The sequence below is a fragment of the Streptomyces sp. NPDC017940 genome (genome assembly GCF_044328435.1).
GTDB lineage: Bacteria > Actinomycetota > Actinomycetes > Streptomycetales > Streptomycetaceae > Streptomyces.
Window position 1 is genome coordinate 512,077 of record NZ_JBIRHJ010000007.1, and the last position, 57,671, is coordinate 569,747.

Sequence of the window (57,671 nt, forward strand, 5' to 3'; positions counted from 1 at the left end):
GTGCCCGGCGTCGGTGGCGTGTGGCGCGACCTGACCGACTCGGTGAACTTCATGGCGGGCAACCTCACCGACCAGGTCCGCAACATCGCGCAGGTCACCACCGCGGTGGCGCAGGGCGACCTGTCGCAGAAGATCACGGTGGACGCCCGCGGTGAGATCCTGCGGTTGAAGGACACCATCAACACGATGGTGGACCAGTTGTCGGCGTTCGCCGACGAGGTCACGCGGGTGGCCCGCGAGGTGGGCACCGAGGGCCGCCTCGGCGGCCAGGCCGACGTCAAGGGCGTCTCCGGCACCTGGCGCGACCTGACGGACTCCGTGAACTTCATGGCGGGCAACCTGACCGGGCAGGTGCGCTCCATCGCCCAGGTGGCGACCGCGGTGGCCCGCGGCGACCTGTCGCAGAAGATCGCTGTGGACGCCCGCGGTGAGATCCTTCAGTTGAAGGACACCATCAACACGATGGTGGACCAGTTGTCGGCCTTCGCCGACGAGGTCACGCGGGTGGCCCGCGAGGTGGGCACCGAGGGCCGCCTCGGCGGCCAGGCCGACGTCAGAGGCGCCTCCGGTACGTGGAAGGACCTCACCGACAACGTCAACGTGATGGCGGGCAACCTCACCGGGCAGGTGCGCTCCATCGCCCAGGTGGCCACCGCGGTGGCCCGCGGCGACCTGTCGCAGAAGATCATGGTGGAGGCCAAGGGCGAGGTCGCCGCGCTGGCACAGGTGATCAACACCATGGTCGACACCCTGTCGGCGTTCGCCGACGAGGTCACGCGGGTGGCCCGCGAGGTGGGCACCGAGGGCCGCCTCGGCGGCCAGGCACAGGTGCCGAACGTGGCGGGCACCTGGAAGGACCTGACCGACAACGTCAACTCGATGGCGAACAACCTGACGGGCCAGGTGCGCAACATCGCGCTGGTGACGACCGCGGTCGCCAACGGCGACCTGTCGAAGAAGATCGACGTCGACGCGCGCGGTGAGATCCTGGAGCTGAAGACCACCATCAACACCATGGTCGACCAGCTGTCCGCGTTCGCCGCGGAGGTGACGCGGGTGGCGCGCGAGGTCGGCAGCGAGGGCCGGCTGGGAGGCCAGGCCGAGGTGGAGGGCGTCTCCGGCACCTGGAAGCGGCTGACCGAGAACGTCAACGAACTCGCCGGGAACCTCACGCGGCAGGTCCGCGCCATCGCCGAGGTCGCCAGCGCGGTCGCCGAGGGCGACCTCACCCGGTCGATCACCGTGGAGGCGTCCGGGGAGGTCGCCGAGCTCAAGGACAACATCAACGCCATGGTCGGGTCGCTGCGCGAGACGACGCGGGCCAACCAGGAACAGGACTGGCTGAAGTCCAGCCTCGCCCTCATCTCCGGACTCATGCAGGGCCACCGCGACCTCGCGGTGGTGGCCGAGCTGGTCATGGAGGAGCTGACCCCGCTGGTCTCCGCGCAGTACGGCGCGTTCTACCTGGCGGAGGAAGGCCCGGACGGCATGGAGCTGCACCTGGTGGGCTCCTACGGCCGGCCCGTGGGAGTCGACGGCCACGACCGCTTCAAGCTGGGTGAGTCACTGGTGGGGCAGGCCGCCCGGAGCCGCCGCGTCATCACCGCCGAAGGGGTGCCCGGCGACTACATCGGCATCTCCAGCGGCCTGGGCAAGGCCACGCCCGGCGGGCTGATCGTGCTGCCCCTGGTGGTGGAGGAACAGGTCCTCGGCGTGATCGAGGTGGCCTCCTTCACGCCGTTCACCCCCATCCACCGCGACCTCCTCGAACGGCTCATGGAAACACTGGGAGCCAACGTCAACACCATCCTCGCCAACGCCCGCACGGACGAACTCCTGGAGGAGTCCCAGCGCCTGGCCGGAGAACTCCAGGCCCGGTCCGGGGAGTTGCAGGTACAGCAGGAGGAACTCCAGCGCTCCAACGCCGAACTGGAGGAGAAGGCCCAGCTCCTCGCCGCACAGAACCGCGACATCGAGGGGAAGAACCTCCAGATCGAACAGGGGCGCCAGGAGCTGGAGGACCGGGCGCAGCAGCTGTCACTGGCGTCGAAGTACAAGTCGGAGTTCCTGGCCAACATGAGCCACGAGCTGCGTACGCCGCTCAACAGCCTGCTCATCCTGGCCCAGTTGCTCGCCCAGAACCACACGCGCAACCTCACCCCCAAGCAGGTCGAGTACGCGGGCATCATCCACTCGGCGGGCTCCGACCTGTTGCAGTTGATCAACGACATCCTGGACCTGTCGAAGGTCGAGGCCGGCAAGATGGACGTCAACCCGGAGCGGATCGCCCTGCGTCCGCTGCTCGACGACATCGAGTCGACCTTCCGGCCGATGACCACGCAGAAGAGCCTCGGCTTCACCATCACCACGGCACCGGGGGCACCCGGCGACCTGCTCACCGACGAGGCCAGGCTGCGGCAGGTGCTGCGGAACCTGATCTCCAACGCCATCAAGTTCACCGAGCGCGGCAGCGTCGAACTGCGCATCGAGGTGGCCGGGGACGGCGAGGTGCCGGCGCTCCTGCGGCACGGCGCGCCCGTGGTGGCCTTCCGGGTCGAGGACACCGGCATCGGCATCGCCGCCCAGCAGCTCGAGACCATCTTCGGCGCCTTCCAGCAGTCCGACGGCACCACCAGCCGCAAGTACGGCGGCACGGGGCTCGGGCTGTCCATCAGCCGTGAGATCGCCCAGTTGCTCGGCGGCGCCGTCACCGCGCAGAGCGCACCCGGCGAGGGCAGCACCTTCACGCTCTACCTGCCCATCGCCTTCGACGACGGGCAGGCGGAGGGCGCGAGGAGCCTCCCGCCGGGTGAGGCCGCCGCCGCGAGGGAACTCGTCGTGCTGCCGGAGGGCAAGGAGGCGCCGGGGGCGGCCGCGTACACCCCGGCGCCCGCGCCGAGGCGCCTGCTGGTGATAGAGCACCGGCAGCGCGGGCTGCTGTCACTGGTCGCGGAGAGCGCCGTCGGCAACCTCACCGGCCGCCCCGACGTCACCGGACAGCCCGGCCACGAAGTGATCACCGTCATCGGCGCCCACGAGGCGGCGTCGGCCCTCGCCACCCAGCCCTTCCACTGCGTAGTCCTCGACGTGGACATGGACAACGGCGAGGCCTGGACCTTCCTCGACGCCAGCGACGGCGACGAGGCCCTGCTCAACATCCCCGTGCTGGCCCACAACAGCCGCCGCCTGACCAGGGAGCACGAGGAGGCTCTCCAGGCCCGGGCGGAGGGCAGGCCGCTGGAGGTGATGTCGAGCCTGGACGAACTGCGGGAGCGCATCGCTCTGCACCTGTCCGCCGAGCAGCCCGGCGACGTCGTCCCGCTGGTACGCGCGGAGAGGACGCACCACCAGACGGCAGACACCGTCGACGACCGTCTCCAGGGCCGGACCCTGCTGGTCGTGGACGACGACGTCCGCAATCTGTACGCCATCAGCAGCATCCTGGAGCTGCACGGCATCCACGTGCTGCACGCCGAGGACGGCCGCAAGGGCATCGAGACGCTGCGCGCCCACCCGCAGATCGATCTGATCCTGATGGACGTGATGATGCCCGAGATGGACGGCTACGCCGCCACCGCCGAGATCCGCCGGACGCCCGGCTACGCGGACCTGCCGATCATCGCGGTCACCGCCAAGGCGATGCCGGGGGACCGGGACAAGAGTCTGGCCTCCGGCGCGAGCGACTACGTCACCAAGCCGGTGGACGCCATCGACCTCGTGGCGTGCGTCCGCCGCTGGCTCGGGGCGTGACACCGTGCTGATCCACGAGTTCGTGCGACCACCGTCACGCCCGCGCCCGGGCCACCGCGCCGAGGGCCACGGGCGGCACGCCTCGCGCACCGGGGGGACCCCGTCGCGATGAGTGCCTTCCCGATCCCCGACAACGGCGCGCCGTCCGAGGGCGAGGCCGACGCGCCGCCGGACGCCGCGGCGTCCCACCGCGAGCTCGAAGTCGCCGTACCGCAACCCGACGCGGCCCCGGCGACGGCCGAGCGGGCCGCGCAGGTGGGCCGCCTCGCCGCCACGGTGGAGCGGCTGCGCGAGGAGGTGCAGGCCGCGCGCGACGCGGCGGACGGCCGGGCACTGATCGAGCTGGCCAAGGGCATCCTGGTGGAGCGCCTCCACTGCGGTCCCGCCCAGGCCGCCCGCCAGCTCGGCGAACTCGCCGCTCAGTCGGGCGTGTCGGAGCTGGAGCTGGCCACCGACATCATCAACCAGGCCGCCCACGACCATGTGACCCGGGTCGCATCGGACTTCCTACAGGCCGCCGGTGGCGATCCCGGCGGCCCCGCCGTCCCGTCCGCCGCCGTGCGTCTGCGGACCACCGAGAGCGCCGCGCTCGCCGCCGAGGACACCCAGACGGTCGCCGAGTCCCTCCTGCAACACGCGCTGACCCCGCTGGGCGCCACGGCGGTGGCGGTCTGGACCGCGGGCCACGACGGCTCCCTGACCCTCAGCGGCCACGCGGGCTTCTCCAACGAGGAGGCGGAGCGCTGGCGCTACGTACCGCCGGGCGTCGCGACCACCGCCCGCCAGGCCCTGGCCGAACGCCGCACCGTGCGCCTGTCCACCACCGCCGACGGGCCGCCCACCATCGGGTACGGGCACGGCCCGCACGGCGGTCGCACGGCGATCTGCGCCGGCACCGGGGGCCGGATCCACGGTGTGCTCGAAATATGCTGGCCGCAGCCCCTCGCGGAGCACCCACCGGCGGTCGAGAGGCAACTCGAAGCCCTGGCCGAGCTGTGCGCCCACACCCTCGAAGCCCTGCCCGCCCCGCCGCCCGACCCCACCCCGCCGCTGCGGCCGAGCCCCTCCGACCTCGAACTCGTGGACCTGTCCGACGGGCTGCACGACGGCGCCCTCGTGCTGCGGCCCCACCTGGACGGCGAAGGACGGCTGACCGACTTCCGCATCGTCCACGCCAACACGCACTTCCAGGACCCGGCGGGCCGGCCGCGCAGCGCGTTGAACGGCTCCCTGCTGCTCGAGACCTACCCGATGGCCGTGGGCGGCAGCGCGCTCTACAGCGCGATCGAGCGCGTCTACGCCACCGGCGAGTTGTTCCGCGCGCAGCGCATGACCCTCACCACGCTGGTGGACCAGGTCCCCCTCGAAACCGTCGCCGACATCAGCATCACCCGGCACGGCCGCAGCCTGCTGATGGTCTGGCGCATCGAGGACGAGACCGCTCGCCTCGCCAGCCTGTTGCAGCACGCGCAGCGGCTGGGGCGCGTCGGCGGCTTCGAGGAGAATCTCGTGACGGGTGAGATCACCTGGAACAGCCAGCTCTTCAGCCTGTACGGGCGGGACCTCGCCGAAGGACCGGCCTCCCTGCGGGACTTGACCGAGCGCGCGCACGCCGACGACGCGACGGCCATCGGCCGCTTCCTGCGTACCGTGCTGCATCACCGGCGTCCCGCCACGCTCGCCTTCCGGCTCAGGCGTTCCGACGGGGTCACCCGGCACATCCGCATCGCCGCGGAACCCGTGCTGGACTCCGAGGGCCAACTCCTGCTCGTGCGCGGCGCCTACCAGGACATCTCCGCCCAGCACTGGACGGAGGTGGCCCTGGCCGCGACCCGCGACCAGCTCGCGCACACCGAGCAGGAATCCGCCGAGCGCAACCGCCTCGCCCTGCAACTACAGCACGCGATCATGCCCCCCACCCACGGCCCCCTGGAGACGACGGACCTGCGCATCGCCGTCCGCTACCGGCCCGCCGAGACCGAGTCCCTGGTGGGCGGCGACTGGTACGACACCGTCGTCCTGCCCTCCGGACAGGTCCTGCTGTGTGTGGGGGACATCGCCGGGCACGGGGTCAAGGCCGCCACCGGAATGGTGGTCCTGCGCAACGCGCTGCGCGGCCTCGCCATGACGGGCGCGGGGCCCGCCAAGCTGCTCGGCTGGCTCAACAACGTGGCCCACCACCTGACCGACCACGTCACCGCCACCGCCGTGTGCGCCCTGTACGACCCGGCCGCCCGCACGCTGCGGTGGGCCAGGGCCGGACACCTGCCCCCGGTCCTCGTCCGCGCCGATGACGCCACGACTCTGCCCCTGACCCAGGGGCTGCTGCTGGGCGCGCTCGCGGACGTCGGCTATGAGGAGGACACCTGTCGGCTCCATCCGGGAGACATCCTCCTGATGTACACCGACGGGCTGATCGAACGCAGGGACACCGCCGTACACGAATCCCTGACCCAACTCCTCGTCACCGCCCAGAAACCCGCCGACACCCTCGGCCAACGGCTGGACCACCTGCTGACGTACAGCAAGTCCGACACCGACGACGACACGTGCCTCATCGGCATCCAGATCGCCCCCGGGCCCTCGGCCGGGCCGGACCCCGACGGACGAGGCGGCGAAGCCGGTCCTGCCGGGCCCTGACCCGAGCCCAATGGGGCGGATGGGCGGGAGGGCGCGGCCGTGCGGAGATCGCCGAGGCAGGCCTCTACTACCCGGTCCGCAAGGGCAGCGGGACCGAGGTGGCACGCACCTACCTGGCCGGTCGCACCGGCCGACCGGATAGCGCGCGAACCGGCAAGGTCGCGTCCGACGATGACGGAGGGTGGTTGAGCCGATGCGCAGGCACACGGTGCGCCGCCTGCCTGTGGTGGAAGACGCCCGTGGGGTGCTGCCCCCTCTTTCTGCGGCCGGGCCGCCCCGGGCCGCCGACGACGCAGCCATGGTCGAAGACCCAGCCCGCTGGCAGGGATGACTCTCGTGTGGTGCGGTGGGACAGCCGGGGTACGAGAGCGGCTCGGGGGCCGTTGCCGGGCGAAGAGAGGACAGGGCCGTGGATGCGGACCGTGAGGCGGGCGGGCGGGCGATGCTCGCCAATCTGCTGGAGGCCAGCCACCTGACGCCTCTCGACGCGCTGCCGCAGACGGCCGCCGAGCATGCCGGCGCCGCCGGTTTCACCGACCTGCGCATCTATGTGGCTGACGTCAGGCGCCAGCACCTGCATCTGCTGCCCGGACCCTACGACGCGGCCCCGGATACGGAACGCCATATCCGTATCGAGGGCACGGCCGCCGGGTGGGCCTACCAGCACGGCCGCCTGACCTCTGCCGCTCCGCAGGAGGCGTCAGGTGCCGGATGGTGGGTGCCCCTGGTGGACGGTACCGAGCGCCTGGGCATGCTGCGGGTGCGCTCCGCCCATGACGACGCGCGGGCCAGGGAGGACGTGGACCGCTTGGCTGCGCTGCTGGCGCTGCTGATCGGCGGCAAGCGCACCTCCAGCGACACCCTGGCCCGGCTGACGCGGACCGAGCCGATGAACATCGGGGCCGAGATGGCCTGGAACCTGATGCCTCCGCGCACCTACGCCGACGGGCGGGTGGTGGTCTCCGCCTCCATGGAGATGGCCTACCGGATCAGCGGCGACGTGTACGAGTACGCCGTCGACGGCCCGCTGTTGCACCTGACGATCTTCGACGCGATGGGGCACGACACCGCCGCCGGGCTGTGCGGGGCCCTGGCGCTGGGGACCTGCCGCAGCGCCCGCCGACGGGGCGCCGGCCTGGCCGCCAAAGGCGAAGCCGTCGAAGAAGCTTTGATCGAGCAGTATCACCACCGGCGCTACGTCACCGGCATCCTCGCCACCCTCGACACCCGCACCGGCGTCCTGAGCTGGGTCAACCGCGGCCACCACCCACCCGTGATCATCCGCGGCAACCGGTGGAGCAGCCACCTGAAGTGCCGGCCGGCCCACCCCATGGGAACCGGCCTGGGACTGCCGAGCACCGTCTGCCGTGAACAGATGGAGCCCGGGGACCGCATCGTCCTCTACACCGACGGCATCACCGAAGCCCGCCGTCACGGCGACGAGGAGTTCGGCCTGACACGCTTCACCGACTTCCTCATCCGCCATCACGCCGACGGCCTGCCCGTCCCCGAAACCCTGCGCCGCCTGATCCAGGCCGTCCTCGACTACCACCACGGCGAGCTACAGGACGACGCCACCGTCATGATGTGCGAATGGCTCGGCCCCGCCCTGGAGGACACCGAGCCGGCGGCCACCCTGGCCGGGCTGCCCTCCAGCGATCGGTCCGCCGCACAGGAGGGAGACAGCCGGCCGTGAACTCCGCCCTGCACATCGACCTCGCCGACACCCGCGGACAGACAGCCGCCCTCACCGTGTCCGGCGAGCTCGACCTGACCACCTTCGGCGCACTCGACCGCGGCCTGGAAGACGCCCTCAGCGAGCACCCCACACTCATCCTGGACCTGACAGGCGTCACCTTCTGCGACTCCTCCGGCCTCAACACCCTCCTGCGCCTGCGCCGCCGCGCCCAGGACACCGGCGGGCAGCTCGTCCTGGCCGCACCACCCCCGCAGATGCTGCGCCTGCTCACCCTCACCGGCACCGACAGCATCTTCGCCCTCTACGGCAGCCTGGCCGAAGCCTGGTCAGCACATCCCGCGCCCGGCGCACCGCCCACCACCTGACCGGCCCCTTGGGCTGTCACGGACATCAGAGCTCATACCCGCGTCCGTAGCGGCTCGGGGCCGGGAGACCTTGGTGGGCGACGGTACCGGACGGTCTCCGAGCACACCGGCGCCACTCGTCTCCCCGCCGAACCCCGATGTCGCGCGGTCTGCTGACCGCCGGTGTCAGTGTTGATCCACGGGTTAGACGTACGGCAGTCATACAAATGTTTGGGAGTGTCGATGAGCTGCCCGCTTCGTCAGGGCCCGGTGACCGGGCAAACGCATGACTTGTCCAGGCCCGCACAGGCGACGGGCACAGCACAGTGACCCTGTCCGACGCGGTGTTCGCGTGGCTGGGAGCCGGGGCGTTGCTCGCGGCGGTGCTGCCCCGCGTGGTGGCGGGGCGACCCCTGTCGCTGCCGGTGGTGTTCCTGGTCAGCGGCATCGTCGTCTATCTGCTCCCGCTGCCCCTGCCGGAGGTCGACCCGGTCGAGCAGCGGCTCCTGACGGAGCATGTGACCGAGGTCTGCGTCATCATCGCCCTCATGGGCGCGGGGCTGGCGCTCAACCGTCCGGTGGGACGACGGTTGTGGGCCTCGACCTGGCGCCTCCTCGGCGTCACGATGCTGTCGACCGTTGTGGTGACCGCTCTGGTGGCGTGGTGGCTCCTCGACTGGCCGCCGGCTGCCGCGCTGCTGCTCGCGGCGGTCCTCGCGCCCACGGACCCGGTGCTCGCCTCCGAGGTGCGGGTGGGAGAGCCGACCGAGGACAAGCACGACGAGGACGAGGTGCGGTTCGCCCTCACCAGCGAGGCGGGTCTCAACGACGGCCTCGCCTTCCCCCTGACCTACGCGGCGATCGCGCTGGCCGCCGCGGCGGGCAGCGGTTGGTCGACGGGGTGGATCGGCGCGTGGGCGGTCGAGGACGTCGCCTTCAAGTGCCTGGTCGGCGTGGGGAGCGGGCTGCTGATCGGCAAGCTCCTGGGACGGATGTTCTTCAGGGCCCGCTCCTCGACGCTGCGGCTGGCGGAGTACCGGGAGGGATTCGTCGCGCTGGCGGCCACCTTCCTCGCGTACGGGGTGACAGAACTCCTCGGCGGTTACGGATTCCTCGCCGTGTTCACCACCGCCTGCGCCGTCAGGGCGGCGGAGCGCGCCCACGGCTTCCACAACGTGCTGCACGACTTCGTCGAACAGATCGAGCGCCTGCTGACCGCGGCACTGCTGTTCCTGCTGGGCGCGTTCATCGCCCTGGGCGGCCTGGCACCGCTGACGTGGCAGGGAGCCGTCACCGGCCTGCTGCTCCTGCTGGTGATCAGGCCGCTGGCCGGGTGGGCCGGGTTGTTCGGCGGCGTACTGGGAGGCTGGGAACGCTGGGTGGTCGCGGGTTACGGCATCCGCGGGATCGGTTCCCTGTACTACCTGGCCTACGCGTTGGGGCAGCAGGACTTCCTGGTCCCGCAGCGCGAGCTGTGGGCGGTGGTGACGTTCACGGTGCTGGTGTCGGTCGTGCTGCACGGTCTCACGGCGGGGCCGGTGGTGCTCCGCCTGGACCGGCGTGCGACCGCGAAGGAGCCGGCACCGGAGGAGAAGCAAGGGAGCGAAGCTCCGCACCCGCGGCCGACCGGCCATGACCGTACGGGTACGCCTCCCGAACCGCAGCCGGACCACCCGGCGCGAGCCCGCCGCACGGAGCGGTAGGCGCGGGGCGCCCCGGCCCGCCGCGCCCGGTCCGCAGCGCCGGGAGCGTCAGGCACCGCGCGCAAGGGGTACCGATGGGCTCCCTCGGCGTAGGGCATCGACCCGCACGTTCCGTGGAACACGAACCGTGCCGACGCGCGGGGACCGCGCGGGCTCCCGTCGAGGAGGTCACGTGACACACAGCCCTCAATCCGTGTACCCCCGTATCGAGCAGGAGGTCGCTGCCCGCGCCGACCGGCTCTGGGACGTGAGCTGCGCCCTGCACCGCGAACCGGAGACGGCCTACGAGGAACGGCGGGCGGCCGGGCTTCTGACGGATGAGCTCGAACGGGAGGGCTTCCTGGTGGAGCGCGGCGTCGCCGGACTGCCGACCGCGTTCACCGCTCGCACGGGGACAGCGGTCGAACCCGGCGACGGGCCCAGCGTCGCGCTGCTGATGGAGTACGACGCGCTGCCCCGGCTCGGGCACGCCTGCGGCCACAACCTGATCGCGGCGGCCGGGCTCGGAGCGGCACTCTCCGTGCGTGCCACGCTCGACCCGGTCGCCGGAACCCTGCTGGCCGTCGGGACGCCCGCGGAGGAGACCGGCGGCGGCAAGGTCGCCGAGGTGACGGCGGGTCTGTTCGACGGCGTGGACGCCGCGCTGATGTTCCACCCAGGGGTCCATGACTGGACCTGGGCACCGCTGACGGCGAGCGCCCAGGTCAGGGTGGGTTTCCATGGTCGGGCCGCACACCCCACGGGCAACCCGACGGAGGGCATCGACGCGCTGGGGGCGCTGATCCAGCTCTTCAACACGCTCGGTGTCCTGGACAGGCGGCTGCCCGCGGGATCGCACATCCAGGGCATCGTGACCGAGGGGGGCCACGCCACGAACATCGTCCCCGACTATGCGGAAGGACTGTTCGGACTGCGCGGCGGAACCACGTCCGCGCTGGCCGGACTCGTGGACGAGCTGCGTTCCTGTGCGCGGGGCGTGGCACTCGCCACCGGCACCACGGCGGAAGTCACCGACGTGGGCGGCCGTTACGAACACTTCCGTGACAACGACGTCCTGTCGGGGTTGTTCGCGCGGCATCTCCAGGCTGCGGGTATCACTCTCACGGAGCCGAAGCCGGGCATCTACCTGGGGTCGTCCGACATCGGCAACGTCAGCACCCGACTGCCCGCGATCCACCCGTTCGTCGCGATCATGGGGTCGGACGGCTCCGACCACACGCCGCAGTTCGCACGGGCCGCCGCTGGTCCGCGCGGGCGCCAGGTCATGCTGGCCGCGGCGCGCGCCCTGGCGTGCACGGCAGCCGATGTCCTGCTGAAGCCGGACGTCCCCGCACGCGCCTGGGCGGCCTTCGAGAAGAAGGCCGCCGCCGGCATGTGATCCGACCCGGGTGCGGATGGTGGCGTCTCCGTACGCGGTTGCCGGGCGCGCGGCGCCCTTGTCGGCGTCGGCCCCGGTTGCTCGTGCTGTCGGTCACTCCTCCAGTGACACGCGTACTGTCCTGATCTGGGTGTCGGCCGCGTCCGGTACGACCATGCCGGCTTCGACTCCGCTGCGCAGGTACCGCAGGACCTCGGAGTCGAGCCGTTCGCCGGGCAGGGCGGCGGGGATGCCGGGCGGGTAGGGCGTGAGCATCTCGGCGCTGATACGTCCCACCGCTCTGTCCAGGGGCACCTGCTCGGTCCGTCCGAAGAAGGCGTCCCGGGGAAGCATGACTTGTTCGAGGCGGAGCTCGGCGGGGTCGGGTACCTCGACCCGGGAGGCAGGGCGCAGCTTGTCCGCGTGGGCGGCGGCGTCGCGCAGCGCGGCGATCAGGGCGTCGGTGCTGCGGTGGTCGTCGGCGTGGGTGAGCTGGGCGCTGACGCGGCGGTGGTCCGACAGGTGCAGGTTGATGTGGTGGTGTTCACGGATCCAGTCGGCGATGCGGTAGCCGGTTGTGCCGAGGGCCGTGATGTCGGCGGTGATCTGGAGGGGATCGAGGTCGGCGGCCGGACCGGGGTCGCAGAAGTCCTCGCGGCCGTGTACGCGCATGCCCTCGATCTCACCGATCCGGGCGCGCACTCGTGCGGCCAGGGCCAGTGCGTTGTCGTAGAGGCCGCGGCCGTGCTCCACCATCTGCCGGCGCCAGCCGTCCAGTGCCGCGTAAATGAGGACGGAGGGGCTGGTGGTGCCGAGCAGATCCTCACGGTTCTTGAGCACCACGGGTTCGATCAGGTTGCCCTGGAGGTGGAAGACGGAGCTCTGTTCGAGGCCGGAGCCCATTTTGTGTACGGAGGTCACGCAGAGGTCCGCGCCCGCGTCCATGGCCCAGGTCGGCAGTTCGGGATGGAACGGCAGGTGGGCGCCCCACGCCTCGTCGACGATGAGAGGCACGCCGTGTGCGTGACAGATGTCGGCGATCGCGGACAGGTCGGAGCACGTTCCGTAGGGCGTGGGCGTGGTGACCAGGGCGCCTCGCGCGTCGGGGTGCTCGGTGAAAGCCGCGCGAAAGGCATCGGCGGACGGCGGGTGGGCGAGGTGGTGCTCCGCGTCCCACTGGGGGTCCACCCAGATGGGCACGATCCCGGCCAGGACCAGACCGGAGACCACGGATTTATGGGCATCGCGGCCCACGAGCAGCTTCTCGTGCGGCCCGGCCACGGACAGCATGGCGGCCTTCACGGAGAGGGAGCTGCCGCAGGTCGAGAAGAAGGTGTGTTCCGCTCCGACGGCGTCGGCCATCAGTTCCTGGGCCTCGGCGAGGACCCCCTTGGACTGCGTCCGGTCGTCCAGGCCGCTGGTGGCGAGCACGTCCGAGTGGAACACGGCGTCACCGAGGATCGCGCGCACACGAGGGTCGGCACCGCGTCCCTGCTTGTGGCCCGGTGGCGTGAAAGGGGTCTGCTTCTCGGCGTGATAGGCGGCGAGCGCGTCGAGCACGGGCGCCTGGGAGTGGTCCATGGCAGAGCGAATTCCCCGGAGAAACGGGGCAAAAACCGTACTGGTCGTCGTGACCCGGCGGACTGGCCACAAAGATCGACCTCGTCTGCGACGGCAGCCCCTTCGTCGCTGACCCCTCCGGCCATGTCTGCTTGACAGGTTCGGGAAGACGCAGAAAACTAACGGCGTTAGAAGTTCTAACACCGTTAGGGGTTCATGGTGGGGAAGCGGGAAGAGGTACGTCAGCGGACGTTCGCGGAGATCCTGGAGACAGCGGGCCGGATGGCCGAGGCCGAGGGCTGGCGGGCGGTGACCATCCGGCGGATCGCCGCGGAGATCGGCTACAGCGCGCCGGTGATCTACCAGCATTTCCCCAGCAAAGAGGCCCTGCTGCACACGCTGCTCGAGCGGGTCAACGGTGAGTTGGCGCAGCGGATGCGGGCCGCGGTAGCCGGTGAACCGGCGTCACGGGCTCCGCGTCTGGCGGCGGCCGCGTACCTGGAGTTCGCCCGGTCACGGCCCGGCCTGTACCAGCTCGTGTCGGGCGCGCCGGGCACGGACGTCGATGCTTCCACCCGCCGCGCCGCCGCCGCCGACGTGATCGCCTTCACCAGGCAGCTCATCGGTGCGTGGGCGGCCGAGACCGCAGCCGAACCCGTCGACATCGAGGACGCCTGCGACCTGCTGTGGGCCACGCTGCACGGCCTCGCGTGCATCGGGTCGATCGAGGACATCGGCTTCGACCGCGCCCTGCGCCTGGCCGACCAGGCAGTGACAGCGCTGCTTGGTTCCTGGTCATCCACGACCGTGAACCCCCAAGGCCGCCCGCCGACCACCGAGGGAGAGAAATGATCTACCACCACAACCGCTTCACCTTCAAGACGACCGTCACCGCCCAACAGCGCGAGGAGGCCCTCGCCAGCCTGCGCAACCAGGGCAAGTCGATCGACGCGGTCACTCGGTACGTCGTCGGCAGAGACGTCGGCGGCGAGTTCGAGTACGGCGCCGTCTTCGTCCTCGAGGACCTTGACGGCTACTGGGAGTATCTGATGGCGCCTTCACACGCCCACACCGACCGGATCGGTCTGCCGCTCCTGGAGTCCTTCGTCTCCTACGACACCACCGACAGCGACGACCCCGACATCGCCCGGAAGATCGCCGACCTGCACGCGCGACGCTACGCCGGCGATCCGGCCCTCACCAAGCTGGTAGCCGACCTCCCCTCCTACACCGGCAGTAGCGCGCCGTCCCCCACCAACCCCGCCGGCGCACGCCGGACCGCCGCGGGGCCGGAGCCCATCCGCGACTCCGGCTGACAGAGCGCACGGCGGTAACGCCGTCGACGATCACCCCGGTTACTATGCTCCCTTCATGCCGGAGGCCGGAGGCCGGAGGTCTGAGGCCGGAAGCAAGGGGCGGGCACCCATTGGTGGACTGCCGGGGAGGCAGGGAGATCTGCATGCCGGTCGACACTCCCCAGCTTCTCCCCGGGGCTGATGGCGGCCGCCTTGTGCCTTTCCGTACCTGCAAGGCGACCATGGACTGCAAGGGGAACAGTGTGGGTGACCTGAGGAAATGCTGAGAAACGTCACCGTGACCCGCTACATCACACCCCTTCGTGAAGGGGGCTCGGTTCCCGGAGTCGTCGAGGCCGACGACCTCGGGACCTACGTCGTGAAGTTCACCGGCTCCGCGCAGGGCCGCAAGGCGCTGGTCGCCGAGATCGTCGTCGGCGAACTGGCGCGCCGCCTCGGCCTGCGCGTCCCCGACCTCGTGCTCGCCCACTTCGACCCCGCGGTCGCCGCGGACGAGCCGCACCAGGAGGTCCAGGACCTGCTGCGCCGCAGCGCGGGCCTCAACCTGGGCATGGACTGGCTGCCCGGGGCGCGGGACTTCACCCCGGACACCGAACTCGACGTGGACCCCGGGGAAGCGGGCAAGGTCGTCTGGCTCGACGCGCTGACCGCGAACGTCGACCGCACGGTGCACAGCTCGAACCTCATGGTGTGGCCCACGTTCGGCGTCCGCCCGCCGAAGCTGTGGCTCATCGACCACGGCGCCGCCCTGGTCTTCCACCACCGCTGGGACGCCGCGTCGGTCCTCGCCACCGCGGAGAAGGCCTACGACTTCCGTCGGCACGCCCTCGGCCGCTACGGCCCCGACACCCGCGCGGCCGACGCCGAACTGGCGCCGCTGGTGACCGAGGACCTGCTGCGCGAGGTCACCGCGGACGTCCCCGACGCCTGGCTGACCGACGAGCCCGGCTTCACCTCGCCCGACGAACTCCGCGAGGCCTACGTCACCTACCTCACCGCCCGCGCCCGCGCCTCCGCCGCCTGGCTCCCCACCGACTTCCCCTCCCGCGCCCAGCTCGCCACCGAGGACGCACGCCGCGCCCGGGCCACCGAGGCCTCCCGCCCCGCCTGGCTGAAGCGCGTCCCCGACCTGCACGGCAAACCCGACCCGCGCCCCGCGAAGAGGTACCCATGACCGACAGCGCCGACACTTCGGCGGCCTCCCGGGCCCACCGCGTCGAGATCGAGTACTGCACCCAGTGCCGCTGGCTGCCCCGCGCCGCCTGGCTCGCCCAGGAACTCCTGACGACCTTCGAGACGGAGCTGACCGACCTCGCCCTGAAGCCGGGCACGGGCGGGGTCTTCGTCGTCCGTGTGGACGGCGAGCCGGTGTGGGACCGTAGGGAGCAGGGATTTCCGGAGCCGACGGCGGTCAAGCGCCTGGTGCGCGACCTCGTGGCGCCGGGTCGGAGCCTCGGCCACTCGGAGCGGTAGCGAGCGGCCGTGCCGGGGGTGGGGGAGGGGGGCCGGGGATGCGGCCTTCGCCGTCCCACAGGACTCCCCTCGACCTGAAGGCGCTGCTCATCGGGGTGGTCCTCGGTTTCGGCACGAACCTGGTGACGGCCGACCCCGCCGGATGGTGGGGGCCGCTGCCCCTGATCGAGCGGTACGCGGTCCTCTGGCTGCCGCTCACGATCGTCGCGGTGGCCGGGTGGGAGTACGCGCGGCGCGGGGCGGAGCGGCGCCGCGTGCCCTGGACCCGCCCCGACAGCCCCTACCCGGGCCTGGAGGCCTACGGCGCGGACCGGGCCGGGGTGTTCTTCGGACGCGAGGCGGAGACGGCCGACATCGTGGACCGCGTGCGCGGCGGCCGTACGGTCGCGGAGCGCTGGATCACCGTCGTCGGCCCCTCCGGAAGCGGCAAGTCCTCCCTCCTCGCCGCGGGAGCACTGCCCCGCCTGCGCGGCCACCACGCGGTGCTCGGACCGATGCGCCCCGGCGCCCTGCCCTTCGTCGCCCTCGCCCGGACGCTGGCCGCGGACCGGCCCGCCGCGGACCGGCCCGCCGCGCCCGGTCCTGCCGCCGTCGGGCAACTCGCCGCCGCGCTGCGCGCGGACGCGGTGGCCCTCGCGGCGTCACCGGACCGGGCCCACCCCACCGCGCTGGCCGCAGCCCTCCTGTCGGCCCAGGGGCGCCGGGCCCGCACGGTCCTGGCCCTCGACCAATTGGAGGAGGTCTTCCGCCTGGTGCCGGAGGACGAACGCGCCCTCTTCCTCGGCCTGCTGCGCGCGGCACTGCGCACCCACCCGCAACTCCACGTCCTGGCCGCGCTGCCGACCGAGAACCTGCGCGAGGCGGCCACGGGCCCGCACGCGGACCTCTTCCGCGCCCGGGTGCTGCTCCCGCCCCTGGGCGCCGTCCAGATCCGCGCGGCGATCACCGGCCCGGCGAAGGCGGCCGGGGTGCCCATCGACGCGGAGGTGGTGGAACTCCTCGCCGCCGAGGCGACGGCGGGCAACACCCTGCCCCTGCTCGGCCAGTTGCTGCGCGACCTCTTCGCGTCGGCGCGGCCCGGCTCCGGCATCGGGCTCGAACTCCTCGCGGAGAAAGGCCCGTTGGCCGAGGCGATCGGGCGCCACGCCGAGGTCGTGTACGCGCGCGTCGCGCAGGCGCACCCGGCGGAGGCGATCGACGCGCTCCTGATCGATCTCGTCTCGTGGGACGAACGCGGGTGCGGCCGCAGGGCGGTGACCGCGGACACCGTAGAGGGAACGCGCCGGGAGATCGCCGAAGCGCTGCGCGGGGCCCGGCTGCTGACCGAGACCGCATCCGGTGACGCCTTCGACCTCGTCCACGAGTCCGTGCTGCGGCACTGGCCGCGCCTGCGCGACCTCATCGCCCGCCACGAGGAGACCCTGCGCCTGATCACCGACCTCGAACGCAGGGCGGCCGCCTGGCGGACGCGGGGCGGGTCCGACGACGACGTGCTGCGCGGCCGGAGCCTCACCCGGGCGGTGGAGGCGACGGCCGGGCACAGCGTCTCGGCGGCGGTCCTCGACCTGGTAGCGGCCTCCCTCCGGCAGCAGCGGCGGGAGTCGGACGCACGGGCGGACGCCCTGGCGGTGTGGGCCCAGCAGGTGCACGCGGCGGGGGAGGAACCCGCGCTCGCGCTCGCGCTGGCCGCCACCGCCGTACGCGAGTACGGCGCCACCCCGGCCTCCGCGCTGACCCTGTGGGGCATCACGCGGCCGCCCGACACCGAGCACCTCGCGTTCGGGCACGCCGGGAGGGTCCTCGCGCTCGGCTGGGACCGCACCTCGGGCGCGCTGCGGACCGTCGGGGAGGACGGCCGGGTCGCCACCTGGACGGCCGAGGGGGACCTGGCCGGTCAGGAGAGCGTGGGACTCGGGCAGTTGGACAAGGCCGGGGTCGGCGGCGGCGACACGTACTGGGCGGCGGCCCGGCCGCCGGGGCCGCTGGAGGTCCGCAGGTTCGGCGAACCCGGCCACCTCGCGAGGACGGACGCCTACGGCCCGAACGCGGTGGCGGTCTCCCGCGACGGCAGGTTCGTGGCGGCCTCGTTCACCGGCTCCGGCGTCGACATCGTGGAACTCGCCGCCGCGGGGGGCGGTCCTGTCACCCCACGGGTCCTGGACGGCGTGGGGGTTTCCGGGCTGAAGTGGTCTCCCGACGCGACACACCTGATGGTCGTGGAGTGGGACACGCTGCGGGTGGTGCGGATCGCGGACGCCGTGACGCTCTGGACGTTTCCGCCGTTCGGTACGGGCCGGGGCATCCCGCAGGACTGCGTCGACTGGTCGTCGGACGGCACGCGCGTCGCGGTGGGGACGGGAGACGTTCTCGACGTCAGGTCCGCCCGGGACGGGACGGTCGTCGCGGAGCGGGAGCCGTCAGGGACGGTGTCGGCGGTCTCCTGGTCGCCCGACGGGCGCTTCCTCGCCGTCGCGGAGGAAGGGGCGGGCGGCGCACGCGTGGTGGTGCGCGCCGCCTCCGCACCGGCGGAGCGTGTGGTGGCCGACGCGGGGCGGTCGCGGGCCGAGGCGCTCGCGTGGAGCGGCGACAGCACACGGCTCGCCTGGCGGTCGGCCACCGGCGAAGTGACCGTCTGGGAAGTGGGCTCGGCACGGCGGCACTCCCTCGCGACGGGGACGTTGCGGCGGGCCTCGTGGAACGGTGACCGCGTGGCCGTCACGGCACAGGGCACCGGCACCGTCCGGATCCTGCGGACCGGGGACTCGCCGCTGCCCGTGCGGCTGTTGAGCGCGGCGGACCCGCCTCCGGCCGGTGTGAGCTGGATGCCGGACGGCGACCTCGTGGCCGTCTCGTTCAAGGACCGGGTGGAGCTCTGGGACGCGGCGCGCGGGACCCGTACCGCCCGGCTCGTCCCGGCCTCGAACGTGCCCGCCGTCTGCGCGTGGTCCCCGGACGGCACGGCGCTGGCGACGCTCGGCCGGGACTTCTGGCAGCACGAGGCCGACCGCGTCGAGGTGTGGGACCCGGGGACGGGGGCCCGCGTCGCCGTCATGGACGCCGACGACCGGTTGTGCGGGGCGCTTGCGTGGAGTCCCGGCGGCGGCGCGCTCGCCGGGGTGGCCAAGGACGGACCGCTGACCGTGTGGAACCCGCGCTCGGGCGCCAGGACGGCGACGGTCGCGACGGCCACCGGCACGGTGGCGGCGCTGTGCTGGTCGCCGGACGGCCGGGCTGTCGCCCTGCTCGGGCAGGACTCGCGGACGAGCGTCCACGACATCGCCTCCGGCGACGAACTGGTGCGCACCGTCCGGGGCGGGGACGGCGGCGCCACCCTGGCGTGGTCGCCCGACGGCCGCCACCTGGCGACCACCGGGATCCACTGGGTGCGGTTCTGGCGGGCCGCCACGGGGGAGTGCCTGGCGGTGGCCCGGACGGACGCGGTCATGGCGCTCGACGCCCGCTGGCTCGACGACCGCCGCTTCGCGGTGACCGGCGAGAACCACGTCCGGTCCGTGTGGACCCTGCCCGAGCGGTTCGACGCGGCCACCTGCGCGTCCCTCCTGGAGGCCGCGGGCGAGGACCCGCGCGCCCTGACCGCCGAGGAACGCAGGCGGTTCGGTGTGCCCGTGGCCGAGGCCTGACAGCCGCCGCCCCGGCACCGGACGGCACCGGGGCGGCGGCTGCGTACCGGCGGACTCAGCGCAGCCGCTCGTAGGCGGGCAGCGTCAGGAAGTCCGCGTAGTCGGCGTCCAGGGAGACCTGGAGCAGGAGGTCGTGGGCCTCCTGCCACTTGCCCGCGGCGAAGGCGTCCGCGCCGAGTTCGGTGCGGAGGGCGTCGAGTTCGGCGGCGGCGATCCGACGGGTCAGCTCGGCCGTGGCGGGCTCGCCGTTCTCGAAGACGACGCCCGCGTTGATCCACTGCCAGATCTGGGAGCGGGAGATCTCGGCGGTGGCCGCGTCCTCCATGAGGTGGAAGATGGCGACGGCGCCGAGGCCGCGCAGCCAGGCCTCGATGTAGCGGATGCCGACCTGGACGGCGTTGACGAGGCCGTCGTAGGTGGGGCTCGCGTCGAGGGAGTCGATCGCGATCAGGTCGCCCGGGGCGACGCTGACGTCCTCGCGCAGGCGGTCCTTCTGGTTCGGCCGGTCGCCGAGGACCTTGTCGAAGGACTCCATGGCGATGGGGACGAGGTCGGGGTGGGCGACCCAGGAGCCGTCGAAGCCGTCGCCCGCCTCGCGGTCCTTGTCGGCGCGGACCTTCTCGAAGGCGACCTTGTTGACCTCGGCGTCCTTGCGGGACGGGATGAACGCCGCCATGCCGCCGATCGCGTGCGCCCCGCGCCTGTGGCAGGTGCGGACGAGGAGTTCGGTGTACGCGCGCATGAACGGCGCCGTCATCGTGACCGCGTTGCGGTCCGGCAGGACGAACTTCCTGCCGCCGTCACGGAAGTTCTTGACGATGGAGAAGAGGTAGTCCCAGCGTCCCGCGTTCAGACCGGACGCGTGCTCCCGCAGCTCGTACAGGATCTCCTCCATCTCGTACGCGGCCGTGATCGTCTCGATGAGGACGGTGGCGCGGACGGTGCCCCGGGGGATGCCGACGTAGTCCTGCGCGAAGACGAAGATCTCGTTCCAGAGGCGGGCCTCCAGGTGCGACTCGGTCTTCGGGAGGTAGAAGTACGGGCCCTTGCCGAGGTCGAGCAGGCGTTGGGCGTTGTGGAAGAAGTACAGGCCGAAGTCGACGAGGGCGCCGGGCACCGCGCGTCCCGCCCCGTCGGCCAGGTGCCGCTCGTCCAGGTGCCAGCCGCGCGGACGCATCACGACGGTGGCGAGTTCGGCGGCGTCCTTGAGGGCGTACGACTTGCCGGTGCGCTCGTCCGTGAAGTCGATGCGGCGCTGATGGGCGTCGCTCAGGTTCAACTGGCCGAGGATGACGTTCTCCCAGGTGGGGGCCGAGGCGTCCTCGAAGTCGGCGAGCCAGACCCGCGCGCCGGAGTTGAGCGCGTTGACGGTCATCTTGCGGTCGGTGGGACCGGTGATCTCCACCCGGCGGTCGTTCAGGGCGGCCGGAGCGGGAGCGACCTTCCAGGAGTCGTCCGCGCGGATCGCGGCGGTCTCCGGCAGGAAGTCCAGGGTCGAGGTGCGGGCGATCTCGGCGCGGCGCTCCGCGCGGCGGGTGAGGAGCTCGTCACGGCGGGGCGTGAACCGCCGGTGCAGCTCGGCCACGAAGGCGAGGGCCGCGGGGGTGAGGACCTCTTCCTGCCGGGGCAGGGGCTCGGCGTCGACGATGGCCAGCGGGGACGGCGCTGGTGCGGACATGAGCTGTCACTTCCTTCAGCGAGCTTGCGTCACGGGCTTGCGTCACGGGCGGGAGCGGTGCGCCGCGGCCGCCGGGCCCTCGTCACGGCACGCGGTGCCGCGGGGCCGGGATACGGCTGCGGGCGCCGTCCACCGGGACAGGCGCTTCTGAGCAGTGGATACTAGTTTCCTTATGGTGGAAGTTCAATGGATTGTTGATGTCGAGATTCTCTTCGTCGACAGAACATGGCGCTGAGTGCCATCCCGGTCACTCCAGGTGGTCCGGGCCGCCGGGGCCTCACTCCAGGCGCTCCAGGTCCGACATGGTGTCGATGTCGTACGGGTCCGCCACGTCACCGCACTCCACGGCGGTGACGGCGGCGGCGAACTCCTCGAGGTAGGCCCGGGCGCCCCGGTCGCCGGTCGCGCTCACCGCGATGCCGTCCCAGTGGTCCGCGCCGAACAGGACCGGATGGCCGCGCTCACCCCCGTACGTCGCCGCAGCGAGCGTCGCCGTGGAGCGGAAGGCGGCCCGCACCCGCGACACCGCCGCCGCGCCGACGCCCGGCTGGTCCACCAGGCACACGAGCGCCGCCCCCGCCCCCGACCCGCGCAGCGACGCGAGGCCCGCCCGCACCGAGGACCCCATGCCCTCGTGCCAGTCCGGGTTGTCCACCAGCGTGCACCCCGGCAGCTTCGCCTGCTCCCGTACGACGTCGGCGGTGGCGCCGAGCACGATGTGCACCCGGGTGCAGCCGCCGTTGCGCAGCGCCCGCGCCGCACGCTCCACGAACAGCTCGCCCCGGTGCTCCAGGAGCGCCTTCGGGCAGCCGCCGAGACGCCGGCCGCCGCCCGCCGCGAGCAGCAGGCCGACGACCTCGGACGAGGCGGCGGGGGCGGAGGGCGAGGGCGGTCCCGCCAGTGGTCCGGTCCGTGGTCCGGCCAGGGGGCCGGTTTGCGATCCGGTCAGTGATTCGGTCATGGCTCTTGCTTACCGCATGGGTTCTGGGGACCCTGTTCCGGCCGGGGGCGTGGCCGAAAGTGAAGCGTGCGTGGCCGCGTGGCCGCACGCTGCCCGCGCCCCTTCGGCAACCGGCCGACGCCGCGGCGGGTCCGCCCGGGCCCGCACGCGTGACAGGCGCACAACGACGTGCGAGGGGGAGAGCTGTGTTGCGGAGCGTTGGACAGGGAGCGGTGGCGGAGAGTTCCGGGGATCCGCGGGTGGCGGAGCTGCGGGTGGCGGTGTCCCGGTTGCGGCGGCAACTCGCCGCGCATCCCGGGGAGTTTCCCGACCGGGCGGTGGCCGAGGACGAGTTAGCGGCGCTGGCCGCCATGGCTGTGCGGGGGGATCCCGAGCCTCGTCGTCTGCGGCGCTCCCTGCTGCTCGTCGCGGGGTCCATCGGCTCCGTCAGCGCGCTGACCGCCGCCCTCGCGGGCGTCAGGCGAGCGGTCGAGTTATTCGGGGAGCCGTTGCTTCCCGAGTGACCTCGGGGCGGTCCTTCTCCGATCCTGGGGCTCCGCCCCGGACCCCGTATCGGCCTGCGGCCTCGTCCTCAAACGCCGGACGGGCTCAAGCTGTCGCCGGTGCGGCAGCGTTTCAGCCCGTCCGGCGTTTGAGGACGAGGCGCGAAGCGCCGACAACGGGGTCTGGGGCGGAGCCCCAGGGGCGGGCGGATAGGTCAGGCTGAGGGCGCAGACGTGGCCAAGGCCTCGGAGAGCTCCGCGGCTACCTGCTGAAGGATCGGCACGATCTTCTCCGTGGCGGCCTCGGTGACACGGCCCGCAGGACCGGAGATGGAGATGGCGGCGGCGGTGGGCGAGTCGGGCACGGACACGGCGAGGCACCGGACGCCGATCTCCTGCTCGTTGTCGTCGACGGCGAACCCCACGCGGCGCACCGCCTCGAGCGCGTCGAGGAACCCGTCGGGCGTGGTGATGGTCTTCTCCGTGGCGGCGGGCATGCCCGTACGGGAGAGGAGGGCACGCACCTCATCCGGCGGGGTGTGCGCGAGCAGCGCCTTGCCGACGCCGGTGGAGTGCGGCAGCACCCGCCGCCCCACCTCGGTGAACATCCGCATGGAGTGCTTGGACGGCACCTGCGCCACGTACACGATCTCGTCGCCGTCCAGCAGGGCCATGTTCGCGGTCTCGCCGGTCTCCTCGACGAGGCGGGCGAGATAGGGCCGCGCCCAGGTGCCGAGCAGCCGGGACGCGGACTCGCCGAGGCGGATCAGGCGCGGGCCGAGTGCGTAGCGGCGGTTGGGCTGCTGGCGCACGTACCCGCAGGCGACGAGGGTGCGCATCAGCCGGTGGATCGTCGGCAGCGGAAGGCCGCTGCTCGCGGACAGCTCGCTCAGGCCGACCTCGCCGCCCGCGTCCGCCATCCGCTCGAGCAGGTCGAAGGCGCGCTCGAGGGACTGCACGCCTCCGCTCGCGGAGGACTTCGCGGCGTCGGTGGTGCTGGCGCTTGACGTCGGCACGGCGCGTTCCTTTCAGGGCCCTACAGGATGGCAGGCAAGGCAGCAGCCTACCGGGCACTTTCCGGGGAGCCCCGGCGCCGTCGGCACGCCGGTGCCGGTCGGGGCGGTGGGCGGCGGGTGCTTCGGTGGGCGTTTGTCCGGTCTTCGGAGCGGGGCCCCGGCCTCACCCGGGTCTTGCTCGACGGTGCGTGTTGTGCGTAGCTACGTTCTGGTGTACGGAATTCTACTTCCACTTTGTGGAAACGTATAGACCCTTGACGAGGTGCGCCCCGAGGGGAAAACTCCTTCAACAGAACGTTGAATTTCGCTGGCCGGGAGGCCGGGAGACCGAACAGAGAGGGGTCGCGGTGGCCGACGTGGATCTGGTGCTGCGCTCGACGCGCGTCATCACCCCGGAGGGGACGCGCGCCGCGTCCGTCGCCGTCTCGGGCGGCACGATCGTGGCGGTGCGCGACCACGGCGCGGCGGTGCCCGCGCACGCCCGTATCGAGGACTTCGGCGACGACGTGCTGCTGCCGGGACTCGTCGACACCCACGTCCACGTCAACGACCCGGGCCGCACCGAGTGGGAGGGCTTCTGGACCGCCACCCGCGCCGCGGCGGCCGGCGGCATCACGACGCTGGTCGACATGCCCCTCAACTCCCTGCCGCCGACCACGTCGGTCGCCGCTCTCCGTACGAAGCAGGACGTCGCCGCCGCCAAGGCGCACATCGACGTCGGCTTCTGGGGCGGCGCGCTGCCCGACAACGTGAAGGACCTGCGGCCGCTGCACGACGCGGGCGTGTTCGGGTTCAAGTGCTTCCTCTCGCCCTCGGGCGTGGAGGAGTTCCCCGAGCTGACGCAGGAGCAACTGGCGGTTGCCATGGGGGAGATCGCCGGGTTCGGCGGCCTGCTCATCGTGCACGCCGAGGACCCGCACGAGCTGGCCGCCGCCTCCGCCGCGGGGAAGGGGGGTCCCCGGTACGCGGACTTCCTCGACACGCGCCCGCGCGTCAGCGAGGACACCGCGATCGAGGGCCTGATCGCCCTGGCCAAGCGCGTCGGCGCCCGCGTGCACGTCCTGCACCTGTCGTCCTCGAACGCCCTGCCGCTGATCGCCGCCGCCAAGCGCGAGGGCGTCGCGATCACCGTGGAGACCTGCCCGCACTACCTCACCCTCACCGCCGAGGAAGTCCCCGACGGCGCCAGCGAGTTCAAGTGCTGCCCGCCCATCCGTGAGGCCGCCAACCAGGACCTGCTGTGGCAGGCGCTCGCCGACGGCACCATCGACTGCGTCGTGACCGACCACTCCCCGTCCACCGCCGACCTCAAGACGGCCGACTTCGCGACCGCCTGGGGCGGCATCTCCGGGCTCCAGCTGAGCCTGCCCGCCGTGTGGAGTGCCGCCCGCGCCCGCGGGTACGGCCTGGAGGACGTCGTGCGCTGGATGTCCACGCACACGGCGCGCCTGGTCGGCCTGGAGCAAAAGGGCGCCATCGAGGCCGGGCGCGACGCCGACTTCGCGGTCCTCGCGCCCGACGAGACCTTCACCGTGGACCCCGCGCGGCTCCAGCACCGCAACCGCGTCACCGCCTACGCGGGCAAGACGCTCAGCGGCGTGGTGAAGTCCACCTGGCTGCGCGGCCAACGCATCGTGTCCGACGGCGAGTTCACCGAGCCGGCGGGCCGACTTCTGGAAAGGAAGAACTGATCACCGTGACGGCGACACCGATATCCGGCTTCACCGGCGACGCGAACCCCTACGGCGGCGGCGACCCCTACGCCGACTACCGCACCGCCGACTTCCCCTTCACCCGGTACGCGAACCTCGCGGACCGCCGGCTCGGTGCCGGTGTCGTCGCCGCCAACGACGAGTTCTTCGCCATGCGCGAGAACCTGCTGCTGCCGAACGACGCCGAGTTCGACCCCGAGCACTTCGGCCACAAGGGCAAGGTCATGGACGGCTGGGAGACCCGGCGCCGCCGCGGGGTCTCCGGTGAGCACCCCTGGCCCACCGAGGACGACCACGACTGGGCGCTCGTCCGGCTCGGCGCGCCCGGCGTCGTCCACGGCATCGTGGTCGACACCGCGCACTTCCGCGGGAACTATCCCCAGGCCGTGTCGGTCGAGGGCACCAGCGTCGAGGGCTCGCCCACACCGGCGGAGCTCCTCGCCGACGACGTCAAGTGGACCACCCTCGTGCCCCGCACGCCCGTCGGCGGCCACGCGGCCAACGGGTTCGCCGTGGACGTGCCGCAGCGGTTCACGCACCTGCGCGTCAACCAGCACCCCGACGGCGGCGTCGCGCGCCTTCGCGTGTACGGCGAAGTCCTCGCCGACCCCGCCTGGCTGACCGCCCTCGGCACCCTCGACGTCGTCGCCCTGGAACACGGCGGCCAGGTCGAGGACGCCTCCGACCGCTTCTACTCGCCCGCCACCAACACCATCCAGCCCGGGCGCTCCCGGAAGATGGACGACGGCTGGGAGACGCGGCGGCGGCGCGACCGCGGGCACGACTGGATCCGCTACCGCCTCGCCGCGCAGTCCGAGATCCGCGCCCTGGAGATCGACACCGCGTACCTCAAGGGGAACTCCGCCGGGTGGGCCTCGGTGTCCGTGCGGGACGGCGAGTCCGGCGAGTGGGTGGAGGTCCTGCCCCGCACCCGCCTCCAGCCCGACACCAACCACCGCTTCGTCCTCGCCGCGGCGGCCGTCGGTACCCACGCGCGCGTGGACATCTTCCCCGACGGGGGGATCTCGCGGCTGCGGCTGTACGGGGCGCTCACGCCGTCCGCCGCGGAGGGGTTGGCGGCGCGGTACCGGGAGTTCGGGGGCTAGGTCCGATTCCCTCGCGGGGCGCCCCAGTCCCGCCCCTTTCCCCAAACCAGGGACGCTGCGCCCCCTGGACCCCAGCCCCATCGGCGCTCCGCGCCTCGTCCTCAAACGCCGGACGGGCTAAAAACCAGCCCCTCCGGCGATTGAGGAGCGGGGTCCGGGGCGGAGCCCCGGGATCGGGGCTGCGCCCCCCGGATCCCAGCCCCATCGGCGCTCCGCGCCTCGTCCTCAAACGCCGGACGGGCTGATAAGCAGCCCCAGCTCCGTCGGCGCTCCGCGCCTTGTCCTCAGACGCCGGAGGGGCTAAAAACCAGCCCCTCCGGCGCTTGAGGAGCGGGGTCCGGGGCGGAGCCCCGGGATCGGGAAGGGGCGGGGTTGGGGGACCCCCGTCAGGCCTACGCCGCGTGCCCTCCGTCCACGGAGAACTCCGCCCCCGTCACATAGGCGGCCTCCGCCCCGGCGAGATAGGCCACCGCGGAGGCCACCTCCCCGGCGGAGCCGTACCGCCCGAGCGCCGTCCCGGCGGACTGCGCCTCGGCGTAGGGCCCGTCGGCGGGGTTCATGTCGGTGTCGATCGGCCCGGGGTGCACCAGGTTCACGGTGACCCCGCGCTCCCCCAGCTCCCGGGCGAGCGCCTTGGTGAGCCCCACGAGCGCGGCCTTGCTCGTGGCGTACAGGGTGGCGCCGGGACCGGGCACGCGCTGCACGACGCAGGACCCGATGGACACGATGCGCCCACCGCGCCCCATCCGCCCGGCCGCGGCCTGCGCGGCCAGGAACACACCGCGTACGTTCACATCGAGCACCCGGTCGACATCGGCGAGGGTGAGATCGCCGATGGGGCCGAGGACCCCGACACCGGCGTTGTTCACCAGGATGTCCAGGCCGCCCAGGTCGTCGGCGGCCCGCTCGACCGCGCCGACGGCGTCCCCCGTGTCGGCCGCGTCGGCCCGGATCGCGTACCCGCGACGCCCCGTCGACTCGATCCCGGCGACGACGTCACGGGCGGCGTCCTCGCCCCGCACATAGGTGATCGCCACATCGGCGCCCTCCTGTGCGAGCCGCAGGGCCGTCGCCGCGCCGATGCCGCGGCTGCCGCCGGTGACCAAGGCCTTCTTGCCGGTGAGAGGAGACATGATGATTCCCGTCCTTGTTTCGCCTGGAGCAAAGTGCTTTCGGGTTCAAGCAAAGCGGCGGACGCCGTCGACGGCTGGCGGGAAATGGACGCGGAGATCGGGCGGACGTGCGGGAGCGCCCGGAAACGTGAGGATGCCGGGGAGGTGGTTAACTTCCGGAGAATTCGCCCCACTTGACGTTGACACATCAACCTCTACGCGCGTCATGCTTGATCCATGCGAATCCCCCCACGGATCATCAGCGTCACCGCCCTCGCCGCCGCCCTCCTCGTCGGCGGCTCCGTCACCGGCACCGCGAACGCCGCGCCCCAGCCGGTGACGGCCGTCGCGCCGGGCGTCACGGCGTCCGCGTTCCAGGCCGCCGCCGTCGGCGACATCTGTTACTCGGCCCTGCCCTCCCAGGCGCACGACACGCTCGAACTGATCGACAAGGGCGGCCCCTACCCGTACCCGCAGGACGGCACCGTCTTCCAGAACAGGGAAGGCATCCTGCCGAAGCAGAACACCGGGTACTACCACGAGTTCACCGTCAGGACGCCGGGCTCCTCCGACCGCGGCGCGCGCCGCATCGTGACCGGTGACCGCAGCCGGGAGGACTACTACACCGCCGATCACTACCGCTCGTTCGACCTCGTCGACCACGGCTGCTGAGGGCGCGGCCCGCACTGCCGGGTCAGCCGGTTCCGCGGCTCTCCGCCGCGGCGAACACCGCTATCGCCAGCGCGATGAGCGCGATGCTCAGATACAGCTCGTGACCGTCGGCGAAGGGGAGCCGGTGCACGACGCCCCAGCCGCGCAACCGGTCGGTGAACTCGCCCGCCAGGCTCACCACGCCCTGGATCAGCAGGACCACACCGAGGTATTCAAGCACCTGTTTCATGGCACCGAGCGTCGCCCCGCGGACCCCCCACGCACATCGGCCGCGGGGCGGCGCCGTCCCTGCCGCAAGGCGCTCACCGGCACGGGACGGGTCCGCCGAAAGTCTCGCGTCGCCCGACTTTCGTCGACGACCGGGCCCGAGAGGCGGGCGGCAGGACGGGAGATGCGTAGATTTGTCGATCGTGAAGAGTCGGACGAGTGGGCCTTGGCGGCGGGCGGGTCGGGCGAGTCGGCCTTGGTGGGCTCGCAAGGCGCGTGACCGGGCGCGTGGCGCGGAGACCGCGGGCGCGGCGGGAGTCGAGGGCGCACCGGGCGCCGAGGGCGCGCCGGGAACGGTCGGTGCGCCCGGGGCCGTCGGCGCACCGGGGGACGGGAGCGGCGCGGACCTCACGACCCGTCGGCAGTGGTTCCTGCCGTCCGCCGTCGCCGCCGAGTTCGACCCGGACCGGGTCACCGGCAGGACCGGGCGGCACAAGCGGACGGTGCGCGACTGGCTCGTCGACTTCGCCTGCTTCTTCGTCGCCGTCTTCCTCGGTCTGGTCATCAGCGACGAGGTGGCGAACAACCCCACGCTCTCCGAGGGCCTGATCGCGCTCGACCACCTGCTCGGCGCGCTCGCCTGCGCCGCCGTGTGGACGCGCAGGCGCTGGCCGGTGGGGTTCGCCGCCGCCATGCTGGTGATCAGCCTGGTCTCGAACACGGCGGGCGGCGCCGCGCTCGTCGCCTACTTCACGCTCGCCGTGCACCGCCCCTGGAAGTACCCGGCGTGGTTCGGCGGCGCGGCCGTGGCCCTCATGATCCCCTTCTACGCGTGGCGCCCCGACCCCGACCTGCCCTACGTGGTGTCGATCGTCCTGACCACGCTGCTCACCGCCACCGCCATCGCCTGGGGCATGTTCGTACGCTCCCGGCGCCAGCTCCTGCTCGCGCTGCGCGACCGGGCGCGGCGCGCGGAGAACGAGGCCGCGCTGCGCGCCGAGAAGGCCCAGCAGCTCGCCCGCGAGGCCATCGCCCGCGAGATGCACGACGTCCTCGCCCACCGGCTCACCCTGCTCAGCGTGCACGCGGGCGCCCTGGAGTTCCGGCCGGACGCGCCCGGCGCGGAGATCGCCCGCGCGGCAGGCGTCATCCGGGAGAGCGCGCACGAGGCACTACAGGACCTGCGCCAGGTCATCGGGGTGCTGCGGGGCGGTGACACGGACGCGTCGGGGCGGCCGCAGCCCACGCTCTCCGCCCTCGACGCGCTGGTCGCCGAGTCCCGCGACGCGGACATGAAGGTGGTGCTCGACCTGCGCGTCCCCGACCCGGACGCGGTGCCCGCGGCGATCGGCCGCACCGCCTACCGCATCGCCCAGGAAGGGCTCACCAACGCCCGCAAGCACGCGCCCGGCGCCGAGGTGACCGTCACCGTCGCGGGCGCCCCCGGCGAGGGCCTCACCCTGTCGGTGCGCAACCCCCCGCCGCCCGGCGACGTACCGGACGTGCCCGGCTCCGGGCAGGGCCTCATCGGCCTCACCGAACGCGCGTCGCTGGCCGGTGGGCGGCTCACCCACGGCGGCGGTCCCGACGGGAGCTTCACGGTGGACGCCTGGCTGCCGTGGCCGTGACGGTAACGGCCTCCGTGATCTCCGCGGCCTGCTGAATTCGCTCCCGCACACCTTCTGTACGATCAGCCGCCGCATACGGAGAGGCGGAGTTCGTGACGGGGGAGAACGCGGTGGACCGGCCCGTAGACCGGGGGCCACGCACACGCGTACGGCGGGCGGTCAGGACCAGGCGTGGCGGCGTGGCCACCGGCCTCGCGGTGGCGCTGCTCGCGGGCGGGCTCGGCACCCGGGCCACGGACACCTGGCCCTTCGACGGCCGTGACAGCTACTGCTGGGGCGCCTGGGAGCAGGACAGCGGTCCTGGGATCCTCGGCGACGAGGCCTTCAGCGGTGACGACGGCCGCAGCCGCACCTCCACCGGGTCCGCCCCGACAGCGGGCACGGCGCGCGGCGAGTGCCGGCTCACGGTCAGCTCCCGCGACCGGTACGGCGACGGCGACGAGAAGCGGCAGCGCACCACCGTCACGGTGACGTACGGCCCCGCGCCCGGGCCCGCCGCCGACCGCGTCCGCTGGCTCGGCGGTTACCTCGGGGACCGCGCGATGCCGCTGCCCGACGGGCTGCCGGGCGTCGCCGACGGCCGCCACGGACTGCTGGTGCTGCCCGAGCGCTGCGACACCCGCGACGGCAGGACCACCGCCGTCACCCTCGACGGGCGGGAACGGGCCGACGCGGGCGCCGCCCTCTCCGGCGTTCCCGACCTGGGCGGTTCCCGGGCCGTCGCCGAACTCCTCGTCGCCGCCGCCAACGAGGGGATGGAGTCCGCCGGTTGCGCCGGTCCGAGGCCCCTGCGGGTCAGCGGCCCCGTGCCGAGGCTGCCGGAGCGCGCGGAGACCTTCGGCGAGGGCGGCGCGTGCCGCATCCCCGGCCTCGACATCGAGGGCGACCTCGACAAGGAGACCGCGCTGCGCGTCCAGTACCAGGTCGGCGCCGTCACCAAGGACCTCCAGGCCTGCTCGGTCCGCATCGGCCGCTCGCTGCGCCTCGGCGAGCGCTCGGACCGGCAGCTCTTCGACGCCGTGATGGTGCGGCACCCACGCCTCACGGCGCTCCTCGACGGGGTGGGCGACGCGAAGCCGTCCGGCGGAGCACCAGGGGAGCCGAACGCGCCCGCCTCGCCCGGGCCGTGGTCAAGCTCGTCAACGACTACATGGCCGAACGGGGCTGCGACAGCCCCATAGCCGACCCCACCCCGCGCCTGGCCGCGCCCGCCCGCTTCACGGACGAGGAGCGGACCGCGTTCTGCGGCGTCGAGGGACTGCGGCTGCCGGGCCGGGACCGGGAGAGCCGCTACGAACGGCCGCTGGTCACCGGGGGCACGGCCGCGCCCGTGCGGACCTGCGACCGGGACGTGCTGTTCGGCCACCCGAGGCTGCGCCTCATGACCGTCGAGGACCCCCGGCTCGCGGTGCTCTACCAGGGACTCTCGTACGACGGCGGACGCCGGGTCACCGCCGCGGGGGACGGCGAGGGCCAGGTGCGCGGGCGCGGGTTCCTGCGCGAGGACATGGGGCTCTTCCAGGCGTCCTGCCAGACCGGGGACGTCACCTTCCTGATCCGGGCGGCGAACGGGGGCAGGGCCGCGGACATCCGCGGGCTGCTGCCGCGGTACGTAGCCCTTGAGGCCGACCGGATCGGCTGCGGGCCGCTGCGCCTCTCGCTGCCGAAGGCCTGAGCCACCGACCGTGCGGAACGGGGCGGACCGCTCGTTACGGTAGGCGCATGAAACCGATCAGGCTGCTGCTCGTCGACGACGACCCGCTGGTCCGCGCCGGCCTCTCCTTCATGCTCGGGGGCGCGGACGACATCGAGATCGTGGGGGAGGCCGGGGACGGCAGCGAGGTCGCCGCGCTGGTCGGCGAGGTACGGCCCGACGTCGTCCTGATGGACATCCGGATGCCGACGATGGACGGCCTCGCCGCCACCGAGGCGCTGCGCAAGCGGCCCGACGCCCCGGAGGTCGTCGTCCTCACCACCTTCCACGCCGACGAGCAGGTGCTGCGGGCCCTGCGCGCCGGGGCCGCCGGTTTCGTCCTCAAGGACACCGCGCCCGCCGAGATCGTGGCGGCGGTGCGGGCGGTGGCCGCCGGTGATCCCGTGCTCTCGCCCACGGTGACGCAGCAGTTGATCTCCCAGGTGGCGGGCGGCGGCCCGGAACTCGACCGGCGGCGGCGGGCGCTCGCGCGGCTCGGAGCGCTCGGTGAGCGGGAGCGGGAGGTCGCCGTGGCCGTGGGCAAGGGGGCGTCCAACGCCGACATCGCCGCGGAGCTGTATCTGAGCGTGGCCACCGTGAAGGCCCACGTCTCCCGCATCCTCACCAAACTGGACCTCAACAACCGGGTCCAGATCGCCCTCCTGGTGCACGACGCGGGGCTGTTGAACGGGACCTGACGGGCGCGGGCGCGGACCACGGGGGCGAGGGAAGGGCGGGGTGCGGGGACGCGGGCGGCCCGGAGGCGGGGAGGCGAGGGGGCGGGGCGGCCGGGAGGCGAGGCGGCCGGGGCGGCGGGGGCGTCAGCCTCCGTCGATCTCCGTGAGCCGCACCACCCTGCGTTCCGCCCGGGACAGTTCGCACGCCTCCGCGATCCGCAGCGCGTGCAGCGCCTCGCGCCCGTCGCACGGGTTGGCCCGCTCCCCCCGCACCACCTCGACGAACGCGGCCAGCTCCGCCTCGTACGCGGGCGCGAAACGTTCCAGGAAGCCGGGCCACGGCTTGTCGGGGGCGGTGGGTCCTTCCGGCTCGGTGGAGGTGATCGGGGTGCGGTCGTCGAGGCCGACGGACACCTGGTCGGCCTCGCCCGCGAGTTCCATGCGGACGTCGTACCCCGCGCCGTTGCAGCGGGTGGCCGTCGCCGTGACGAGGGTGCCGTCGTCGAGGGTGAGCAGCACCGCGGCCGTGTCGACGTCGCCCGCGGTGCGGAACATGAGGGGCCCCGCGTCGGAACCGGTGGCGTACACCTCCACGACCTCCCGGCCCGTCACCCAGCGCACGACGTCGAAGTCGTGCACCAGGCAGTCGCGGTAGAGGCCGCCGGAGAGCGGCAGATAGGCGGCGGGCGGCGGCGCCGGGTCCGACGTCATGGCCCGTACCGTGTGCAGCCGTCCGAGCCTGCCCGCCCGCACCGCCTCGCGCGCGGCCGCGTACCCGGCGTCGAAGCGCCGCTGGAAGCCGAGCTGGAGCACGGTGCCGGCGGCCTCGACCTCGGCGAGCGCGGCCAGGGTGCCCGGCAGGTCCAGCGCGATGGGCTTCTCGCAGAACACCGGCAGGCCCGCCCGCGCCGCCCTGCCGATCAGCTCCGCGTGCGCCGCCGTCGCCGCCGTGATCACCAGCGCGTCCAGCGGGGGCCCCGCGGGCGACCCCCCGGGAGCGCCCGCCTCGAAGAGGGCGTCCACCGAAGGAGCCGTCACCGCCCCCACCCGGGCCGCGAGGTCCGCCGCCCGCGCGGCGTCCACGTCCGCGACCACGAGCGACTCCACGTCCGGATGGCGGGCGATGACCGCCGAGTGGAAGGTGCCGATACGTCCGGTGCCGATCAGTCCGATGCGCATGGGGCCCACCTTCGCCACGGGCCCGCACCCCTGTCAATGCTTTGTCCTGACAACCTAACCTTAGGCGGCCGGGCCGACCGGTCCAGGACGTACGCCCGGCCCCCGCCCCGCGGCGCTACGGCACGGCCGGCGTCGGGGCCGGGGGCACCCAGCGGTGCGTGCGGGATGCCTGGGAGCGTACGCCGTACTCGCTCTTGAGCTCCTCCGGGATCGCGTACTGCATGACCCTGCCGCGGGTGAGCGAGGCCAGTTCGAAGGTGGTCAGGAGGCTGCCTGCCTTGTCCAGTGCCCACTCGGCCAGGGGGCTTGAGTCCTCCACCGCTTCCAGCAGGCCGAGCACGACGGGCACGGCCTTGGCGGCGGTGTCCCAGGGGCCGCGCGGGATCCGGAGCCAGTCGGCGATGGTGGGACCGACGAGGAAGCGGATGGTGGCGGGGACGATGGGGTCGAAGAGGGTGCCGGGCACGACGTCCTCGTACATCCGCATCAGCTGGTTGTTCAGACGTGTCCCGTCCTCGCTCGGGCCGAGGTTGCGGGCCAGGTAGAGGTCGGCGAACGCGCGGGCCTCGGTGAGGTTGTCGGGGGCGGCCTCCATGTCGCAGCCCAGGATGGATCCGACGACCCGCCACGCGTAGTAGTAGGCCTCCGCGCCCTCGTCGCTCATGTGGATGCCGAGCCGGTGCATGGCGTCGAGGACGAGGATCGAGAAGCAGATCTGCCCGCCGATCATGTCCTCCTGGCAGAGCGGGACACCGTCCTTGTCGATGTCCCAGCGCCCGGCCGCGGTGAGGTGGTGGCGTACGGCGGCGTGCAGCAGCCGGACCTTCTGGGCGGCCGGGATGAACTTGCTGCCCTCCTCGAAGGCGTTGGTCTGCATCAGGTACGTGACGAACTGGCCGGTGTTCGCCATCCGGCGGGAGGGGTAGTCCATCGAGTGCGTGGAGGCGAGGAGCCTCGCGACGCGCGGCACCGCGTAGGTGGTCGGCATCGCGGCGAAGGACAGGCCGGTGTTGATGTGCGCGGCGTTGTCCATGAAGAACAGCCGGGCGCGCTCCATGATGTCCCAGTCCACCCACTTCGGCGGCATACCCGTGGCCGTCAGGAACGAGGCCGCCGACTGCGGCAGCCCGTCGGGGAGTTTGTGTCCCGCGGTGCTGAAGAAGCGCATGAGGGTGTTGAAGTCCCGCACCTCCCCGCGCTCGAACATGGCGGCCACGGTCGCGTCCGCGAGCGGGTCGCCCTGGGCGCGCAGTACGTCGAGCGTCGCGTCGGTGTAGTGCTTCGGCGTCTCGGTGGTCATGACGTGCTCCTGGGGGAGGGAGTGGGCGGCGTGTGTGCGGGAGCGGATGCGCGTGGTGCTCGTACGGCGGACGGGTCTCGGGCCTGGAGTCGGGGAGGGGGTCGGTGCGGGGGCGGGTGCGGGGGCGGGCTCACCAGGTCCGGTCGGCCGCCGACGCGGCCAGCTCGCCCAGCGCCGCGCGTGCTTCGAGCGGCAGCGCCACGGAGTCCAGGGCGCTGTGGGCCGCCGACATGCGCTCCGAGATCATTTCCTCGATGCTCCTGCGCGCCCCGCACTCGTCCATCAGCCGCCGTACGAGTGCCGCGTCGGACTCGTCGAGGGCGGGGTTGCCGAGGGTCTTCTCCAGGAGCCTGCGGTCGTCGGGGTTCAGGAGCGCGAGGGTGGTGGCGAGCAGCGCGGTCGGTTTGCGGTCCCGCAGGTCGTCCAGGTTCGACTTGCCGGTCTCGGCGGGGTCGCCGAAGGTCCCGATCACGTCGTCGCGGAGCTGGAAGGCCTCGCCGAGCGGCAGCCCGTACGCCGTGAAGGCCTCCGTCACCCTCGGGGAGGCGCCGCCGAGTGCGGCGCCCATGTGCAGCGGCCGCTCCACCGTGTACTTGGCGGTCTTGTAGCGGGCGACCTCGAGCGACTCCGCGACCTCGGGCGCGTCGCTGCCGGTGCGCAGCACCTCCAGGAACTCGCCCGCGACGGTCTCGCGGAGCAACGACGACCAGAGGGGCACCGTGCGCGCCACATACGCGCCGGGCAGCCCGCACGTGGCGAAGACCTGGGCCGCGTAGCCCATCAGCAGATCGCCGAGCAGCATGGCGAGCGCGGCGGACCGCTCCTGCCGCGCGCAGTCGTGCCGTACGGAACCGGGGCGCGGGCCCGCGGCGCCCCAGCGGTGCGCGCCGCCCTCGGCGAAGGCGACGTGAGCGGTGGGCAGTCCGTGCCGCAACCGGCTGTCGTCGATGATGTCGTCGTGCGTGCAGGCGGCCGCGTGCACCAGCTCCATGGCCGCCGCCGCCCTGATCACCCCGTCGCAGTCCGGCTGGCCCGAGGCCCGCCAGCCCCAGTACAGGAAGGCGGCGCGGACCCGCTTGCCCCGGGTCAGCGAGCTGCGCAGCTGGGCGCACAGCGGCGCCAGTTCACCGGAGAGCCGCAGCAGCTTGGCCTCCTCCTCGTCGGCGAGGCGGTGCAGGTACGCGTCGATGCGCCGCCGGAACACCAGAGCGTCACGCATACGGCCGCACCGCCGGGTCGGGCTGCGCGGCGCCCGCGGTACGTCCGCTCCGCTCGACGGCCCGGCGGGCCATCAGCTCCAGGTAGTTGTCGCTGTCCGCGGCGGCCACCCGCCGCGAGGCGAGCTCCCCGCGCGCCTTCAGGTCCCGCATCCCGTCCGCGACCAGCTCGCGCAGATCCGCCCGCCGCGCCGCGCCCTCGCCGCCGGCCGCCGCCTGCCGCATCTGGTCGAGTACGAGATCGACGGCACCCAGCGCGAGCACGCCGACCTGTTCCAGGGTGGCGAAGGGGTTCCAGGGCGCCCGCTGTGCCTGATGTGCCTGCTGGTCGTGCTGTTCGTGCCGTGCCCACTGTGTTTGCTGTTCGTGCTGTTCGTGCTGTGGCCGGTCCTGCGGTTGCCCGGTCGTGGGCTGGTCCTGCGGTCGTCCGGTCATGTCCGGTGCCCCTCTGCCGACGGATCGCCAAGAAGTGACCAGTCAACCGACCGGGGCCGTGGCCCTGTCCCCCGTTTGCCCATCCATCCCTCGTCAGAGCGGTGCGATTACCTCTCACGGGTGAACCGTCCCCGGGCGTTTCCGCGCCGCGCTCCACATGCCGCCGGGGGCGGGATGCCGGACACTTTCGGTATGGGTGTCGGCGTGGGCCGCGCGGACCTCGGTGCGGGTGTGCGGCGTGCTTGAGGTCCCGCTCTGGCTGTGGATGGCGTTCGCCGCGACGGTGGTCGTGTCGCTGGCGGTGGATCTGCTGGCCCACCGCACCGCGCATGTCATCGGCTTCAAGGAGGCGGCCGCGTGGAGCGGCCTGTGGGTGGGCCTCGCCCTGCTCTTCGGCGGCGTCGTCTTCCTCGTACTCGGCACCACGGCCGGTACCGAGTACACGACGGCCTGGCTGCTGGAGAAGAGCCTGTCGGTCGACAACCTCTTCGTCTTCGCCGTGATCTTCGCCTACTTCAAGGTGCCCCGCGCCTACCAGCACCGCGTGCTGTTCTTCGGCGTCATCGGCGCGCTCGTCCTCCGCGGGATCTTCCTCTCCCTCGGCGTGGCCGTGGTGAGCCGCTTCACCGCGGTGCTCTTCGTCTTCGCGGCGGTGCTCTTCTACAGCACCTACAAGCTCCTCAAGGACGAGGAGGCGGACTTCGACCCGGGCCGGAGCTTCGCCGTGCGGTTGCTGCGCAGGGTCGTCCCGGTGCGGGACGAGTACGCCGGGGCGAGGTTCTTCGTCAAGGAGGCCGGCAAGAGGGTGGCGACGCCGCTGCTCGCGGTGGTCGCGGCCATCGAGGCCGCCGACCTGGTGTTCGCCGTCGACAGCGTCCCCGCCGTCCTCGCGGTCAGCGACGACGCCTTCGTCGTCTACACCAGCAACGCGTTCGCGATCCTCGGTCTGCGGGCCCTGTACTTCATGCTCGCCGGGCTCCTGGACCGCTTCCGCCACCTGAGCAAGGGCCTGGCGATCATCCTCGCCTTCATCGGCGTGAAGCTCGTGCTTCAGGCGTCCCACAAGATGATCAGCCCGAGCGTCCCGGAGATCCCCACACCGGTCAGCCTCGGAGTCATCGTCGTCGTCCTGGCGGCTTCCGTGCTGCTCAGTCTCAGAAGACCCCCCGGACCCCCCGCCGGTTCCTCGGACCGGGACGCGTGACCCCGCCGCCCACTCGTGTGCACGGCGGCGAGGGGCGGAGCACTTTCCAGAACGGCCATACGGGCATATCGTAAATAAATGGTCAAAAGAACGCGTAAACCCGAAGCGTATGTCTGTCCGGCCTGCAAGCAGTCCGTGCCGGTCGCGGTCCACCGCCACAAGTCCCTCGGCGTGGTCGTTCCCGTGTGGGGGCCGGGCGCGTGCCAGAACCGGGACTGCTCCGACTTCCGGCTCGACCCGAGGGGCAAGCACTCCCCGGACCCGGCGGGGGAAGCGCAGGCGGGCCCGCGGCGCTCGAGCTTGTCCTGACAACAGAACTTCCGAACTTCCCGTCATCATCTCCCCCGACTACGCTCGCCCCGTGACCGAACCAGCAGCGGCCAAGGCCGCCAAACCGGCCGTGGACCCCACGGTGGCCCTGCACCTCGGTGTCGACCGCAGCAGTCCGGTCCCGCTGTACTTCCAGCTCGCTCAGCAACTGGAGGCGGCGATCGAGCGCGGCGCGCTGACGCCGGGCAGCCTCCTCGGCAACGAGATCGAACTGGCGGGGCGGCTCGGTCTCTCCCGGCCCACCGTGCGGCAGGCCATCCAGTCGCTCGTCGACAAGGGCCTCCTGGTGCGCCGCCGCGGCGTCGGCACCCAGGTCGTGCACAGCCAGGTCAAGCGGCCCCTGGAGCTGAGCAGCCTCTATGACGACCTGGAGGCGGCCGGGCAGCGGCCGCAGACGCGGGTGCTCCGCAACGTCGTCGAGCCCGCGTCCGCCGAGACCGCGGCGGCGCTCGGCGTCACCGAGGGCAGCGACGTCCATCTGGTGGAGCGGCTCAGGCTCGCGCACGGCGAACCGATGGCCCACCTGCGCAACCGCATCCCGGCCGGACTCCTCCCGCTCGACACCGAGCGCCTCGAGGCCACCGGCCTCTACCGCCTGATGCGGGCCGCGGGCATCACCCTGCACAGCGCGCGCCAGTCCGTGGGCGCCCGCGCCGCCGGGGCCGAGGAGGCCCGGCTGCTCACCGAGGCCGAGGGCGCGCCGCTGCTCACCATGCGGCGCACGACCTTCGACGACACCGGGCGCGCCGTCGAGTTCGGTTCGCACGTCTACCGCGCGTCGCGGTACTCCTTCGAGTTCCAGCTCCTCGTACGGTCGTGAGGGTGCCGGGACGTCCCGAGGGACGCGTACGGCCGTAAGAATGTTATGACAAAGCCATTGACGTTGCCGCGCTCCCGCCGTTAGAACTCACCAAGCCGCAAACGGCGGCCGAAGCCCGGGTTACGGGCCTGCGGCGGGCATGTGTGCCGCCCGCGGCACCCGATGACCGCACCGGTGAGGTGTGTGACCGATACTTGGGCGGCCGGGCCCGGGCTACGGACCCGGCCGCACCGAGAGAGCACGGCGGACACAGCGAGCACGGCGGACACCGGTGAGCACGGCAGACACGGCGAAGCGAAGAAGGGCACGGGGACGTGGCAAGGGTTGGTACTGGAGTACGCGCGGTGGGTGCCGTCCTCGCGGCGGTGCTCGGAGCGTCCCTCGTGGGATGCAGCAGCACCGGAGGCAAGCGGGCCGAGGACGCGCGCAAGGCGTCGCAGGCCCGGGGCAAGGCGGCGGTGAGCACGCCCCGCTGGACCTTCGCGATGATCACGCACTCGGGTGACGGCGACACGTTCTGGGACATCGTCCAGAACGGCGCCAAGGAGGCGGCGCGCAAGGACAACATCAACTTCTTGTACTCCCACCACGACGAGGCGCAGCAGCAGGCGCAGCTCGTCGACGCCGCCGTGGACAAGAAGGTCGACGGCATCATCGTCACGCTGGCCAAGCCCGACGCCATGAAGGCCGCCGTCGCGCGGGCCCGCAAGGCCGGGATCCCGGTGGTGACCGTGAACTCGGGCTCGGCGGAGTCCAAGAGGTTCGGTGCCCTGACCCACATCGGCCAGGACGAGACGATCGCGGGCGAGGCCGTCGGCGACGAGCTGAACGAGCGCGGCAGGAAGAAGGCCCTGTGCGTCCTGCACGAGCAGGGCAACGTGGGCCACGAGCAGCGCTGCGACGGCGCCAGGAAGACGTTCAAGGGCGACATGAAGAACCTGTACGTCGAGGGCACCAACATGCCCGACGTGCAGTCCTCCATCGAGGCCAAGCTCCAGTCGGACCAGGACATCGACGCGGTCCTCACCCTCGGCGCGCCGTTCGCCGACACGGCGGTGAAGGCCAAGGAGGGCGCGGGCAGCAAGGCGGAGATCGACACCTTCGACCTGAACGAGAAGGTCGCGGGGGGCCTGAAGTCCGGCAAGCTCGGCTTCGCCGTCGACCAGCAGCCCTACCTCCAGGGCTACGAGGCCGTGGACCTGCTGTGGCTGTACCGCTACAACGCCGACGTCCTCGGCGGCGGCAGGCCCGTCCTCACCGGACCGCAGATCATCACCAAGGACCAGGCTGCCGAGCTGGAGGACTACGCGAAGCGAGGAACCCGATGAGCACCACCGCCCCCGCCCCCGCACCGGGGAAGCCGGCGGCCGACGAACGGCTCCTGAAGACCTCGCCCCTGAAGAAGTTCCTCGGCAGGCCCGAGCTGGGCTCGGTCGTGGGCGCCGTGGCCGTGTTCCTGTTCTTCGCGGTCGTCGCCGACAGCTTCCTGCGCACCGCGAGCCTCGCCACGGTCCTGTACGCGGCCTCCACCATCGGCATCATGGCGGTGCCGGTGGCGCTGCTCATGATCGGCGGCGAGTTCGACCTGTCGGCGGGCGTGATGGTCACGACGTCCGCGCTGATCTCGTCGATGTTCAGCTACCAGATGACCGCCAACATCTGGGTCGGCGTCGGCGTGTCCCTGCTCGCCACCCTCGCCATCGGCGTCTTCAACGGCGTCATGCTGATCCGCACCGACCCGCCCAGCTTCATCATCACGCTCGGCACCTTCCTGATGCTCACGGGCATGAACCTGGGCTTCACCAAGCTGATCAGCGGCACCGTCTCCACGAAGTCGATCTCCGACATGGAGGGCTTCTCGTCCGCGAAGGACGTGTTCGCCTCGACGATCACCGTCGGCGGCGTCGACTTCAAGATCACCATCGTGTGGTGGCTCGCGATGATCGCGGTCGCCACCTGGATCCTGCTGCGCACCCGCGCGGGCAACTGGATCTTCGCGGTCGGCGGCGGCGAGCAGGCGGCCCGCGCGGTCGGCGTCCCGGTCGGCCGGACCAAGATCGGCCTGTACATGGGTGTCGCCTTCGGCGCCTGGGTCTCCGGCCAGCACCTGCTCTTCAACTACGACGTCGTGCAGTCCGGCGAGGGCGTCGGCAACGAGCTGATCTACATCATCGCGGCCGTCATCGGCGGCTGTCTGATCACCGGCGGCTACGGCTCGGCGGTCGGTGCCGCGGTGGGCGCCCTGATCTTCGGCATGACCAGCAAGGGCATCGTGTACGCCGAGTGGAACCCGGACTGGTTCAAGTTCTTCCTGGGGGCGATGCTGCTCCTCGCGACCCTGCTCAACGCGTGGGTCCGCAAGCGTGCGGAGGCGACGAAATGACGACCGAGGCCGCCCCCGGGGCCACGAAGGACCCCGCCGACCGCACGCCGCTGGTCGAGCTCGACGACGTCAGCAAGTACTACGGCAACATCCGGGCGCTCGAAGGGGTCTCCCTGGAGGTGCACGCGGGCGAGATCTCGTGCGTCCTCGGTGACAACGGGGCGGGCAAGTCCACGCTGATCAAGATCATCGCGGGGTTGCACCGGCACGACGCGGGGACCTTCCGCGTCGAGGGCGAGGAGACCCGGCTCGCCAGCCCCCGCGAGGCCCTCGACCGCGGGATCGCCACCGTCTACCAGGACCTCGCCGTCGTCCCCCTGATGCCGGTCTGGCGGAACTTCTTCCTCGGCTCCGAGCCGACGAAGGGGGTCGGTCCCCTCAAGCGCCTGGACGTCGAGGCCATGCGCGGGATCACGCACGCCGAGCTGCTCCGCATGGGCATCGACCTCCGCGACGTCGACCAGCCCATCGGTACGCTGTCCGGCGGTGAGCGCCAGTGCGTGGCGATCGCCCGTGCCGTGTACTTCGGCGCGAAGGTCCTCGTCCTCGACGAGCCGACGGCGGCCCTCGGCGTGAAGCAGTCCGGCGTCGTCCTCAAGTACGTCGCCGCCGCGCGGGACGCCGGGCTCGGCGTGGTCCTCATCACCCACAACCCGCACCACGCGTACCTGGTCGGCGATCGCTTCGTGCTCCTCAAACGAGGCGCGATGTCCGGCTCCCATACGCGAGCCGAGATCACCCTCGACGAGTTGACCCGCCAGATGGCGGGGGGTTCCGAACTCGATGACCTCCGCCACGAACTCGAACGGACTCCGGAGCCCGGCCCGGCTTCGCCGTAACCCCCCTGCGGGGGGGGCGCCTCCTAAGGGGCGCGGGGAACGGCGCGCTCAGCCCGGGAAGTGCCGCAGTCGCGTCTGCCGAGTACCCCGCAGACGCGTCTGCGGGTTGTTCGTGGCTGGCCGCGCAGTTCCTCGCGCCCCTAGTGGGGGCGCCCCGTAGGGGGCGCGGGGAACGGCGCGCTCAGCCCAGGGAGTGCCGCAGTCGCGTCTGCCGAGTACCTCGCAGACGCGTCTGCGGCTTTTTGGTGGCTGGCCGCGCAGTTCCCCGCGCCCCTGGTGGGGGCGCCCCGTAGGGGGCGCGGGGAACGGCGCGCTCAGCCCGGGAAGTGCCGCGGTCGCGTCTGCCGAGTACCTCGCAGACGCGTCTGCGGGTTGTTCGTGGCTGGCCGCGCAGTTCCTCGCGCCCCTAGTGGGGGCGCCCGGTAGGGGGCGCGGGGAACGGCGCGCTCAGCCCAAGGAATGCGCAGTCGCGTCTGCCGAGTGCCCCGCAGACGCGTCTGCGGCTTGTTCGTGGCTGGCCGCGCCGTTCCTCGCGCCCCTGGCGGGGGCCGAGCGCACCCCCCGCCGGGGGGCGCGGGGCGGCGAGGTCCCCGTTGTGCGCGCCCCCGCGAGCGTGAGGCAGAATCGGCGCGATGAGCACCTACCGCGACCTCACGCACCGCGGCTCCGCCCGAGCCACCGTTCTGCGGACCGTGGGCACGCGTGAGCGCCGTTCGCATCTGACGGCGCCGCGCGTCCCCACCGTCGGCATCGACATCGGCGGCACGAAGGTGATGGCGGGCGTCGTCGACGCCGACGGCAACATCCTGGAGACGCTGCGCACGGAGACGCCGGACAAGTCCAAGAGCCCCAAGGTCGTCGAGGACACCATCGTCGAACTGGTCCTCGACCTGTCCGACCGGCACGACGTGCACGCCGTGGGCATCGGCGCCGCGGGCTGGGTCGACGCCGACCGCAACCGCGTCCTGTTCGCCCCGCACCTGTCGTGGCGCAACGAACCCCTCCGGGACCGGATCTCCGGACGCCTCGCCGTACCCGTCATGGTGGACAACGACGCGAACACCGCCGCCTGGGCGGAGTGGCGCTTCGGCGCGGGCCGCGGCGAGGACCACCTCGTCATGATCACGCTCGGTACCGGCATCGGCGGCGCGATCCTGGAGGACGGCCAGGTCAAGCGGGGCAAGTTCGGCGTCGCGGGCGAGTTCGGCCATATGCAGGTCGTCCCCGGCGGCCACCGCTGCCCGTGCGGCAACCGCGGCTGCTGGGAGCAGTACAGCTCCGGCAACGCCCTGGTCCGCGAGGCCCGCGAGCTGGCGGCCGCCGACTCCCCGGTGGCGTACGGCATCGTCGAGCGGGTCAAGGGCAACATCCCCGACATCACGGGCCCGCTCATCACCGAGCTGGCCCGCGAGGGCGACGCCATGTGCGTCGAGCTGCTCCAGGACATCGGCCAGTGGCTCGGCGTCGGCATCGCCAACCTCGCCGCCGCCCTCGACCCGTCCTGCTTCGTCATCGGCGGCGGCGTGAGCGCCGCCGACGACCTGCTCATCGGCCCGGCCAGGGACGCCTTCCGCCGCCACCTCACCGGGCGCGGCTACCGCCCCGAGGCCCGCATCGCCCGCGCCCAGCTCGGCCCCGAGGCGGGCATGGTGGGCGCCGCCGACCTGGCCCGCCTGGTCGCCCGCCGCTTCCGCCGCGCCAACCGCCGCCGCGTGGAGCGCTACGAACGCTACGAACGCTACGCCGAGGCCCGCCGCTCCAACGACCGCACCGCCCAGGGATCCCAGTAGATGACCGTGCCCCGCCAGCCCTCGTCCCCGGACCTGCCCGGCAGGACCGGCCCCGGTGACGGGGAGCGGCAGCGTCCCCCCGAGGGCCGCCGCCACATGATCCGCCGCCGCTGGCTCACGGCGACGACCATCGTGCTGCTCATCGGCGTACCCGCCGGATACCTGCTGATCTCCGCGAACCAGAGCCGCAACAGCGGCCGCGACAAGGAGAAGAAGTACTCCGCGACCGGCCTCACCGCCGGCTGGCCCTCCAAGGTGCAGCGCCGCCTCTTCGACGTGCCGGTCCCGCCGTACTCCGAAGAGGTCGCCTACTACGAGACGAACAACTGGCGCACCAGCCGTCTCTACGTCCAGTTCCTCACCAGCAACGAGGGCCTGGACAAGTTCCTGAAGCAGACCGGCACCGGCAAGGGCACCGGCGCCCTGAAGGCGGACGACATCACCATCAGCAAGCGCGACCGCAACGTCGTCGGCTGGGAGTTCACCGGACCTGGGCCCTGGCTCGGCCTCTCCCACGAGATGAAGAACCCGACACCCACCCAGGACATCGTGGTCAACCGCTCCGACCCGCATCACCCGATGGTGTACGTGGTGTCGACCACGACGCCGTAGCGGAGCGCGCGGCGCGTGGCAGTTCGGCCGAGGCCGTGGCGGGTTCCGCCGCGGCCTCGTAGCATGTCGCCATGATCCTCAGCCGTCGCAGCCCCGTCACCGGTGCCCTCCAGGCCCGCGCGCTGCCGTCGCACGGCTGTTGTTGATCCTCCAGGCTCTCGTTCCCGTAGCTCCCCGTAGCTCGACGTAGCTCCCCGTGGCTCGCCACAGCTCCCGGTAGGTCCTCGTGGCCGACCGCGGTCGCGCGGGCTTCTCGCGGCTCCGGGCTCCCGCGCGTGCCGGTCGTCCTGTCGGCGGCACGCGGCACTTCGCGTACCCACCAGACCGGCGCGTCCTCCGCGGAAGGCTGACCCGATGACCCTCAGCACCCCCAGCACCCCGACGTCCACGGCGGACTCGGCCTACGCGGCCCAGCCGCTCGACGAAGCCGCGTACGACCGCCGCCGGTTGCGGCAGTGGCTCGCGGGCGAGGCCCGTGCCGCGGGTGTGGCCCGCCGTGACGTCCTGCGCCTCGCGGGCGCCGCGGGCCTCGCCGCGACCGTCCCCGCCCTCGGCGGAGGCCTCCCGGGTGCCCACGCCGGCACGGCCCCCGGCGCTGCTCCGGGGACCGCCCCGGGAGGCACTCAGGGCATCGCCCCGAGGATCGCCCCGGGCATCGTCAAACCGCTTCCCGACGACGTGTTCACCGTACGCGGCACCAACGCCGAGACCCGCTTCGAGGCGCTCGCGGCGACCGGCCGCCTGACCCCCGCCTCGCACTTCTTCGTCCGCAACCACACCACGACGCCCCGCATCGACGCCGGCACCTGGCGCCTGACGGTCTGGGGCGACGGACTCACCGGCGGCGCACACGAGTTCACCCTCGCCGACCTCAAGCGCCTGCCGTCCGCCTCGCGCACGGCGTTCGTGGAGTGCGCGGGCAACGGCCGCGGTCTCTTCACCACCCAGCAGGGTCAGCAGGCGTCCGGCACGGCCTGGACGCTCGGCGCGGTCGGCCAGGCGCACTGGCGCGGCGTTCGCCTGGCCGACGTACTGCGCCGGGCGGGCCTCGCGCGCCACGCGGTGGACGTCATGCCCCGCGGCCTCGACGACGGCTACGTCACCGCGGACGGCACCGACCTCGGCCGCGTGCGCCGCCCGCTGCCGCTCGCCAAGGCCCTGGACGACGTACTCCTCGCGTACGAGATGAACGGCGAGCCGCTGCCACCCGACCACGGGCACCCCGTGCGCGTCGTCGTGCCGTCCTGGATCGGCGTCGCCTCCGTGAAGTGGGTCGGCGACATCGAGGTGTCGGCGACGCCCCTCTACTCGCCCTGGAACACCGACTTCTACCGCCTCTTCGGCCCCGGCCACCCGCCGCAGGGCTCCGCCCCCCTCACCCGCCAGACCCTCAAGTCCGCCTTCGAACTGCCGTGGCACGCGCGCTTCGAGGCCGGGACCCGGCACCGCCTGACCGGCCGCTCCTGGTCGGGCGGCGGCGCCGTCGACCACGTCGAGATCAGCACCGACAACGGCGGCACCTGGCGCCGCGCCCGCCTGCACGACGCGCCGCGGCGCGGCAGCTGGGTCCGCTGGTCCGCCGACTGGCACCCCCGCACCCCCGGCCCCGGTGTGCTGCTCGCCCGCACCACGGACACCACCGGCCGCACCCAGCCCGCCACGACGGCGTTCAACACCCAGGGCTACCTGTTCGACGCGGTGGTGCGGCATCCGGTGACGGTGGAGTGAACCGCATGAAGCGCGTGCAGGCCACGAGCACATATAGCGTACGAAGGTCACGAGCGCATGCGTGTAGCGCCTCGCGGAAAGGGCCGGGCGGGTGCGGCGCGTCAGCCGACCGGGGCGCGCCACCTCTCGTACGCGGCCACCGCCACCGCCAGGTCCTCCCAGGCCATGCCCGCCGACTTGAACAGGCGCGGCCGCCCCGCCTCCACGCGCACCTCGCCGCGGGCCAGTTCCCGCAGGGTGCGAAGGCGTCCGAGGTCGAACCGCGCGGTGGCGACCGACTGCACGATGTCACCGCACTCGCGCATGGCGACGGACCGGGACTCGGCGACCACCGTGGCGCGCCCGACGAGGCGTTCGTCGACCTCGCGCGCGTCGGGCTCGTGCGAGCCGACCGCCGCGACCGTGGCGTGCGGGGCGAGCAGCGCGCTGTCGAACAGCGGCTCGCGCGCGGTGGTGCAGCAGCACACGACGTCGGCGTGTGCGACGTCCCGCGGCGTGGCGGCGGCCGCGGCGAGCCCCGCCGCCCGGCAGCGCTCCACGAACGCGGCCACCCGGCCCCGGTCGCGCCCCACCACGTCCACGTGCGCGAGGCCGGGGCGCACCGCCCGCACGGCCGCCACGTGCCCCCACGCCTGCGGCCCGGTCCCGAACACGAGCAGCCGCGCGGCGTCCGGCACGGCGAGGCGGCGGATCGCGGCACCGGACACCGCGGGCGTGCGCAGGGAGGTCAGGGCGGTGCCGTCGAGAAGGGCGAGCGGCTGATGGGTGCCGCCGTCGAGCAGGAAGTACAGGCCCTGGACACGGGGGAGCCCCCGGGCCGGGTTGCCGGGCGTCACGGACGCCACCTTCACCCCCGCGTACGAGGCGGTCGACGACGGCATCAGCAACAGCTGACCCCCCGTCACCCCCACGGCGGACCGCGCCGGTTCGGCCTCGGGGTCGATGCCGCCCCGCACCAGCGCGCCGTCGACGGCGTCGACCGCGGCGCCCATGGGGACGAGCAGGGCGAGGGCGTCGGCGTCGAGTTGGGGGAGGGGGTGGTCGGAGACCTGGGAAGCGCCGGTGACCTGGGAAGAGGGGGCAGGGGCGGCGTCGGTGGCGGCTTCGGTGGCGTCGTGGTCGGGGATCATCCGGTCATCCTGACCTGACGGGCCGTGAGCAAACCTGGGTTCGGGACCGCACCTGGGCTCCCGACCGCACCTGTGCCCCCGCCACACCGGCGCCGCGGTCGGCACTTGCGGCACGGTCCCGCCCCCGAACCCGTACGGCAAGATGAGCCACGTGCGATTCATGTTGCTCGGCCCGCTCGAGGCCCGGACCGGCGATGGGGCGGTGCTCGAAGTGCCGGGCGCCCGGCTGCGCGCGCTGTTGTGCGCGCTCGCTCTCGAACCAGGACGGATCGTCACCCGGCCGCGGCTTGTCGAGTTCATCTGGGGGGAGCAGCCGCCCACGGACGAGGTGAACGCCGTGCAGGCGCTGGTGTCCAGGCTGCGCAGGGTGCTGCCGGAGGGGTCCGTCGAGGCGGAGTCCGGCGGGTACCGGCTCGCCGTGCCACCCGACGCCGTCGACGTGAGCCGGTTCGAGGAACTGGTCGGCCGGGCCCGAGCCACCGACGACGTGACGCGCAGGGCGGAGCTGCTGCGCTCCGCCCTGGAACTGTGGCGCGGCAAGGCCATGGAGGACGTCGCCCTGTACGGCAGCGCGACGTTCGACGCCGTGGTCGCCCGCCTCGACGAGCTGTACCTCGCCGCCCTCGGCGACCGGGTGGACGCGGAGATCCGCCTCGGCAAGGGCCCGGAGCTGGTCTCCGAGCTGACCGGGCTCGTGGCCGCGTACCCGTTGCGGGAAGGACTCGTCGCCGCGTCGATGCGCGCGCTCGCGGAGTCGGGGCGCGGCGCCGAGGCCCTGATCGTGTACCAGCAGTTGCGCGAGCAGCTCGCCGAAGCCGTGGGCGTCGAACCGTCGGCCGAGCTGTCCGCGCTGCACACCGCGCTGCTGCGCGGGGACCTCGGTGGCCGTACGGAGCACCACCGCACCAACCTGCGCGCCGGACTGACCAGTTTCGTCGGCAAGGACGACGACGTCGCCGCGGTCTCCGGCCTCGTCGCCGAGCACCGCCTCGTCACCCTGACGGGACCCGGCGGCTCGGGCAAGACCCGGCTCGCCACGGAGACCGCGCGGGTGCTGCTCGGCACCCTTCCCGACGGCGCCTGGCTGGTCGAGCTTGCCTCGGTGCGGGCGGGCGGGGAGCTGGCGCAGGTCGTGCTCACCGCGATCGGCCTGCGCGACCAGGCGCTGCTCGGCACCACCACCGCGGGGGACCCCGTCGACCGGCTGATCGCCGCCGTCCGCGACCGCGCCCAGCTCCTCGTCCTCGACAACTGCGAGCACATGATCGACGCCGCCGCGGAGTTCGCGGACCGGCTGCTCGGCGCGTGCCACCGGCTGCGGATCCTCGCCACCAGCCGGGAGCCGCTCGGCATCACCGGGGAGGCGCTGTGGCAGGTGGAGCCGCTCGCGCTGCCCGCCGCGAGCGCGGCACCGGCCGAGGCCGCCGCCTCGCCCGCGGTGCGGCTGCTGCGGGACCGGGCGGGCGCGGTGCGCAAGGACTTCACCGCCGACGAGCAGACCCTGGCCGCCATGGCGCGAATCTGCCGGGCGCTCGACGGGATACCGCTGGCCATCGAACTCGCGGCGGCGCGGCTGCGCACGATGTCCGTCGAGCAGCTGGCCCACCGGCTCGACGACCGCTTCCGGCTGCTGAGCGGCGGCAGCCGCACCGCGCTTCCCCGGCACCGGACGCTGCGCGCGGTCGTGGACTGGAGCTGGGACCTGCTCACCGAGGCCGAGCGCGGTGTGCTGCGGCGGCTCTCGGTGTTCTCCGGCGGGGCGACGCTGGAGGCGGCCGAGCGGGTGTGCGCGGACGGGACGCCGGACGGGGAGCACGTCCTCGACGTACTGACCGCGCTGATCGAGAAGTCCCTGCTGTTCGCCGACGACTCGGTCGTGCCGCGCTACCGGATGCTGGACACCATCAGGGAGTACGCGGCGCAGCGGCTCACCGAGGCCGGCGAGCACGAGCGGACCCGCCGCGCGCACGTCGCCTGCTTCACCGAGCTGGGCGAGAGAGCCGAACCCCACCTGCGCCGGGCCGAGCAACTGGAGTGGCTCGCCACGCTCCAGGCCGAGCACGACAACATCAACGCAGCCCTGCGCGGCGCCATCGCCGAGGGCCGGGCCCACGAGGCGATGCGGCTCGTCGTGGCCTTCGGCTGGTACTGGATGCTGAGCGGACGCAAGGCCGAAGGCACCGAACTGAGCGTCCGGGCGGCCTCCCTGGAGGGTGAGGTGCCCGACGAGGTGCGGGCCATGACGTACACCGTGGTGACGACGTTCCTGACCTCCGGGGTGCAGGGCGACCAGTACCGTGCACAGGAGTGGATCCACGAGGCGTACCGGTACGCCAACGGCAGCACGGGGAGCCACCCGCTGCTCCGCTTCGTCGTACCGCTGGAGCGCATGGTGCGGGAGCCCATCGAGTTCCTGCCCGCGTTCGAGCCGCTGCTCACCGACGACGACGCGTGGGTGCGCGCCATGGCCCGGCTCACCCGCGGCCGCCTCGGGCTCACCATCGGCCGCGGTGAGCCGGAGTCCGTCGCGGACATCGAGGTGGGTCTGGCCGAGTTCCGCGCGCTCGGTGACCGGTGGGGGATGTCCCTCGCGTTGCAGTCCCTCGCCGACTGCCTCGCCCTGCGCGGCGAGCTCGTCCGCGCGTGCGAGCTCCACGACCAGGCGATCACGGTGCTGGCCGAGCTGGGCGCGATCGAGGACGTGCTCGGGCTGCGGGCGCGGCAGGCGCAGCTCCTCTGGCTGCTCGGGGACGCGGAGGGCAGCGGCAGCGCCCTGGCCGAGGCGCAGCGCTGCGCGGACCGCGTCGCCTGGCCGGACGCGCTCGCCGAGCTGCACATCGCGAAGGCGCAGCTGGCCCGCTGGCGCGACGAGCGGGACGAGGCGCACGCGCAGCTGACCGCGGTGCGGGCCCTGCGCCGCGACACCGGGACGAGCGGCTACCTCCACATCACGGTCGAGGATCTGTACGGCTACCTCGCCGAGGACGTCGAGGAGTCCCGCACGCACCGGGTCGAGGCCTTCCGCGCTGCCGTGGCGGCGGGGCACCTGCCGGTGATCGCGCACACGCTGATCGGACTCGCCGACCTCGCGCAGCGCCAGGGGCAGGACGAGCAGGCCGTGCGGTTGCTCGCGGCCGGCGAGAGCGTGCGCGGCGTACCCGACCGCTCGCAGCCGGACGCCGCCCGGATCACGGAACAGGCGCGCGGGCGCCTCGGCGAAGGGGTGTTCGCCGAGGCGGTGCGCGCCGGGCGCGAGGGCGACTGGCAGGAGCTGGCCGAGGTTACGCTCGCGCGGTGAGCCGTGCTCACCGTCCGGCTTGCTTCCGGAAGGGAGCGGTCACCTTCACGTGCGCTTCCGGCAGGAGCGGTCACCCTCACGTCCGCTGCGTGTACTTGGCCCGCGCCCGCAGGAACCCGAACAGCGTGAGGCCGACGCACCAGCCGACGGCCTGCATCGCGGGGCCCGCCGACGGATCGCCCGCGAGGAGCCCGCGCAGGGTCTCGGTGATCGGGGAGAACGGCTGGTACTGAGCGAACTGACGTGCCCCCGCACCCATGTTGTCGGTCTGTACGAACGCGTTGCTCAGGAAGGGGAGCATCATCAGCGGGACGACGGCGAAGCCCGCGTTCTCCGGTGTCTTCGCGCCGAGCCCGAGCGCGACCGTCAGCCAGCCGATCGCGAACAGCGCGAAAAGGACCATCCCGAGCACCCCGAGCCACTGGAGCGGGTTCGCGTCGGGCCTGAAGCCCATCGCCAGGGCGATGAGGACGATGCACACGATCGACGCCAGGCTGCGCAGCACGCTAGCGACCACATGGGCGACCAGCACCGAGCTGGGGGAGACGTCCATGACCCGGAACCGGTTGATGATGCCGGTCGCCATGTCGGACTGCACGGCGATCGCGGTGGCGCTCACGCCGTACCCGATCGTCATCATGATCACGCCCGGTGTCGCGTAGTCGATGTAGTCGACGCCGCCGACGTCGAAGGAGCCGCCGAAGACGTGGACGAACATGAGCATCATGACGATCGGGAAGAGTACGGCGTTGAACAGGGCCGTGGGATTGCGCAGCGTGTGCCGGAAGTTGCGCTGGAGCATGGTCGAGAAGTCCGCCAGCGAGGCCGCCATGGCGCTCATCACGCGGTCACCGCCGTGTTCGTGTCGTCCGAGTGCTCCGTGCCGGGTGCCTCGCGTGTGCCGCTCGTGCCACCCGTATCACCCGCGCTGCCGGTGAGGGCGAGGAAGACGTCGTCGAGGTCCGGTGTGTGCAGGGACATCTCCTCGACGTCGACCGCGTGTTCGTCGAGGCGGGCGAGCAGTGCCCGGTACGTCCTCATGCCGCCGTCGCCGGGGACGTGCAGGCTCAGGGTGTCGTCGTCCCGGGTGGCGGTCGGCAGGACCACCGCCCCGGCGTCGAGTTCCCGCCGGTCCCGGAAGCGCAGCCGGATGTGGCTGCCGGGCACCTTGCGCTTGAGCTCCGCGGGGGTGCCCTCGGCGACGATCCTGCCGCGGTCCAGGACGGCGACGCGGTCGGCGAGCTTGTCGGCCTCCTCCAGGTACTGCGTGGTGAGGAAGATGGTCACGCCGTCGGCGACGAGTTCCCGGACGATGGCCCACAGGGTGAGGCGGCTGCGCGGGTCGAGCCCGGTGGTGGGTTCGTCGAGGAAGATGATCCGCGGTCTGCTCACCAGCGTCATGGCGAGGTCGAGCCTGCGGCGCATACCGCCGGAGTAGGCCGCCGCGGGCTTGTCCGCCGCGTCGGCGATGTCGAACCGGTCGAGCAGTCGCTCGGCCGCCTCCCGGCCCTCCGCCTTGGGCAGGTGCAGCAGCCTCGCCGTCATCAGGAGGTTCTCCGCCCCCGTGAGGAGGTCGTCCACCGCGGCGAACTGCCCGGTGACCCCGATCGCCCTGCGCACCGCCCTGGTCTCCGTCGCCACGTCGTGCCCGGCGACGACGGCCCTGCCCGCGTCGGGGGCGAGCAGCGTCGTCAGCACGTTCACCGTGGTGGTCTTGCCTGCTCCGTTGGGCCCGAGCAGGGAGAAGACCGTGCCCGCCCGGACGTCCAGGTCGATCCCGTCGAGAACGGTCTTGTCCTTGTAGGCCTTGCGCAGCCCACTGGCTGCGATCGCTGTACCAAACATGGCCGCCATGCTCGACACCCGCGTTGACACGGGGCGGTCCCCGTCCTGACACGACCCCTGATATCACTCCTGACACGGCCCCTGACACGGCCTGGGAGCGGCTCCCGGCCCGCTGTCGCCCCCGGTGGCACCCGCCGCGCCGCCGCCGGGAACGGTACGGCGAGTGTCACCGAGAGCCCTGGAGGTACCGCACAGCCGTTTCGGCGATCGTTCGTACGTCGGCGTCGGTGAAGTCCTCGTCGTCGCGCACGAAGGCGTCCACACCGTAGGAGCGACCATCGGCGGCCTTGAAGCGGATACTGACGGTGTACACGGTCGCCGTGATGCGGTGCAGATATTCCATGCTGTACCCGGAAGCGTTCTTCGCCTTGAAGGGCTTGGGCCCGGTGCGTTCTTCGACGTTCCCGGCCGCGCGGATCAACTCGATGGACTGCCGAGGCGTCGACCCGGCCAGGTCGAAAACGCGGAGGGAACGCATGACCTCGGGGCCGTCCAGAACGAGGTAGCGGGCCTCAAGGATTCCATCCGTCTTCTCCGCCACCCGCCTCCATCCTTTGGGCACGGCTGTTCGCAGGCCCCCCTCGACGCGTTCCAGACGGTAGCCGTCGGGAGCGGCGGAGAGGTCGATGGCGGGTGCCGACGGGGTGACGCGGTCGGACTTCTCACCACTGGAGGAGCGCAGGAACGTCAGGCCGGCGACGAGGGCGACCAGGGCGGCTGCGGCGGCCACCGTCCACAGAACACGGCGGCCGGGTCCACGGTGCCTCGCGGACGTGGGTGGCTCGGTGACGCTCGCGGACGTGGGCGGCTCGGTGAGGGGAGACCGGGACGGGACCGGCCGACGGGGCGCCGGCCTGCGCGGGGGGAGGCCCAGGCGGGGCCGGGGAGGAGGGTGGGCCGTGGACGTCCTGCCGTGGTCGGAACCGTCCTCCCACCGCTGGGCATCCTCGTTCCACCGCGTGGTCTCTCGGGCAGCGCGTCCCTCCGGCCCGTTCACAGCAGACCGGCGAGGGTTCCCGCCGAGGTCAGCACGGTGGTCAGCGAGGCCGCGTCGGTGAGGAGTTCGCGCAGGCGCCGCAGTCGGCCCTCGTCCGCGCTTCCCGTGCGGGTGATCTCGTCCTCCGCGTCGGCGAGGGCCTCGTCGAGTTCCGCGGTCTGTTCGGGCGCCTGCCTCCTGGACAGGTCGGCTCTCAGTTCCCGGAGGGCGGTGAGCAGCCGCTCGGTGCCCTCGTCGCGGGACGCGGGGGCCCCGTGGTAGCTCCTGGCGTGGGCGTGGCTGCCGACGGCGAACGTGCTGTTGGACACATCGCCGATGCTGACGTGGGGCTGCGGCTCTTCACCGGCCATGGGGCGCGGACCCTCCCTGCGGCGGTGTCCACCCGCCGCGCGTCGTGGTGGCGTGCACGGTCGCGGTGGCCCGGGCGTGGTCGCCGATGGCGAACGTGCTGCCTGCCACCGCGTCGACGTTGACGCCACCGTTGCTGATGTTGATGACCTTCTGGACGAACTCGTCGGTCTGGTAACCGGCTTCTCGGAGCGCCGTCCTCACCCCGTACGCGATGCGGTCCTGCACGCTCTTCAGGTAGCGGTCGACGTCCATGGACTGGAACAGTGAACCGCCCGCCTCCGCGCCGAGTTCGCGTACCGACAACGCCGGTCCCTCCGGCGGCCCTCCGGCGAACTCGCCGGTGAGCCGGCGCCAGCCACGGGCGGCGCGCCGGCCGAGCGTGACCAGTGCCTGGCCGGGGGCGTTGGCCGTGCTGGTGAGGATGTGGACCGTCTTGCCGAGGACGTTCTGGTCGATGAAACGGTACGCCTCGTGGGAGGCGTCCTTGAAGTCCGCGCGTACGGGAAACAGCACGTGCGGGGCCACCTCCAGCATCAGCATCCGGCCCTGGGTGTGCACCCGTACGAAGACGGTGACGACCAGTTCCTCCTCCCAGCCGGCCACCCTGATCCGCAGGAAGTGCCTGCGCTTCTCGCCGCCCTCCTCGAGTGCGCGGGTACGGTGCAGCTCGAACGAGCGCTCGTCGTACGGCGCGTCCCCACGGTGCAGCATGCCTTCCACCGGGAGGAACACGCACTCGTCGATCTCCAGGTGGCGCAGCCGGTCCCGGACGGCCCCACCCTCCCGCTCGGACGACTCGGCCACCTCACGCAGTTGTTCGAGGAACGGACGTACCGCGGCCAGGACCTTCCTGTTCCCGATCGGCTGCCTCTCCTTCGCCGGATCGGGCCGCAGCTCGACCGCGAGGACCCAGGTGTCGTGCGCGGTGCCGGCACCGCAGAACGGACGCGCCTCGTGGTACATGACCAGCGGGGCGTGCTGTTCGAGCCGGATACGGTGCTTGAGCAGCTGAAGCCGGCGCCCGCTCTTCCGCTCCGCCGGGTCGCGGGCCGCGTCGGGGAAGCGCTGCGGGGACAACTCGTCCCGCAGTACGCGGGTGAAGTGTGCTTGCTGCCCGGTGGCACACCCCGAGATCGCCAGCAGGGTGGCCAGCGCGAGCCACGCTTGCAGCACGCCGACCTCTTTCGGCCCGCTGTCCGGGATCAGGGTCTTCACGGGGCCGGGCATGAAGTCACGGAAGTTCGCCAGCATCTGGCTGTACGGGCCGCCCGCGTCGGCTATTCCGAGGCCGATGGCCAGGCTCGTGAGCACGAGATAGGTGAGGAGAACGCGGCCGATGAAGCGGAGCGCGAAGGCGAGCAGGCGCCGACGTCCCCTCGGAGCTTCGGCAGTACCCCGTACCCGGCGTGCGAGGGTCAGCAGCAGCCCGGGAAGGACCAGGAGCAGCAACCACCAACCGGCCCACATGAGGCCGAGCGTCAGAGCCCCCAGCACGCTCCAGGCCCACGCCAGTTCCACCCGTCGGGCGCGCATGGCGTGGGCGAGGACCCGAGCGGCGTCACACCCCAGGGCGGGCGCCGCGACCCGATGCTCCATGAGGTAGAGCTCGTCGACGACCTGGTCCCTGTACTGCGTGTCCAGATACGTCCCCGCGCACAGCAGGCGGGTGGCCTCACTCGCGTAGGGGGCGACCACCTGTGGCGGTGGGGTGGCTGTCCGGGGCTGGGGCTGGGGCTGGGGCTGCGGCGGCACGCGGGCGGTACCGGTACCCATGGAGCTCCTCCGTGCTCTGGCCTGCCTCGGCACAGGGGATCCCGTGACGGGGCGCGTCGAAAGAGCATCAGCATAGGGCGACGGGCAGCCAGGACACGCTGCATTCCTCGCGTACTTCCAGTCAACTTCCGTACCCCGCAGGGGGGATGTTTGCGACGCCCCTCCCGGACCGCCGCCCGCGAATGCGTGCGGGGCGGGGCCGGGGCGGGATTATGCGGCCGAGGCGGGACTATCGGGCCGGCCGTTGGAGGCGCAGTGCGTGCTGGTCGTGACGGAGGACGTATTCACCGTCGCGGTTGCGCAGGTGCTCTCGGACATACGCCGCGACGGCTCCCCGGTCGGGAGTGGGCGCGCCGGGAACGCTGAGAAGGAAGTCGGCGACGGCGACGGTCTCGTCCAGGTCGCCGCTGCGATAGCAGGCGGGCACGGTGTCCAACTCGATGCCGCTGACCAGACCGGGCGGCAGCGCGCCCACTTCCTCGACCAGCTCTCTCAGATCGAATTGGGCGCCGGTGAAGTGCCGCACCATGCGCATACAGGCCGCATCGGGATCTTGCAGCAGGACGACCAGGAGGCCGCCCGGCGCCAGCCACTCCATGATGCGTGACACCGTCGCCACCCATTGGCCGCGCGGGACGTAGTACAGCACGTGGGAGAGCAGGACCAGATCGGCCCGCACCTCGATCGTGGCCTCCATGACGGGGTCACTCACCACCTCGGCCTGCGGACACGCCGACTCCAGGACACGCCGCATCGGCTCGCTGGGCTCGATGCAGACAGTCCGTTCGAAGTACGGGGCGAGGTAGCGCGTCGTCGTACCCTCGGCGGCCCCCACGTCCAGCAGTACCTGCCGGGCGGGAAGCTCCTTCAGGATGCCTCGCAGGTAGGCGTGCGTGTTGACTTTCTCGTCCGTTCCGGCGAGGAATCGCGTAAAGGCCCGCCGGTACGCGTCCTCCTGCGTACGCAGCGTTCCTGCTTTCCCGGCCTTCTGCGATGTCACGTCTACGGTCCTTTCACGCTGGTAGCGGGTGCGGGTGCGGGTGCGGGTGCGGGTGCCGGTGCCGGTGCTGGGTCTCGGGGTGTGGTGCGGTGAGGCCCCAGGTTGTGGGCCTGGGGCCTCGGGGAGCGGCTGACGCAGTTCAGGGTCTGCGGTCGTCCGGATTCGGGACTGTGGGCCCGGTCAGCGGTTGAGGACCGTCTCGATCTTGTCGGCCACGTGCTTGGCCTGGATGTCGCGACCCTTCTCGTTGGGGTGTGCGTACCACGGGATGGGCTGGTCGAAGAGGGTGAGCTTGGAGTTCTCCAGCAGGCCGCCGATGCCCCTGTTGGCGCCGTCGCACGCCGTGTTGCTCCCGGTGGCGGCGTAGAGGTCCACGAAGTCGGCGCCGTTGTCCGCGGCGACCTGCTTCATGCGGTCGTCCAGCCGCTTCTGCACAGCGTCCAGGATGGGCAGCGCGTCCTGGGGGACGTCGGCGAACGGCAGTTCCGTCTGGCCGGGGGCCGCGGTCAGGCACTTGGTCGTGTTCTTGGGTACGAGCCTTGGATAGCCGACCAGGATACGCTCGGCGTCCGGAGCGAAGTAGCTCGTACGCTGGAGCATCTGATCCAGGTCCCCTTCGGCCTGATCGAGCTTGTAGTCCAGCCATGCCTTGCCGTCCTGCGACTCGAAGAAGTCCTTGCACTCGCCTGCCGGTTGGTCCGGGTCCACGGGCTCGCCAGGCAGAAGAGAGGGCTGCCGGAGCTTGTCGGAGCACTGCTTGAGGATGCTGGTGAAGCCCAGCGTGTTGCCGCCCATACCACCCACGACCAGCCGGGTGTCGGCCTTGAGCGCGTCCTGCTGCGCCGAAAGCGTCCCGGCACCGAAGGGCAGTTGCTGCTCCTGCCAGAAGTGCTCGACCAGCGCGCCGCCGCAGGAGACGTCCGACTTGACGTCGAGGGTGATGTCCTTGTTCTTGAGACGCCGGGCGGCGACGGTGGGGTAGTTCTCCGTGGCCTGGAAGCACCAGCCCCTCT

General features: G+C 72.4%; 46 protein-coding genes (2 of these 46 only partly in view). 28 read left to right on the plus strand and 18 right to left on the minus strand.

The features are described from left to right. From ACH4DX_RS26040 to ACH4DX_RS26065, 6 genes are all read left to right on the plus strand, one after another. On the plus strand, positions 1 to 3,750 hold the 3' portion of the coding sequence (locus tag ACH4DX_RS26040; protein WP_398156935.1) for a HAMP domain-containing protein. It extends 561 nt beyond the left edge of the window; 3,750 of the gene's 4,311 nt are visible here — the last part of the coding sequence; its start codon lies beyond the left edge, outside the window; the stop codon is at positions 3,748 to 3,750. A 108-nt stretch (positions 3,751 to 3,858) separates the two neighbouring features. After that, positions 3,859 to 6,390, plus strand: coding sequence for a SpoIIE family protein phosphatase (locus tag ACH4DX_RS26045; protein WP_398156936.1), 2,532 nt, complete (start codon positions 3,859 to 3,861; stop codon positions 6,388 to 6,390). Positions 6,391 to 6,832: 442 nt separating this feature from the next. Then, positions 6,833 to 8,086: a PP2C family protein-serine/threonine phosphatase gene (locus ACH4DX_RS26050; RefSeq protein ID WP_398157002.1), complete on the plus strand. Its 1,254-nt coding sequence runs from the start codon at positions 6,833 to 6,835 to the stop codon at positions 8,084 to 8,086. Continuing rightward, a complete protein-coding gene (locus tag ACH4DX_RS26055; RefSeq protein ID WP_398156937.1) occupies positions 8,083 to 8,454 on the plus strand; it encodes an STAS domain-containing protein in 372 nt (123 codons plus the stop codon). The genes ACH4DX_RS26050 and ACH4DX_RS26055 overlap by 4 nt, the downstream gene beginning before the upstream one ends. Before the next feature lie 305 nt (positions 8,455 to 8,759). Then, entirely contained in the window at positions 8,760 to 10,136 is a 1,377-nt protein-coding gene (locus tag ACH4DX_RS26060; protein WP_398156938.1) for a cation:proton antiporter, read from the plus strand. 172 nt (positions 10,137 to 10,308) lie between these two features. Beyond that, positions 10,309 to 11,514 carry an amidohydrolase gene (locus ACH4DX_RS26065; protein WP_398156939.1) on the plus strand — a complete coding sequence of 402 codons (1,206 nt, stop codon included), beginning with the start codon at positions 10,309 to 10,311 and terminating at the stop codon, positions 11,512 to 11,514. Between the two features lie 93 nt (positions 11,515 to 11,607). Here ACH4DX_RS26065 and ACH4DX_RS26070 read toward each other — a convergent pair whose 3' ends face one another. Beyond that, on the minus strand, positions 11,608 to 13,074 hold the full coding sequence (locus ACH4DX_RS26070) for an aminotransferase class I/II-fold pyridoxal phosphate-dependent enzyme (RefSeq protein ID WP_398115241.1): 1,467 nt from the start codon (positions 13,072 to 13,074) through the stop codon (positions 11,608 to 11,610). A gap of 195 nt (positions 13,075 to 13,269) precedes the next feature. Here ACH4DX_RS26070 and ACH4DX_RS26075 point away from each other — a divergent pair, with 195 nt between their 5' ends. The 5 genes from ACH4DX_RS26075 (at position 13,270) to ACH4DX_RS26095 (ending at position 19,483) form a co-directional block, all read left to right on the plus strand. Next, entirely contained in the window at positions 13,270 to 13,905 is a 636-nt protein-coding gene (locus ACH4DX_RS26075; RefSeq protein ID WP_398156940.1) for a TetR/AcrR family transcriptional regulator, read from the plus strand. After that, complete coding sequence (locus ACH4DX_RS26080; protein WP_398115237.1) at positions 13,902 to 14,369, plus strand: Dabb family protein; 468 nt, start codon at positions 13,902 to 13,904, stop codon at positions 14,367 to 14,369. Before ACH4DX_RS26075 ends, ACH4DX_RS26080 begins: the two co-directional genes overlap by 4 nt. A 259-nt stretch (positions 14,370 to 14,628) precedes the next feature. Beyond that, entirely contained in the window at positions 14,629 to 15,543 is a 915-nt protein-coding gene (locus tag ACH4DX_RS26085; RefSeq protein ID WP_398156941.1) for a HipA family kinase, read from the plus strand. Continuing rightward, complete coding sequence (locus ACH4DX_RS26090) at positions 15,540 to 15,842, plus strand: SelT/SelW/SelH family protein (RefSeq protein WP_398156942.1); 303 nt, start codon at positions 15,540 to 15,542, stop codon at positions 15,840 to 15,842. The genes ACH4DX_RS26085 and ACH4DX_RS26090 overlap by 4 nt, the downstream gene beginning before the upstream one ends. Before the next feature lie 38 nt (positions 15,843 to 15,880). Beyond that, positions 15,881 to 19,483 carry an AAA family ATPase gene (locus ACH4DX_RS26095; protein ID WP_398156943.1) on the plus strand — a complete coding sequence of 1,201 codons (3,603 nt, stop codon included), beginning with the start codon at positions 15,881 to 15,883 and terminating at the stop codon, positions 19,481 to 19,483. A gap of 55 nt (positions 19,484 to 19,538) precedes the next feature. Here the strand turns inward: ACH4DX_RS26095 and aceB are convergent, their stop codons facing one another. Together aceB and ACH4DX_RS26105 are read right to left on the minus strand one after the other, a co-directional pair. Next, on the minus strand, positions 19,539 to 21,161 hold the full coding sequence (gene aceB, locus ACH4DX_RS26100) for a malate synthase A (RefSeq protein ID WP_398156944.1): 1,623 nt from the start codon (positions 21,159 to 21,161) through the stop codon (positions 19,539 to 19,541). 277 nt (positions 21,162 to 21,438) lie between these two features. Further along, positions 21,439 to 22,122, minus strand: coding sequence for an NTP transferase domain-containing protein (locus ACH4DX_RS26105; RefSeq protein WP_398156945.1), 684 nt, complete (start codon positions 22,120 to 22,122; stop codon positions 21,439 to 21,441). Positions 22,123 to 22,307: 185 nt separating this feature from the next. Here ACH4DX_RS26105 and ACH4DX_RS26110 point away from each other — a divergent pair, with 185 nt between their 5' ends. Further along, positions 22,308 to 22,625, plus strand: a complete 318-nt coding sequence (locus tag ACH4DX_RS26110) for a DUF5955 family protein (RefSeq protein WP_398115227.1) — start codon at positions 22,308 to 22,310, stop codon at positions 22,623 to 22,625. Positions 22,626 to 22,819: 194 nt separating this feature from the next. Here the strand turns inward: ACH4DX_RS26110 and ACH4DX_RS26115 are convergent, their stop codons facing one another. Continuing rightward, on the minus strand, positions 22,820 to 23,620 hold the full coding sequence (locus ACH4DX_RS26115; protein WP_398115225.1) for an IclR family transcriptional regulator: 801 nt from the start codon (positions 23,618 to 23,620) through the stop codon (positions 22,820 to 22,822). Between the two features lie 347 nt (positions 23,621 to 23,967). Here ACH4DX_RS26115 and allB point away from each other — a divergent pair, with 347 nt between their 5' ends. Both allB and alc read left to right on the plus strand, forming a co-directional pair. Next, on the plus strand, positions 23,968 to 25,311 hold the full coding sequence (gene allB, locus ACH4DX_RS26120; RefSeq protein WP_398156946.1) for an allantoinase AllB: 1,344 nt from the start codon (positions 23,968 to 23,970) through the stop codon (positions 25,309 to 25,311). Positions 25,312 to 25,316: 5 nt separating this feature from the next. Beyond that, entirely contained in the window at positions 25,317 to 26,438 is a 1,122-nt protein-coding gene (alc, locus tag ACH4DX_RS26125) for an allantoicase (RefSeq protein WP_398156947.1), read from the plus strand. A gap of 392 nt (positions 26,439 to 26,830) precedes the next feature. On the opposite strand, the gene ACH4DX_RS26130 is transcribed toward alc, so the two are convergent. After that, positions 26,831 to 27,571: a 3-oxoacyl-ACP reductase family protein gene (locus ACH4DX_RS26130; protein ID WP_398115221.1), complete on the minus strand. Its 741-nt coding sequence runs from the start codon at positions 27,569 to 27,571 to the stop codon at positions 26,831 to 26,833. Positions 27,572 to 27,787: 216 nt separating this feature from the next. Here ACH4DX_RS26130 and ACH4DX_RS26135 point away from each other — a divergent pair, with 216 nt between their 5' ends. Continuing rightward, positions 27,788 to 28,222: a ribonuclease domain-containing protein gene (locus tag ACH4DX_RS26135; protein WP_398156948.1), complete on the plus strand. Its 435-nt coding sequence runs from the start codon at positions 27,788 to 27,790 to the stop codon at positions 28,220 to 28,222. 22 nt (positions 28,223 to 28,244) lie between these two features. Here ACH4DX_RS26135 and ACH4DX_RS26140 read toward each other — a convergent pair whose 3' ends face one another. Further along, positions 28,245 to 28,451: a hypothetical protein gene (locus tag ACH4DX_RS26140; RefSeq protein ID WP_398115217.1), complete on the minus strand. Its 207-nt coding sequence runs from the start codon at positions 28,449 to 28,451 to the stop codon at positions 28,245 to 28,247. Between the two features lie 409 nt (positions 28,452 to 28,860). Between ACH4DX_RS26140 and ACH4DX_RS26145 the strand changes: the two genes are divergently transcribed. The 4 genes from ACH4DX_RS26145 to ACH4DX_RS26160 all read left to right on the plus strand — a co-directional run bounded on the left by ACH4DX_RS26145 (position 28,861) and on the right by ACH4DX_RS26160 (position 32,448). Beyond that, the gene (locus tag ACH4DX_RS26145; RefSeq protein ID WP_398157003.1) at positions 28,861 to 30,057 is read left to right on the plus strand and encodes a sensor histidine kinase; all 1,197 of its coding nucleotides are present in this window, start codon (positions 28,861 to 28,863) and stop codon (positions 30,055 to 30,057) included. Between the two features lie 179 nt (positions 30,058 to 30,236). Further along, a complete protein-coding gene (locus ACH4DX_RS26150; RefSeq protein ID WP_398156949.1) occupies positions 30,237 to 31,238 on the plus strand; it encodes a hypothetical protein in 1,002 nt (333 codons plus the stop codon). After that, positions 31,184 to 31,732, plus strand: coding sequence for a hypothetical protein (locus ACH4DX_RS26155; RefSeq protein ID WP_398156950.1), 549 nt, complete (start codon positions 31,184 to 31,186; stop codon positions 31,730 to 31,732). Before ACH4DX_RS26150 ends, ACH4DX_RS26155 begins: the two co-directional genes overlap by 55 nt. A gap of 47 nt (positions 31,733 to 31,779) precedes the next feature. Beyond that, a complete protein-coding gene (locus ACH4DX_RS26160; RefSeq protein WP_398115210.1) occupies positions 31,780 to 32,448 on the plus strand; it encodes a response regulator in 669 nt (222 codons plus the stop codon). 123 nt (positions 32,449 to 32,571) lie between these two features. On the opposite strand, the gene ACH4DX_RS26165 is transcribed toward ACH4DX_RS26160, so the two are convergent. The 4 genes from ACH4DX_RS26165 to ACH4DX_RS26180 all read right to left on the minus strand — a co-directional run bounded on the left by ACH4DX_RS26165 (position 32,572) and on the right by ACH4DX_RS26180 (position 36,558). Further along, positions 32,572 to 33,606 carry a Gfo/Idh/MocA family oxidoreductase gene (locus ACH4DX_RS26165; protein ID WP_398156951.1) on the minus strand — a complete coding sequence of 345 codons (1,035 nt, stop codon included), beginning with the start codon at positions 33,604 to 33,606 and terminating at the stop codon, positions 32,572 to 32,574. A 115-nt stretch (positions 33,607 to 33,721) separates the two neighbouring features. After that, positions 33,722 to 34,906 (minus strand): oxygenase MpaB family protein, encoded by a 1,185-nt coding sequence (locus tag ACH4DX_RS26170; RefSeq protein ID WP_398115206.1) that lies wholly within the window; start codon positions 34,904 to 34,906, stop codon positions 33,722 to 33,724. Between the two features lie 130 nt (positions 34,907 to 35,036). Next, the gene (locus tag ACH4DX_RS26175; RefSeq protein ID WP_398115205.1) at positions 35,037 to 36,125 is read right to left on the minus strand and encodes a polyprenyl synthetase family protein; all 1,089 of its coding nucleotides are present in this window, start codon (positions 36,123 to 36,125) and stop codon (positions 35,037 to 35,039) included. Further along, entirely contained in the window at positions 36,118 to 36,558 is a 441-nt protein-coding gene (locus tag ACH4DX_RS26180) for a hypothetical protein (RefSeq protein WP_398156952.1), read from the minus strand. Before ACH4DX_RS26180 ends, ACH4DX_RS26175 begins: the two co-directional genes overlap by 8 nt. 238 nt (positions 36,559 to 36,796) lie before the next feature. On the opposite strand from ACH4DX_RS26180, the gene ACH4DX_RS26185 reads away from it, so the two are divergent. The 8 genes from ACH4DX_RS26185 to ACH4DX_RS26220 all read left to right on the plus strand — a co-directional run bounded on the left by ACH4DX_RS26185 (position 36,797) and on the right by ACH4DX_RS26220 (position 46,264). Further along, positions 36,797 to 37,762 carry a TerC family protein gene (locus ACH4DX_RS26185; RefSeq protein WP_398156953.1) on the plus strand — a complete coding sequence of 322 codons (966 nt, stop codon included), beginning with the start codon at positions 36,797 to 36,799 and terminating at the stop codon, positions 37,760 to 37,762. Between the two features lie 400 nt (positions 37,763 to 38,162). Next, a complete protein-coding gene (locus ACH4DX_RS26190; protein ID WP_398116088.1) occupies positions 38,163 to 38,912 on the plus strand; it encodes a GntR family transcriptional regulator in 750 nt (249 codons plus the stop codon). Between the two features lie 314 nt (positions 38,913 to 39,226). Continuing rightward, entirely contained in the window at positions 39,227 to 40,240 is a 1,014-nt protein-coding gene (locus ACH4DX_RS26195) for a sugar ABC transporter substrate-binding protein (RefSeq protein ID WP_398156954.1), read from the plus strand. Next, positions 40,237 to 41,295, plus strand: a complete 1,059-nt coding sequence (locus tag ACH4DX_RS26200; RefSeq protein WP_398115198.1) for an ABC transporter permease — start codon at positions 40,237 to 40,239, stop codon at positions 41,293 to 41,295. Before ACH4DX_RS26195 ends, ACH4DX_RS26200 begins: the two co-directional genes overlap by 4 nt. Next, a complete protein-coding gene (locus ACH4DX_RS26205) occupies positions 41,292 to 42,134 on the plus strand; it encodes an ATP-binding cassette domain-containing protein (RefSeq protein WP_398156955.1) in 843 nt (280 codons plus the stop codon). The genes ACH4DX_RS26200 and ACH4DX_RS26205 overlap by 4 nt, the downstream gene beginning before the upstream one ends. 632 nt (positions 42,135 to 42,766) lie before the next feature. After that, the gene (locus ACH4DX_RS26210; RefSeq protein ID WP_398115195.1) at positions 42,767 to 43,924 is read left to right on the plus strand and encodes an ROK family glucokinase; all 1,158 of its coding nucleotides are present in this window, start codon (positions 42,767 to 42,769) and stop codon (positions 43,922 to 43,924) included. Next, entirely contained in the window at positions 43,925 to 44,536 is a 612-nt protein-coding gene (locus ACH4DX_RS26215) for a sugar kinase (protein ID WP_398115193.1), read from the plus strand. It abuts the gene before it with no gap. Positions 44,537 to 44,890: 354 nt separating this feature from the next. Beyond that, a complete protein-coding gene (locus tag ACH4DX_RS26220; RefSeq protein ID WP_398156956.1) occupies positions 44,891 to 46,264 on the plus strand; it encodes a sulfite oxidase in 1,374 nt (457 codons plus the stop codon). Positions 46,265 to 46,365: 101 nt separating this feature from the next. Here ACH4DX_RS26220 and ACH4DX_RS26225 read toward each other — a convergent pair whose 3' ends face one another. Then, on the minus strand, positions 46,366 to 47,394 hold the full coding sequence (locus ACH4DX_RS26225) for an ornithine cyclodeaminase family protein (protein WP_398156957.1): 1,029 nt from the start codon (positions 47,392 to 47,394) through the stop codon (positions 46,366 to 46,368). Between the two features lie 160 nt (positions 47,395 to 47,554). Between ACH4DX_RS26225 and ACH4DX_RS26230 the strand changes: the two genes are divergently transcribed. Then, positions 47,555 to 50,692: a BTAD domain-containing putative transcriptional regulator gene (locus ACH4DX_RS26230; protein ID WP_398157004.1), complete on the plus strand. Its 3,138-nt coding sequence runs from the start codon at positions 47,555 to 47,557 to the stop codon at positions 50,690 to 50,692. 76 nt (positions 50,693 to 50,768) lie between these two features. On the opposite strand, the gene ACH4DX_RS26235 is transcribed toward ACH4DX_RS26230, so the two are convergent. From ACH4DX_RS26235 to ACH4DX_RS26265, 7 genes are all read right to left on the minus strand, one after another. Then, positions 50,769 to 51,533 carry an ABC transporter permease gene (locus ACH4DX_RS26235; protein WP_398156958.1) on the minus strand — a complete coding sequence of 255 codons (765 nt, stop codon included), beginning with the start codon at positions 51,531 to 51,533 and terminating at the stop codon, positions 50,769 to 50,771. Beyond that, a complete protein-coding gene (locus ACH4DX_RS26240) occupies positions 51,533 to 52,537 on the minus strand; it encodes an ATP-binding cassette domain-containing protein (protein ID WP_398156959.1) in 1,005 nt (334 codons plus the stop codon). Before ACH4DX_RS26240 ends, ACH4DX_RS26235 begins: the two co-directional genes overlap by 1 nt. 166 nt (positions 52,538 to 52,703) lie before the next feature. Then, on the minus strand, positions 52,704 to 53,267 hold the full coding sequence (locus ACH4DX_RS26245) for a hypothetical protein (protein ID WP_398156960.1): 564 nt from the start codon (positions 53,265 to 53,267) through the stop codon (positions 52,704 to 52,706). A 263-nt stretch (positions 53,268 to 53,530) separates the two neighbouring features. After that, positions 53,531 to 53,884 (minus strand): hypothetical protein, encoded by a 354-nt coding sequence (locus ACH4DX_RS26250; RefSeq protein WP_398156961.1) that lies wholly within the window; start codon positions 53,882 to 53,884, stop codon positions 53,531 to 53,533. Beyond that, complete coding sequence (locus ACH4DX_RS26255) at positions 53,874 to 55,658, minus strand: hypothetical protein (RefSeq protein WP_398156962.1); 1,785 nt, start codon at positions 55,656 to 55,658, stop codon at positions 53,874 to 53,876. The genes ACH4DX_RS26250 and ACH4DX_RS26255 overlap by 11 nt, the downstream gene beginning before the upstream one ends. A 229-nt stretch (positions 55,659 to 55,887) precedes the next feature. Further along, a complete protein-coding gene (locus ACH4DX_RS26260; RefSeq protein ID WP_398156963.1) occupies positions 55,888 to 56,658 on the minus strand; it encodes a class I SAM-dependent methyltransferase in 771 nt (256 codons plus the stop codon). Between the two features lie 180 nt (positions 56,659 to 56,838). Then, positions 56,839 to 57,671, minus strand: the 3' portion of a protein-coding gene (locus ACH4DX_RS26265) for an SGNH/GDSL hydrolase family protein (RefSeq protein WP_398156964.1). 193 nt of this gene lie beyond the right edge of the window; only the last 833 of its 1,026 coding nucleotides appear in the window; its start codon lies beyond the right edge, outside the window; it ends in the stop codon at positions 56,839 to 56,841.

What these genes read in the sequence shown, in the direction of transcription:
- ACH4DX_RS26240 (WP_398156959.1), bottom strand. Translation starts at nt 52,537, where the DNA reads ATGTTTGGTACAGCGATCGCAGCCAGTGGGCTGCGCAAGGCCTACAAG.
- ACH4DX_RS26045 (WP_398156936.1), top strand. Translation starts at nt 3,859, where the DNA reads ATGAGTGCCTTCCCGATCCCCGACAACGGCGCGCCGTCCGAGGGCGAG.
- ACH4DX_RS26170 (WP_398115206.1), bottom strand. Translation starts at nt 34,906, where the DNA reads ATGACCACCGAGACGCCGAAGCACTACACCGACGCGACGCTCGACGTA.
- ACH4DX_RS26180 (WP_398156952.1), bottom strand. Translation starts at nt 36,558, where the DNA reads ATGACCGGACGACCGCAGGACCAGCCCACGACCGGGCAACCGCAGGAC.
- ACH4DX_RS26255 (WP_398156962.1), bottom strand. Translation starts at nt 55,658, where the DNA reads ATGGGTACCGGTACCGCCCGCGTGCCGCCGCAGCCCCAGCCCCAGCCC.
- ACH4DX_RS26080 (WP_398115237.1), top strand. Translation starts at nt 13,902, where the DNA reads ATGATCTACCACCACAACCGCTTCACCTTCAAGACGACCGTCACCGCC.
- ACH4DX_RS26095 (WP_398156943.1), top strand. Translation starts at nt 15,881, where the DNA reads ATGCGGCCTTCGCCGTCCCACAGGACTCCCCTCGACCTGAAGGCGCTG.
- ACH4DX_RS26205 (WP_398156955.1), top strand. Translation starts at nt 41,292, where the DNA reads ATGACGACCGAGGCCGCCCCCGGGGCCACGAAGGACCCCGCCGACCGC.
- ACH4DX_RS26050 (WP_398157002.1), top strand. Translation starts at nt 6,833, where the DNA reads ATGCTCGCCAATCTGCTGGAGGCCAGCCACCTGACGCCTCTCGACGCG.
- ACH4DX_RS26200 (WP_398115198.1), top strand. Translation starts at nt 40,237, where the DNA reads ATGAGCACCACCGCCCCCGCCCCCGCACCGGGGAAGCCGGCGGCCGAC.
- ACH4DX_RS26070 (WP_398115241.1), bottom strand. Translation starts at nt 13,074, where the DNA reads ATGGACCACTCCCAGGCGCCCGTGCTCGACGCGCTCGCCGCCTATCAC.
- ACH4DX_RS26235 (WP_398156958.1), bottom strand. Translation starts at nt 51,533, where the DNA reads ATGAGCGCCATGGCGGCCTCGCTGGCGGACTTCTCGACCATGCTCCAG.
- ACH4DX_RS26075 (WP_398156940.1), top strand. Translation starts at nt 13,270, where the DNA reads ATGGTGGGGAAGCGGGAAGAGGTACGTCAGCGGACGTTCGCGGAGATC.
- ACH4DX_RS26160 (WP_398115210.1), top strand. Translation starts at nt 31,780, where the DNA reads ATGAAACCGATCAGGCTGCTGCTCGTCGACGACGACCCGCTGGTCCGC.
- ACH4DX_RS26220 (WP_398156956.1), top strand. Translation starts at nt 44,891, where the DNA reads ATGACCCTCAGCACCCCCAGCACCCCGACGTCCACGGCGGACTCGGCC.
- ACH4DX_RS26130 (WP_398115221.1), bottom strand. Translation starts at nt 27,571, where the DNA reads ATGTCTCCTCTCACCGGCAAGAAGGCCTTGGTCACCGGCGGCAGCCGC.
- ACH4DX_RS26105 (WP_398156945.1), bottom strand. Translation starts at nt 22,122, where the DNA reads ATGACCGAATCACTGACCGGATCGCAAACCGGCCCCCTGGCCGGACCA.
- ACH4DX_RS26215 (WP_398115193.1), top strand. Translation starts at nt 43,925, where the DNA reads ATGACCGTGCCCCGCCAGCCCTCGTCCCCGGACCTGCCCGGCAGGACC.
- ACH4DX_RS26175 (WP_398115205.1), bottom strand. Translation starts at nt 36,125, where the DNA reads ATGCGTGACGCTCTGGTGTTCCGGCGGCGCATCGACGCGTACCTGCAC.
- ACH4DX_RS26225 (WP_398156957.1), bottom strand. Translation starts at nt 47,394, where the DNA reads ATGATCCCCGACCACGACGCCACCGAAGCCGCCACCGACGCCGCCCCT.
- ACH4DX_RS26230 (WP_398157004.1), top strand. Translation starts at nt 47,555, where the DNA reads ATGTTGCTCGGCCCGCTCGAGGCCCGGACCGGCGATGGGGCGGTGCTC.
- aceB (WP_398156944.1), bottom strand. Translation starts at nt 21,161, where the DNA reads ATGTCCGCACCAGCGCCGTCCCCGCTGGCCATCGTCGACGCCGAGCCC.
- ACH4DX_RS26210 (WP_398115195.1), top strand. Translation starts at nt 42,767, where the DNA reads ATGAGCACCTACCGCGACCTCACGCACCGCGGCTCCGCCCGAGCCACC.
- ACH4DX_RS26085 (WP_398156941.1), top strand. Translation starts at nt 14,629, where the DNA reads ATGCTGAGAAACGTCACCGTGACCCGCTACATCACACCCCTTCGTGAA.
- ACH4DX_RS26135 (WP_398156948.1), top strand. Translation starts at nt 27,788, where the DNA reads ATGCGAATCCCCCCACGGATCATCAGCGTCACCGCCCTCGCCGCCGCC.
- ACH4DX_RS26140 (WP_398115217.1), bottom strand. Translation starts at nt 28,451, where the DNA reads ATGAAACAGGTGCTTGAATACCTCGGTGTGGTCCTGCTGATCCAGGGC.
- ACH4DX_RS26090 (WP_398156942.1), top strand. Translation starts at nt 15,540, where the DNA reads ATGACCGACAGCGCCGACACTTCGGCGGCCTCCCGGGCCCACCGCGTC.
- ACH4DX_RS26165 (WP_398156951.1), bottom strand. Translation starts at nt 33,606, where the DNA reads ATGCGCATCGGACTGATCGGCACCGGACGTATCGGCACCTTCCACTCG.
- ACH4DX_RS26250 (WP_398156961.1), bottom strand. Translation starts at nt 53,884, where the DNA reads ATGGCCGGTGAAGAGCCGCAGCCCCACGTCAGCATCGGCGATGTGTCC.